Origin of the sequence: Acinetobacter sp. V89_7 (genome assembly GCF_029967895.1) — a bacterium.
Lineage (GTDB): Bacteria > Pseudomonadota > Gammaproteobacteria > Pseudomonadales > Moraxellaceae > Acinetobacter > Acinetobacter soli.
Genome location: NZ_JASCAJ010000020.1, coordinates 1 through 57671 on the forward strand (window position 1 = coordinate 1; position 57671 = coordinate 57671).

52 protein-coding genes and 1 pseudogene (1 of these 53 running past the window's edge) are annotated in these 57671 nt (G+C 41.2%); 31 read left to right on the plus strand and 22 right to left on the minus strand.

Annotated features, from left to right (window positions below):
* The first annotated feature begins 263 nt into the window (after positions 1–263).
* The gene (locus tag QLG00_RS04585) at positions 264–470 is read left to right on the plus strand and encodes a KTSC domain-containing protein (RefSeq protein WP_004936538.1); all 207 of its coding nucleotides are present in this window, start codon (positions 264–266) and stop codon (positions 468–470) included.
* Between the two features lie 7 nt (positions 471–477).
* On the opposite strand, the gene QLG00_RS04590 is transcribed toward QLG00_RS04585, so the two are convergent.
* From QLG00_RS04590 to QLG00_RS04600, 3 genes are all read right to left on the minus strand, one after another.
* Positions 478–696: a DUF1653 domain-containing protein gene (locus tag QLG00_RS04590; protein ID WP_004936541.1), complete on the minus strand. Its 219-nt coding sequence runs from the start codon at positions 694–696 to the stop codon at positions 478–480.
* A 169-nt stretch (positions 697–865) separates the two neighbouring features.
* Positions 866–1309: a universal stress protein gene (locus QLG00_RS04595; RefSeq protein WP_004936545.1), complete on the minus strand. Its 444-nt coding sequence runs from the start codon at positions 1307–1309 to the stop codon at positions 866–868.
* Positions 1310–1717: 408 nt separating this feature from the next.
* Positions 1718–1942: a hypothetical protein gene (locus QLG00_RS04600; RefSeq protein WP_282470575.1), complete on the minus strand. Its 225-nt coding sequence runs from the start codon at positions 1940–1942 to the stop codon at positions 1718–1720.
* Positions 1943–2406: 464 nt separating this feature from the next.
* Between QLG00_RS04600 and QLG00_RS04605 the strand changes: the two genes are divergently transcribed.
* Positions 2407–4605, plus strand: coding sequence for a TonB-dependent siderophore receptor (locus QLG00_RS04605; RefSeq protein WP_282470576.1), 2199 nt, complete (start codon positions 2407–2409; stop codon positions 4603–4605).
* 52 nt (positions 4606–4657) lie between these two features.
* Here QLG00_RS04605 and QLG00_RS04610 read toward each other — a convergent pair whose 3' ends face one another.
* Positions 4658–6112 (minus strand): SulP family inorganic anion transporter, encoded by a 1455-nt coding sequence (locus tag QLG00_RS04610; protein WP_076032739.1) that lies wholly within the window; start codon positions 6110–6112, stop codon positions 4658–4660.
* A 581-nt stretch (positions 6113–6693) separates the two neighbouring features.
* On the opposite strand from QLG00_RS04610, the gene QLG00_RS04615 reads away from it, so the two are divergent.
* From QLG00_RS04615 to QLG00_RS04625, 3 genes are all read left to right on the plus strand, one after another.
* Entirely contained in the window at positions 6694–6897 is a 204-nt protein-coding gene (locus QLG00_RS04615; RefSeq protein ID WP_004936555.1) for a hypothetical protein, read from the plus strand.
* Between the two features lie 394 nt (positions 6898–7291).
* Positions 7292–8611 (plus strand): NCS2 family permease, encoded by a 1320-nt coding sequence (locus QLG00_RS04620; RefSeq protein WP_004936556.1) that lies wholly within the window; start codon positions 7292–7294, stop codon positions 8609–8611.
* A 62-nt stretch (positions 8612–8673) separates the two neighbouring features.
* Entirely contained in the window at positions 8674–9672 is a 999-nt protein-coding gene (locus QLG00_RS04625; protein ID WP_004936559.1) for an adenosine deaminase, read from the plus strand.
* Positions 9673–9709: 37 nt separating this feature from the next.
* Here QLG00_RS04625 and QLG00_RS04630 read toward each other — a convergent pair whose 3' ends face one another.
* On the minus strand, positions 9710–10261 hold the full coding sequence (locus tag QLG00_RS04630) for a cytochrome b (protein ID WP_004946473.1): 552 nt from the start codon (positions 10259–10261) through the stop codon (positions 9710–9712).
* Positions 10262–10461: 200 nt separating this feature from the next.
* Between QLG00_RS04630 and QLG00_RS04635 the strand changes: the two genes are divergently transcribed.
* Positions 10462–10842 (plus strand): hypothetical protein, encoded by a 381-nt coding sequence (locus QLG00_RS04635; RefSeq protein ID WP_282470577.1) that lies wholly within the window; start codon positions 10462–10464, stop codon positions 10840–10842.
* Between the two features lie 23 nt (positions 10843–10865).
* Positions 10866–11453, plus strand: coding sequence for a ribonuclease HII (gene rnhB / locus QLG00_RS04640; RefSeq protein WP_282470578.1), 588 nt, complete (start codon positions 10866–10868; stop codon positions 11451–11453).
* A 72-nt stretch (positions 11454–11525) separates the two neighbouring features.
* Here the strand turns inward: rnhB and csrA are convergent, their stop codons facing one another.
* From csrA to alaS, 3 genes are all read right to left on the minus strand, one after another.
* Entirely contained in the window at positions 11526–11780 is a 255-nt protein-coding gene (gene csrA, locus QLG00_RS04645) for a carbon storage regulator CsrA (protein WP_004925987.1), read from the minus strand.
* A gap of 246 nt (positions 11781–12026) precedes the next feature.
* Positions 12027–13307, minus strand: coding sequence for an aspartate kinase (locus tag QLG00_RS04650; RefSeq protein WP_004936569.1), 1281 nt, complete (start codon positions 13305–13307; stop codon positions 12027–12029).
* 65 nt (positions 13308–13372) lie between these two features.
* On the minus strand, positions 13373–16009 hold the full coding sequence (gene alaS / locus QLG00_RS04655) for an alanine--tRNA ligase (RefSeq protein WP_282470595.1): 2637 nt from the start codon (positions 16007–16009) through the stop codon (positions 13373–13375).
* 466 nt (positions 16010–16475) lie between these two features.
* Between alaS and QLG00_RS04660 the strand changes: the two genes are divergently transcribed.
* From QLG00_RS04660 to QLG00_RS04680, 5 genes are all read left to right on the plus strand, one after another.
* Entirely contained in the window at positions 16476–17501 is a 1026-nt protein-coding gene (locus QLG00_RS04660) for a type I glyceraldehyde-3-phosphate dehydrogenase (RefSeq protein ID WP_282470579.1), read from the plus strand.
* A gap of 164 nt (positions 17502–17665) precedes the next feature.
* Positions 17666–18832 (plus strand): ATP phosphoribosyltransferase regulatory subunit, encoded by a 1167-nt coding sequence (locus tag QLG00_RS04665; RefSeq protein ID WP_282470580.1) that lies wholly within the window; start codon positions 17666–17668, stop codon positions 18830–18832.
* A 69-nt stretch (positions 18833–18901) separates the two neighbouring features.
* Entirely contained in the window at positions 18902–20221 is a 1320-nt protein-coding gene (locus QLG00_RS04670) for an adenylosuccinate synthase (protein ID WP_004936582.1), read from the plus strand.
* Between the two features lie 109 nt (positions 20222–20330).
* Positions 20331–20642 (plus strand): hypothetical protein, encoded by a 312-nt coding sequence (locus QLG00_RS04675; RefSeq protein ID WP_004946486.1) that lies wholly within the window; start codon positions 20331–20333, stop codon positions 20640–20642.
* A gap of 115 nt (positions 20643–20757) precedes the next feature.
* Entirely contained in the window at positions 20758–21537 is a 780-nt protein-coding gene (locus QLG00_RS04680) for a M48 family metallopeptidase (RefSeq protein ID WP_004936586.1), read from the plus strand.
* A 53-nt stretch (positions 21538–21590) separates the two neighbouring features.
* Here the strand turns inward: QLG00_RS04680 and QLG00_RS04685 are convergent, their stop codons facing one another.
* Both QLG00_RS04685 and crp read right to left on the minus strand, forming a co-directional pair.
* Positions 21591–22637, minus strand: coding sequence for an NADP(H)-dependent aldo-keto reductase (locus tag QLG00_RS04685; protein WP_151753682.1), 1047 nt, complete (start codon positions 22635–22637; stop codon positions 21591–21593).
* Between the two features lie 164 nt (positions 22638–22801).
* On the minus strand, positions 22802–23506 hold the full coding sequence (gene crp / locus QLG00_RS04690; RefSeq protein ID WP_004936591.1) for a cAMP-activated global transcriptional regulator CRP: 705 nt from the start codon (positions 23504–23506) through the stop codon (positions 22802–22804).
* Positions 23507–23650: 144 nt separating this feature from the next.
* On the opposite strand from crp, the gene QLG00_RS04695 reads away from it, so the two are divergent.
* The gene (locus QLG00_RS04695) at positions 23651–24073 is read left to right on the plus strand and encodes an OsmC family protein (protein WP_282470581.1); all 423 of its coding nucleotides are present in this window, start codon (positions 23651–23653) and stop codon (positions 24071–24073) included.
* A 91-nt stretch (positions 24074–24164) separates the two neighbouring features.
* Here QLG00_RS04695 and gigD read toward each other — a convergent pair whose 3' ends face one another.
* Positions 24165–24617 (minus strand): Lrp/AsnC family transcriptional regulator GigD, encoded by a 453-nt coding sequence (gigD, locus tag QLG00_RS04700; RefSeq protein ID WP_088459513.1) that lies wholly within the window; start codon positions 24615–24617, stop codon positions 24165–24167.
* Positions 24618–24764: 147 nt separating this feature from the next.
* On the opposite strand from gigD, the gene kynU reads away from it, so the two are divergent.
* From kynU to QLG00_RS04730, 6 genes are all read left to right on the plus strand, one after another.
* A complete protein-coding gene (kynU, locus tag QLG00_RS04705; protein ID WP_151808900.1) occupies positions 24765–26015 on the plus strand; it encodes a kynureninase in 1251 nt (416 codons plus the stop codon).
* Between the two features lie 38 nt (positions 26016–26053).
* A complete protein-coding gene (locus tag QLG00_RS04710) occupies positions 26054–27466 on the plus strand; it encodes an amino acid permease (RefSeq protein WP_282470582.1) in 1413 nt (470 codons plus the stop codon).
* Positions 27467–27474: 8 nt separating this feature from the next.
* Entirely contained in the window at positions 27475–28224 is a 750-nt protein-coding gene (locus tag QLG00_RS04715; RefSeq protein WP_151978006.1) for an alpha/beta hydrolase, read from the plus strand.
* Positions 28225–28572: 348 nt separating this feature from the next.
* Complete coding sequence (gene clpB, locus QLG00_RS04720) at positions 28573–31152, plus strand: ATP-dependent chaperone ClpB (protein WP_282470583.1); 2580 nt, start codon at positions 28573–28575, stop codon at positions 31150–31152.
* Between the two features lie 241 nt (positions 31153–31393).
* Positions 31394–33223, plus strand: a complete 1830-nt coding sequence (ilvD, locus tag QLG00_RS04725; protein WP_025094824.1) for a dihydroxy-acid dehydratase — start codon at positions 31394–31396, stop codon at positions 33221–33223.
* Positions 33224–33418: 195 nt separating this feature from the next.
* Positions 33419–33847: a hypothetical protein gene (locus QLG00_RS04730; RefSeq protein WP_004936605.1), complete on the plus strand. Its 429-nt coding sequence runs from the start codon at positions 33419–33421 to the stop codon at positions 33845–33847.
* A 28-nt stretch (positions 33848–33875) separates the two neighbouring features.
* Here QLG00_RS04730 and rlmKL read toward each other — a convergent pair whose 3' ends face one another.
* Positions 33876–36080, minus strand: coding sequence for a bifunctional 23S rRNA (guanine(2069)-N(7))-methyltransferase RlmK/23S rRNA (guanine(2445)-N(2))-methyltransferase RlmL (rlmKL, locus tag QLG00_RS04735; protein ID WP_004936607.1), 2205 nt, complete (start codon positions 36078–36080; stop codon positions 33876–33878).
* Positions 36081–36380: 300 nt separating this feature from the next.
* On the opposite strand from rlmKL, the gene QLG00_RS04740 reads away from it, so the two are divergent.
* The 3 genes from QLG00_RS04740 (at position 36381) to QLG00_RS04750 (ending at position 39538) form a co-directional block, all read left to right on the plus strand.
* Complete coding sequence (locus QLG00_RS04740; protein WP_004936609.1) at positions 36381–37397, plus strand: aspartate carbamoyltransferase catalytic subunit; 1017 nt, start codon at positions 36381–36383, stop codon at positions 37395–37397.
* A 10-nt stretch (positions 37398–37407) separates the two neighbouring features.
* Entirely contained in the window at positions 37408–38643 is a 1236-nt protein-coding gene (locus tag QLG00_RS04745; RefSeq protein ID WP_004936611.1) for a dihydroorotase, read from the plus strand.
* A 103-nt stretch (positions 38644–38746) separates the two neighbouring features.
* Positions 38747–39538: a DUF2520 domain-containing protein gene (locus QLG00_RS04750; protein ID WP_282470584.1), complete on the plus strand. Its 792-nt coding sequence runs from the start codon at positions 38747–38749 to the stop codon at positions 39536–39538.
* Positions 39539–39651: 113 nt separating this feature from the next.
* Here the strand turns inward: QLG00_RS04750 and QLG00_RS04755 are convergent.
* A pseudogene (locus QLG00_RS04755) lies at positions 39652–40504 on the minus strand (IS982 family transposase).
* 105 nt (positions 40505–40609) lie between these two features.
* A complete protein-coding gene (locus QLG00_RS04760; RefSeq protein WP_282470585.1) occupies positions 40610–41782 on the minus strand; it encodes a hypothetical protein in 1173 nt (390 codons plus the stop codon).
* 461 nt (positions 41783–42243) lie between these two features.
* Between QLG00_RS04760 and QLG00_RS04765 the strand changes: the two genes are divergently transcribed.
* Positions 42244–42996, plus strand: a complete 753-nt coding sequence (locus tag QLG00_RS04765; protein ID WP_282470586.1) for a class II aldolase/adducin family protein — start codon at positions 42244–42246, stop codon at positions 42994–42996.
* 3 nt (positions 42997–42999) lie between these two features.
* On the opposite strand, the gene QLG00_RS04770 is transcribed toward QLG00_RS04765, so the two are convergent.
* Complete coding sequence (locus QLG00_RS04770; RefSeq protein WP_171304796.1) at positions 43000–43887, minus strand: LysR family transcriptional regulator; 888 nt, start codon at positions 43885–43887, stop codon at positions 43000–43002.
* 431 nt (positions 43888–44318) lie between these two features.
* Between QLG00_RS04770 and QLG00_RS04775 the strand changes: the two genes are divergently transcribed.
* From QLG00_RS04775 to QLG00_RS04805, 7 genes are all read left to right on the plus strand, one after another.
* Complete coding sequence (locus tag QLG00_RS04775; RefSeq protein WP_282470587.1) at positions 44319–45260, plus strand: TIM barrel protein; 942 nt, start codon at positions 44319–44321, stop codon at positions 45258–45260.
* Positions 45261–46337 carry a 2-oxoglutarate and iron-dependent oxygenase domain-containing protein gene (locus QLG00_RS04780; RefSeq protein ID WP_104124747.1) on the plus strand — a complete coding sequence of 359 codons (1077 nt, stop codon included), beginning with the start codon at positions 45261–45263 and terminating at the stop codon, positions 46335–46337.
* Positions 46338–46347: 10 nt separating this feature from the next.
* A complete protein-coding gene (locus QLG00_RS04785) occupies positions 46348–47151 on the plus strand; it encodes a transporter substrate-binding domain-containing protein (protein ID WP_111812869.1) in 804 nt (267 codons plus the stop codon).
* Between the two features lie 22 nt (positions 47152–47173).
* Positions 47174–48703, plus strand: a complete 1530-nt coding sequence (locus tag QLG00_RS04790; RefSeq protein WP_282470588.1) for an amino acid ABC transporter permease/ATP-binding protein — start codon at positions 47174–47176, stop codon at positions 48701–48703.
* Positions 48704–49057: 354 nt separating this feature from the next.
* Complete coding sequence (speB, locus tag QLG00_RS04795; RefSeq protein ID WP_104124750.1) at positions 49058–50017, plus strand: agmatinase; 960 nt, start codon at positions 49058–49060, stop codon at positions 50015–50017.
* A gap of 205 nt (positions 50018–50222) precedes the next feature.
* Positions 50223–51212, plus strand: a complete 990-nt coding sequence (locus QLG00_RS04800; protein WP_282470589.1) for a LysR family transcriptional regulator — start codon at positions 50223–50225, stop codon at positions 51210–51212.
* A 74-nt stretch (positions 51213–51286) separates the two neighbouring features.
* Positions 51287–52246, plus strand: a complete 960-nt coding sequence (locus QLG00_RS04805) for a D-2-hydroxyacid dehydrogenase (protein WP_282470596.1) — start codon at positions 51287–51289, stop codon at positions 52244–52246.
* Between the two features lie 159 nt (positions 52247–52405).
* Here QLG00_RS04805 and trmB read toward each other — a convergent pair whose 3' ends face one another.
* Positions 52406–53122: a tRNA (guanosine(46)-N7)-methyltransferase TrmB gene (gene trmB, locus QLG00_RS04810; RefSeq protein WP_282470590.1), complete on the minus strand. Its 717-nt coding sequence runs from the start codon at positions 53120–53122 to the stop codon at positions 52406–52408.
* Positions 53123–53582: 460 nt separating this feature from the next.
* Between trmB and QLG00_RS04815 the strand changes: the two genes are divergently transcribed.
* A complete protein-coding gene (locus QLG00_RS04815; RefSeq protein WP_004936615.1) occupies positions 53583–54194 on the plus strand; it encodes a glutathione binding-like protein in 612 nt (203 codons plus the stop codon).
* A gap of 41 nt (positions 54195–54235) precedes the next feature.
* Here the strand turns inward: QLG00_RS04815 and QLG00_RS04820 are convergent, their stop codons facing one another.
* The 6 genes from QLG00_RS04820 to QLG00_RS04845 all read right to left on the minus strand — a co-directional run.
* The gene (locus QLG00_RS04820; RefSeq protein WP_348994509.1) at positions 54236–54925 is read right to left on the minus strand and encodes a hypothetical protein; all 690 of its coding nucleotides are present in this window, start codon (positions 54923–54925) and stop codon (positions 54236–54238) included.
* Positions 54926–55005: 80 nt separating this feature from the next.
* Positions 55006–55791 (minus strand): thiazole synthase, encoded by a 786-nt coding sequence (locus QLG00_RS04825; RefSeq protein ID WP_004936619.1) that lies wholly within the window; start codon positions 55789–55791, stop codon positions 55006–55008.
* Positions 55792–55805: 14 nt separating this feature from the next.
* Positions 55806–56003: a sulfur carrier protein ThiS gene (gene thiS / locus QLG00_RS04830; RefSeq protein WP_004936622.1), complete on the minus strand. Its 198-nt coding sequence runs from the start codon at positions 56001–56003 to the stop codon at positions 55806–55808.
* A gap of 12 nt (positions 56004–56015) precedes the next feature.
* Positions 56016–56381 (minus strand): DUF423 domain-containing protein, encoded by a 366-nt coding sequence (locus tag QLG00_RS04835; protein WP_282470592.1) that lies wholly within the window; start codon positions 56379–56381, stop codon positions 56016–56018.
* A 116-nt stretch (positions 56382–56497) separates the two neighbouring features.
* Positions 56498–57367 (minus strand): RNA polymerase sigma factor RpoH, encoded by an 870-nt coding sequence (rpoH, locus tag QLG00_RS04840; protein WP_004936628.1) that lies wholly within the window; start codon positions 57365–57367, stop codon positions 56498–56500.
* A gap of 131 nt (positions 57368–57498) precedes the next feature.
* Positions 57499–57671, minus strand: partial view of a sulfurtransferase TusA family protein gene (locus QLG00_RS04845; RefSeq protein WP_119689569.1) — the 3' portion only. Its footprint extends 70 nt past the window's final position; only the last 173 of its 243 coding nucleotides appear in the window; its start codon lies beyond the right edge, outside the window — the gene reads right to left on this strand; it ends in the stop codon at positions 57499–57501.

The window sequence follows — 57671 nt, forward strand, 5'->3', positions numbered from 1 at the left end:
GGTCTAACATGCCTAACAGCTCCAAAGGAGTAAATAATTTAACTTGTTGAGAAGAATAAGATAAATGCATTGATAGGGGAAACGGTATGTTTTTATCAATACAATCGGTTTTTTGAATAAAGGTGACTTTTAGTCAGTAAAAATTTATTTAACAGTTCATTCACTTTACAAATATTCTCTTTGTGCGCGATTCAGATTCTTGTAATGTCAAAAGAATAAAAGATGCCTAAAAAGTGATCTTTTTGTATGGAAAAGGAGCTTATATGCAGCAACTGGTGAGTGTTAAGTCATGGCAATACGATGCAATATCACGCCATCTTAAAATTTTTTATGAGAATGGTACAGGGGCCTTATACCATCCTGTACCTGTATTTATCTATGACAATTTATTACGTGCGACCGATAAAGCCGCTTTCATTCACAAGTATATTGAATTTGACTTACACTTTAATCGACTATCGATTTTATAAGCCAGCGTTAGTCTACACAATGTAAAAACTGAAAGCGTGGTTTGATTTCGTTGTCGTGTTCTACAGTTTCAATAAACATGGTGAGCGGGCGTGCCCAAATGGAGTAATCTCCGTATAAACACTGATAAATCACCAATTCTTCTTCAGTCTCGCTGTGTTTTGCAACATGCAAAACTTGGTAAAGCTGACCTTTATAATGCTGGTATATGCCTTTACGAAGTGACATGATCGCTCGCCTTAAATACTAATGCTGTAGAAGCTACTATGTTATCGTATTCTTTGCAAAGCGGGTAATCGTAGCGTTCAATCGTTTGATTGAAGTGCATTAAAATTAATTAATTCGAGTTAAAAAATTCGGCTCTGACACATTAATGATGAGCAGAGCCAAATATAGTCTATTTTTTTACAATTAAAACAGGAAGTTCAGTGTTCCCTAGCACATCTTGAGCAAAGCTACCTAAGAAAAACTTTTGAACACCTTTACGACCGTGTGAGCCCATCACAATCAAATCAATCTTCAAATCTTCAGCAGCCTTAATGATACCTTCAGCAGACACTTCACCTTTTACGATCTGTGTTTCGACCTCAATACCATGCACAGTCGCAGTGCTCTTTACATGTGCCAAGGTTTCTTGTGCTTTTGCCTGTGCTTCAATGAAATAGTCTTTCATAATCGGGGATACATAGTAAAAATCGACACCGCTAAACGGATCCTCAGCCAATAAGCTAATTGCAGTCAATTTGCTACCAAAAGCTTTGGCGAGCGATGCAGCATGTTCGAAAGCTGCTAAAGAAATTTCAGAGCCGTCAACGGGAACTAAGATATGTTGGTAACTCATAATGTTTATTCCTATGTTATGCGTAATTGTTATGTAATGTGCGAAAGAGTGATTAAGCTCAGATGGACAATCCAAGCATCATCTCCCTTTAATTTTATAATAAAATCAAATACAAATAACCACAAGACCAATTACAATAAGATAAACTGAGAAAAATGATTTGAAATATCTTTTTGAATTTTGTTCATCTTCTTTTGTTTAACCTGAATGCTATCAGTTTTCTATTAAAATAATGACCGAATTCAAATTGTTAAGATAAGCAACGATAATATTTATAATCGTGTAGATACGCTGAAAAAATAACTTAAGTATCTAAAGCGTCTGCAATTTAGCATGCTCGTTATTGATAGTATCTTTGAAGATTTTTAAACTCAATGCGCAGTTTAATGCGCATTGGGTTTTCTAGATTTAATTAAAGCATTTGTCCCATCTTTCTAGACTAAAGCTCTGACCGACAGAGAAACGCTGGCGAATTAATTCGGGAAGGTGGCCTAAATAGCGTACATAAACTTCGGGTGTACGATCTACTTTATGCACAATAGTTAAAATTTCGTAGATGGCGGAGCTCTTATCGTGATCTAGTTCAATCCATTCGCCTACTTGAGGAGAAATACCAATCGTTTTTAATCCCAAGTTTTTCGAGGGAGACTGGCTTAGATCGATCAAAATAATATTCATCTAAATAGGTTCCTTAAATCGTTAACCGTGTTTTAACTTTTAAATTAATTATCAAGTCATAAAGTTTTTAAGGCTTATATTTATAATAAAAATAGAAGAAAAGAAAATTGCAAAAAGCTTCTTTTTTTATTTTTTTTAATTTAATGAAAATAAAACATTTATTTGAAATATATTTTTTGATGTATTTGTATACATATATAAATCGAGATCTGTAATGAATGGATAGACTTTAAATATATATTCAAACAAATAAATGATATGTAAATGATTTAAATTCGAATTCTAGGTATAAAACCAAATAAATAATATGAGATTGCTTTGTAAGTAAAATTTAAGAAATTGTATAAAAAAAGTAATGCAAATGGGAATGTTTTTTATTAATATTTGCGCTTTGTATCCCCACTTTGGATATTGCGTCGATGATTCAGAAACGTTTTTTTAAACAGCCAGGAACCGCAGCCTTCAGATTGAGCTTGCTTAGTCTTATGATTGTGCAAACACAATACGCTTTTGCCAATCAAAATGGAGATGTTAAAAATTCGACTGCCGTGATGCCAACTCTGACGTTGGAAGCGATGAGCGAGCTTGACCCGATCAAAAGCTATGTGGATTATGCTCAAGCCAATGTGACACGAAATGGTCTAGATAAGAAAGATATACCTCAGACCATTGATACCATTGATGTGCAAAAGTATAAGATTTATGGTGCCAATGATTTAAGTGTGATGTTACAAGGTACACCGGGTGTGACCACCAATTATGATACACGCGGTGATGGGATTGTGCTTAGAGGATTCAACGCCGACACCAGCGATATATATCGAGACGGTATCCGTGACAGCGGGCAAATTCGTCGTAGTACGGCCAATATTGAACGAATTGAAATTTTAAAAGGCCCAGCTTCGGTACTCTACGGTCGTAGTGGTGGAGGTGGTGTGATCAATATGGTCAGCAAATATGCCAACTTCGATTCGAAAAGTACGGTAGGTGGCTACCTTGGCTCTTGGAACAACCGCGGAACAACGATTGATTTAAATCAGGCGATTAATCAAAACTGGGCGGTACGCCTAACCAGTGAATATGGCGAAACAGATAGTTTTAGGCGCGGAATTCAGCAACGGCAGGTGATGGCCTCACCCAGTGTGACTTATCGTAATGATGACCAGACAATCACTTGGACCACTCAATATACCTACGACAAATTGCATCGGATTCCAGACCGTGGCCCATCTTATTTTGATTTGGCAAAGAGTGGTGTGTATCCTTCAATTAAGCAAGGTTTTGCGCACGATGGTGATTATATCGATGATGAATTACACTTGATTCGCACCGATTTGAAATATCAATATGCGACCAATTGGAACTTTCATTGGGCTTTAAGTTACCGCGAAGCGTCTCAAGATTTTGATAATTATTTTGGTGGAACTTACTGCGCCACAAAAAGCGCGACATGTTTGTATCCGGGCTATATTCGTCAAAGCTATGCATGGCAACAGACCACCAATAAAACCATCACTAATACTTTTGACTTAACAGGTGTGTTTAATACTGGGCGTTTCGAACATCGTGTACTTTTAGGGGCCGATGTTACTAAAGAGAGACGTGAGCCAATACTGGGGAATTATTCGAGTGGCAGTACACAGTTATATGGGTATTTCAACCCGTACACGGGTGATACCATTGAAACTTTTGATCGTGCAAATGCTCAGATCACCACTCAGAATTATAGTGAAGCATTAAATTTAGGGTTTTTTGCCCAAGATTTGATTCGCTTAAACGCTTCGTTACAACTGATGCTCGGTGCCCGATACGATATCTATGATTCATCTACACAGGTCAAAATCAGAAACAAGCTGGCCGTAGATGAATACTATTCAAAATCTGAAGGCACGTTTAGTCCAAATATCGGTTTGGTCTGGCAGCCTCTCGATGCACATAGTATTTATACGTCGTATAGCCGTAGTTTTGCACCATTTGGTGGTTCAACAGGTGTGAACGCTGTTTCGAGTACTGTGGTCAATGCCGAGCCTCAATACAACGATCAATTTGAGGTTGGAATTAAAAGTGACTGGCTTGATCAGCGTTTGAGCACGCAATTTTCGGTTTATGATATTCGTAAACACAATATTCGCTATCAACCTGATGCCATTAACAACCCTGATCTGTGGGCTGTTGCAGGCGAGCATGAGGCACGTGGAGCAGAATTTAGCTTTATTGGCCGATTACGCGATAACGTGTTTATCCGCGGTGGTTATGGCTATACCGATGCAAAGGTAAAAGAAAATATTCAATATCCGCTGACAGAGAATAATCCTCTAGATAAAGTCTCTAAAAACACAGCAAATCTATTTGTTCGTTATTTGCCAACTGAAAAACTGTATTTTGAGACAGGAGTAACTTATCAAGGTTCGTTTTACGCTTACCAAAATGGTAATTTAAACAGCACGCCTGTACATATCAATGGCTTTGCACGACTCGATGCAGCAATTGGCTATAGCTTTGCACCTTGGAACGTGACGCTTGCAGTAAACAATGTAACCGACAAGCAGTACTGGCGCTCGGCTGAACTACCGAGTACGCCACGCAATGTTTTATTGCGCTTTGGTTATCAGTTTTAAATGAATAATCATCCATGCAGATTTAATCCTGCATGGGTGATTTTCGACGTATTTATATCTTCGAGTGGGTACCATATTGTTCAATCATGATCGAGCTGGCTTCGTTTAAACCTCTTACGCTCACCAAAACGCCATTTTTCTTGAATTTATCTACAATGCTGTCTAATGTTGCCACGGTGGTGACATCCCAGATATGTGCATGGGTCAAATCAATCACCACATGCATAACATCCTCAGAAAAATCAAATGCATGTGCAAAGCGCTCTGATGAGCTAAAAAAGAGTTGACCGCGTACATCATAGTGGCGAATGTTGTCTGTACGGGAGGTTTCAATATGTACATCATTTTCAAGTTTTTGTGCCAAAAATAATGCCGACAGTAAAACACCCACCAATACGCCAATCGCCAAGTTATGGGTAGCCACTACCACTACCACGGTTGCCAGCATTACCACAGTACTTGTGGTTGGGTTGCGACGAATATTTTTGACTGATCCCCAATCGAAGGTACTGATCGAAACCATGATCATGACAGCAACCAAAGCTGCCATAGGGATGATCTTGAGCCAGTCACTAATAAACACCACTAAAATCAGCAAAAACACACCCGCAACTAGGGTAGAGAGTCGAGTGCGTGCACCAGATTTTACATTAATCATCGACTGTCCAATCATGGCGCAACCGGCCATACCACCCATCATCCCCGTAACGATATTGGCAATACCTTGACCTTTGCATTCTTGATGCTTGTTGCTGGCACTGTCGGTCAGTTCATCTACAATTGTGGCGGTCATCATCGACTCGAGTAAGCCGACTGCAGCCATTGCACAAGAATAGGGCAGAATGATCCATAATGTATCAAGATTCCAAGGGATATTAGGGATAAAAAAGTGCGGTAATTGATTGGGAAGATTCCCCATATCGCCAACGGTGCGTACATCTACACCCATTAAATAGGCGATGAGAGTAATTAAAACAATACATACCAATGGGGAGGGAACAAGCTTTCCAATCACGGGCAAGTAAGGAAACAAGTAAATAATGGCTAATCCAAGCGCAACGAACACATATACCCAAGATGAGACATGTATCAGTTCGGGGAGTTGAGCCATAAAAATTAAAATGGCCAGTGCGTTTACAAAACCGATTACAACCGACTTAGACACAAAGCGCATCAGCTTGGCCAGTTTTAGCTGCCCCGCAATAATTTGAATAATCCCGGTTAAAATTGTGGCTGCAAACAGATAGTCCAGTCCATGTTCTTTGACCAACGTCACCATGAGCAAAGCCATCGCGCCAGTGGCGGCTGAGATCATGGCCGGTCGACCACCTACAAATGCGATGATCACTGCCATCGAAAAAGAAGCGTAAAGGCCAACCTGTGGATCGACACCTGCAATAATAGAAAAAGCGATTGCTTCAGGAATCAGTGCAAGACCAACAACTAAACCAGCGAGAACATCTCCACGAATATTGGAGAGCCATTGCTGTTGAATTTGAGCAAACATAAAAAGCCTATAAAATTTTTTATTTCGTACAGGCTAGCGATGTGATATTTACACACGACTACACCACATCACCAGACAGTGATGATTTCAATTGATGAGAACTAAAAGAAGATCAATTAAGGTGGCGTAAGGATCATGTAAATAAATCGAGGAGGTGGGTTTTGAAGCGCGTAGATTAACACATGCAGGTATGAAAATACAGGTTGGGCGTGCATGCTGCCAAGAAGTGCTTGAGAGGAAGAGTAAAATAAAGGGCCATATTAAAGCCTAAGCTTGAAGGAAAAATCTATATATCTTAAAAATCTACAATGCGCTCTTTGTGATTTAATGTAATCAGAGTATGATCAACTAAGCATCGTATGATAGAGATAAAATGATGCCTTTAATGTCATGATATAAATGACAAAAATAAGACATTTGCACAGTAACAATGCGAATAATTGTGAATTAAGTCACAAAAATGTAGTCAAAAAGTGTTGTTTTATAGTTTAATAGCGTGTCTATAAAATGGTAGGCACAAAGTGGCGTTTGCATCAGTCGAGCGCCTGAAAAATTCATTTTACTGATAAGATTTTTAAGATATGAAAAAAATAGCTGCTGTGTCCGTTGTTGGGCTTGTATTGGTCTTGGGTTATGGGATCTATATAGATTCTCGTGCCAAAAAACGCCAAGAAATATTGCATATCATTAAAGATGCCGAAAAAGGTATAAAAATGATTGAAGCCAATCCGAATCATATTAATCACAAATTTCTAACTGAGCGTGCAACTCAAGAGCAGTTTTAACTTAAAAGTTGACCGCCGGGAAAAATAAGTAATTGATTTGTTGCACGATTAATTTAGAAAAACATGTATTTATAAAAAAATAAACAAAATAAAATCAATCTGTTATAATCCACCGTCAAGTATTAAGTGATTAAAAGACAGCAATTGGGGCTGAATTACTTAATCGTTAGGTTGAAAAAGCCGCATGCTCATGCGGCTTTTTTCTGTTGGGGGAGCCTTTGTCATTATCCAAAGCCAGCATACTGATTATTTTAAATAAATAATAATCAAGCTGATGGCATAGTATTTGCTCAGGCCTAAACAGATTTTTCATGTGCAATACAGTGCTTTTAACGTGGCCTGTAAACATGATCGCAGAATTACGAAATGCTCAATTTTCTCATAGGGCGATGATATGACCACTCCTAATCCTTCAGTAGGTTTGCTTGAGCGCTTGTTTAAGCTAAGCGAAAACAAGACAAACTTCAGAACTGAAGTACTTGCAGGTGTAACTACATTTTTGACCATGTGTTACATCATTATTGTAAACCCGATCATTCTTTCAGAAACGGGAATGAACTACGGTGCTGTCTTTGTTGCAACCTGTTTGGCTGCAGCAATTGGTTGTTTGGTCATGGGCTTGATTGCCAACTACCCAATCGCATTGGCACCGGGCATGGGCTTAAATGCATATTTCACCTATTCTGTATGTTTGGGTATGGGTGTGCCTTGGCAGACAGCTTTGGCTGCCGTTTTCATTTCTGGTCTTGTTTTCTTGGCGATTAGTTTCTTAAAAATCCGAGAAGCGATTGTCAATGCGATTCCAATGTCACTTAAGTTCGCTATTGGTGGCGGTATCGGTTTATTTTTGGCGCTGGTAGCACTCAAAAATGCCGGTATTATTGTAGATAATCCTGCCACACTGGTGGGGTTAGGTAATCTCAAATCTCCAACTGTCTTGTTGGCCTTTCTTGGTTTTATCATTATCGTAGTTTTGCACCAGTTAAAAGTACGTGGTGCAATTATTATCAGTATTCTGGCGATTACTGGTCTTTCCACGCTACTCGGCTTAAATGAGCTAAAAGGTGTAGTCGGTGCCATCCCATCAATTGCACCAACATTTATGCAAATGGACTTCGAAGGCCTGTTTACAGCAACCATGATTGGTGTGATTTTTGTGTTTTTCTTGGTCGATTTGTTTGATAGTACCGGAACACTTGTTGGTGTTTCGCACCGTGCCGGATTGCTCAAAGATGGTAAGCTACCACGTTTGAAAAAGGCCTTGTTTGCCGACTCAACTGCAATTGTTGCGGGTGCAGCTTTGGGAACATCTTCAACAACACCATATATCGAATCGGCATCGGGCGTAGCAGCAGGTGGGCGTACGGGTTTAACCGCAGTGGTGGTGGCTGTGCTATTTCTAGCATGCTTGTTTTTATCACCGCTTGCTCAATCTGTTCCTGGTTTTGCGACTGCACCAGCGCTACTCTTTGTCGGTGTGCTCATGATTCACGGTATTACCAATATTGATTGGGACGACATTACAGAAGCGGTACCGGCTTTCCTCACGATTGTATTTATGCCATTTACTTATTCAATTGCCGATGGTATTGCAATGGGTTTTATCAGCTATGCGATCATTAAATTGCTGACTGGTAAGGCTAAAACCGTACCATACATGGTCTGGATTGTTGCTGTGCTTTGGGTTTTCAAATTTGCAGCATTTGGCGGTTAATTTTTGTTTTAAACTAAAGGGTGTAGTGACTTACACCCTTTTTTATTTTGTAAGGAGTTTGGATGAATCAAGCAGAACTAATTCGTGCCCTGCCGAAAGCAGAATTGCATGTGCATATTGAAGGAACTTTTGAACCTGAGCTAATGTTTGAAATTGCCCAGCGTAACCATATCGATATTCCGTACCAGTCGGTTGAGGAAATCAAACAGGCGTATAACTTTCACAATCTGCAATCTTTCTTAGATATCTACTACGCGGGTGCTAACGTTCTGGTCAATGAGCGTGATTTTTATGATCTTGCTTGGGCATATTTTAAAAAATGTGCGGAAGACCGCGTGGTTCATACAGAAATATTTTTCGATCCACAAACACATACTGAGCGTGGCGTTGCTTTTGAGATCGTATTAAACGGCTTAAAACGCGCTTGTGCAGATGCGAAAGAGCAACTGGGAATTAGCTCTGAGTTGATTATGTGCTTCTTGCGCCATTTAAGCGAAGAAGACGCATTTAAAACGCTCGAACAAGCTTTACCGTATAAATCAGATATTATTGCAGTAGGCTTAGATTCAAGTGAAGTCGGGCATCCTCCTTCTAAGTTCGAGCGTGTTTTTGAAAAAGCGCGTGAAGAAGGTTTCTTGGTTGTCGCCCATGCTGGTGAAGAAGGGCCACCTGAATATGTATGGGAAGCTTTAGATTTACTCAAAGTGAATCGTATTGATCATGGTGTTCGTTCTGAAGAAGATCCGGCACTCATGCAACGTCTGATTCAGGAAAAAATGCCACTCACGGTGTGTCCACTCAGTAACCTCAAGCTTTGCGTTGTCGATGACATGAAGCAGCACAACATTCGCCGTTTGCTTCAGCAAGGCGTGCAGGTTACGGTGAACTCTGATGATCCGTCTTATTTTGGCGGATATATGAATGATAACTTTGTTGCCATTCAAGAGGCTTTGGATTTAAGTCAAGATGAGTTAAAGCAACTTGCGATTAACTCGTTTGAAGCGTCATTTATTGCCGATGAGCAAAAGCAAAAATGGATTGAAGAAATCAAAGCCATTTAAAAGAAAAAAGCATCCTCTCGGGATGCTTTTTTTATGTCTAGCGTTGTCGTGTCATACTTCTGAGCACGTTATCTTTATCAATAAAATGATGTTTTAAAGCTGCCAGTAAATGCCCCACCACCAAGAATCCTGCAATCCATGAAATATAGATATGTAGAGGTTTTACAATGGCGGTGACTTCAGGATTTTCTCCAATCAATTGTGGGATATTAAATAAATAGAGTACAGGTGCAGGGTGGCCCGCACTCCAGCTGTACAAGCAGCCTGTAATCGGCATTGCAAGCAAAATAAGATACAGCGCTAAATGCCCGATATGAGCAAACGTTTTCATCGCAGGTGACATCGTCTCTGGTAACTGCGGAACAGGATGTGTATAGCGCCAAAAAAGACGTATTACCACCAGAAAAATAATCGTGGTTGCAATGTTTTTATGCAGCGTAATCACATCTCCTTTAAAGCTGCCATCGTTTTCGTAACTTAAAAAGTTGCCACTATAAAAGCCAATCATCCAAGCGGCAATAAAGATAATCGCCATAAGCCAGTGAAGTATTTGAGCAGTGCGCGTGTAATACTGAGGGGAAGAAGCCATTTTTTTAAATCCCAACAAGGTCATCATTTTTATATCACCATCATAAAAAGTCTTGATGCGATTAAAAACCAAGAACTTGTAACGATGTGTCTTTTAAACAGAACGATTTGATCTAGTTGTCGGATTAAAGCGCATCACGCTATTTCATAAATAGATGGAGTTGGGCACAATACGCTATTTGAATTTTGAAGGTGAAGCACTTGAAAAAGTTAGCGCTGATGGTATTACCTGTATGTTTGATTTTTACTGCATGCACCACAATGGATACCACAGGAACAGCACAGACCTCTTCTGGTTCATCGCAACTTGGTATGGCAGCTTTCAAAGTTGCGGTCAATGTTCAGTGCCTGAATAAAATTGAAACCTTACCTGCTTGGAAAAGTGCGACCAAAGTGATGTCGAACGAGCAAAAGCAAAGCATTCAAACCGAAGTTTGCGGTTGTGTCAGTGAAAAAGCACCATATAGTGTGACCACGATGGACATTGCAACAGCCAGTCTTGACCCAGCTGCACGAGCAACTATCGTCAATCAGATTGTCACTAAAACCGTGAGTGAATGTGTGGTACAAACCTTAAATTAAACTAATCAATCTGGGGTTTTACTTTGGAACAAACCAACCTATTTGTTGCAGGAGTCGATGAGGCAGGGCGTGGCCCTTTAGTCGGTTCTGTGGTAGCGGCAGCCGTGATTTTAGATCCTGATCATCCCATTGCTGGATTGAATGATTCTAAAAAATTAACGGAAAAAAAACGTGAAAAGTTGTTTATTGAAATTCAGGAAAAAGCATTGGCTTGGTCGATTGCTGAAGCTACACATACTGAAATTGATGAGCTCAACATCCTGCAAGCTACTTTTTTAGCCATGCGACGCGCGGTTGATGGCTTGCAGCAGCAGCCCATGAAAGTGATTGTAGATGGCAATCAGATTCCAAAGGGAATGACAATTGCCTGTGAAGCGATTGTCGGTGGAGATGCAACGCATGCCGAAATTAGTGCTGCGAGTATTTTAGCCAAAGTGACTCGTGATCGCCAAATGGTTGAACTGGATCAAAAATATCCATTGTTTGGTTTTGCTAAACATAAAGGATATCCAACCAAGGTACATTTTGAGGCAATAGCTCAGTATGGTGTCATTGATGAGCACAGACGCAGTTATGCACCCGTTAAACGTGCCTTAAACCAAGACCATTAGAAAAGTGAAATTGCTAAAATGTTTAAAGCGGCTAAATTAGCCGCTTTAATTTGGGAGGGTATAAATAAAACTTTAGCGATTAAAGTTATTTTGAGAGTAGTTATCGTCTTCAAAAGAAGGCTGATAATCTTGATCTAGGTGCTGAAGATGTTCATGCATTGCGCGTTCATGTTGAATACGTTGATAAATTTCTTCACGGTGAACCGATACTTCTTTCGGTGCATTCACACCAATACGTACCTGATTCCCCTTAACACCAAGCACAGTTACACTGACTTGATCCCCAATCATTAATGTTTCCCCGACACGACGGGTAAGAATCAGCATGTTTATCTCCTTGCAAAATGCTAAACCTGCGATAGTTTTTTCAAAAAGTGAAAACACAACCTCGGAATTGAGAGAATTTTAACAGAATTATTAGAAAATGAGAATTTCTTATAAATTCTGTTGAAATTTTCTTAAAAACCTCTAGCGCTAATATAGCAGAGCCACTATAAAAAACACTATAGTGGCCCTGATTTTTTGTCACGATTCTTTGAAAAGTGAACTAACTTCGGCTTAACTGGTTAATCATTAAGCACGTGCGCTGCTTTCACCATGCTCACGGTCTAAACCAAAAGCAGTATGAAGTGTGCGCACTGCAAGCTCTAAATAATTCTCTTCAATCAAGACTGAAACTTTGATTTCAGACGTCGAAATCATCAGAATATTGATGCTTTCTTCAGCTAAAGCCATGAACATTTTACTTGCAACACCCGCATGTGAACGCATGCCTACACCCACAATCGATACTTTTACAATATCATCACGGGTTGAGACTTCACGTGCACCAATGGTTGAAGCAGTTTCTTCAAGAATTTTCTTGGCTTTAGCCAAATCACCACGGTTTACTGTAAAGGTAAAGTCGGTAGTTCCATCTTCTTCAACATTTTGAACGATCATGTCGACTTCAATGTTGGCAGCACTGATAGGAACTAAAATTTTAGCGGCGATACCCGGTTCATCTGGAACACCCAAAATAGTTAATTTTGCTTCGTCACGATTAAATGCGATACCAGAGATAATCGGTTGTTCCATTGTATCTTCCGCCTCAGTTGTGATTAGTGTACCTACGTTTTGTTTAAATTCTTCATCAAATGCACCGTCGTTGTCGTTGTCAAAGCTTGACAATACACGGAGGGGCACTTGATATTTTCCTGCAAACTCTACAGAGCGAATCTGTAGAACTTTTGAACCCAATGATGCCATTTCCAGCATTTCTTCAAAAGAAATACGATCCACTTTTTTGGCTTTTGGTGCAACACGTGGGTCTGTGGTGTAAACACCGTCCACATCGGTATAAATCTGACATTCGTCTGCTTTGAGTGCGGCAGCCAATGCAACACCTGTAGTATCTGAACCGCCACGACCTAATGTGGTCGTGTTGCCTTTTTCATCTACCCCTTGGAAACCCGCAACGACAAGAACACGTCCTTCGTCAAGATCTGCGGTCATCACGTCGGTATCAATCGATTCAATACGTGCTTTATTGTAAGCGCTGTCTGTTTTGATACCAACTTGACGACCTGTATATGATTTAGCTTCGACCCCAATCGAGTTGAGTGCCATTGCTAACATCGAAATCGTCACCTGTTCACCGGTTGAAACCATCTGGTCTAACTCGCGTGGGTCAGGGGTGTCGGTAATGGCTTTCGCGAGAGCAAGTAGGCGATTGGTTTCGCCACTCATAGCCGATACAACCACAACAACCTTGTGGCCGTGATCATGCCAACGCTTCACACGACGAGCAACATTTAAAATGCGCTCGGGAGTACCCATAGAAGTACCGCCATATTTTTGAACGATTAATGCCATAGTTGTTCCATATAAGCCATGACCCTGAGAGGCTTATTCAGGGTCAGTTACACAAAAGTGAAGTTTTAGTGCTGTTCAAGCCATGCAGGTAATGCTGCAATCACTTGCTCAAACTTCTCGTTTAGTGGCGCGCCACCTTGTGCTAAGTCAGGTTTACCACCGCCTTTGCCGCCTAGTTCGGTTGCAAGATGCTTAATGATATCGCCTGCTTTTAGATTGGCAGTGAACTGTTTGGCAACAGAGGCAATTAGGCTCACTTTGTCGCCTTCAACTCCAGCCAATACAATTACTGCATCCTCTAATTTTGATTTCACACTGTCATGTAAGTTGCGAAGTGATTTCGCATCCATATTCTGTACAGTGGTGATCAGTGTCGAACGACCTGCTACGGTCTGAACTTGGCTTAAAAGTTCAGCCGCCTGGAAGTTTGCTAACTTTTGGTTAAGCTGTTCAATTTGCTTTTGCAATGCTGATGCTTGTTCGACAGCAGCGTGAACACGTTCAACAGTTTGATCTTTTTGAGCTTTTAGTAAGCTATTAATTTGCTGAATATCAGTGTCTGCTTTTTGAATAACTTCAAGTGCTTTGGTGCCTGTAACCGCCTCAATACGACGTACACCGGCAGCCACACCGCCTTCAGATGTAATCTTAAACAAGCCGATATCGCCTGTACGCTGTACATGGATACCACCACAAAGTTCAATCGAGAAGTTGCGCTCGTCAATCACCGAACCCATTGAAAGTACGCGCACTTCATCGCCATACTTTTCACCAAAAAGCATCATCGCGCCTTTGGCTTTGGCAGATTCGATATCGAGTACTTCAACACCAACAGCAGTATTGGCAATAATTTCACGATTAACCAGTTGTTCAACTTGCTGTAATTGTTCAAAACTCACAGGTTGATCATTGGCAAAGTCAAAACGCAGGATATCGCTTGCAACCAAAGAGCCTTTTTGCTGTACATGCGTACCTAAAATTTGACGAAGGGCCGCGTGTAACAAGTGCGTAGCAGAGTGATTGCGGGCCGTTGCAGCACGCAAATCTGCTTTAACAATCGCATCAACTTGTTGAGTGGCTTTAAGGCTACCCATGGTAACAATACCTTGATGAACAAAGGCACCACCAGATTTTTTAGTGTCTTGTACTTCAAAGATACCGGTATCGTTTTTGAAAATACCTGTATCACCGATTTGGCCGCCACTTTCAGCATAAAATGGTGTCTGATTCAGCACGATTAAGGCCTCATCACCTTCTGCAATTTCGTCAACCTGTTCACCATCTTTATAGATGGCAATAATCTGGCCATGACCCGAAGTTGCATCATAACCATCAAATTGAGTTTCGCCATCAACTTTCACAATGCTGTTGTAGTCGACTGCAAACTTGCCCGCATCACGTGCGCGGCGACGCTGTGCTTCCATTTCGCGCTCGAAACCAATTTGATCGATTTCAAGGTCACGTTCGCGTGCGATATCTGCGGTTAAATCTGTTGGGAAACCATAGGTGTCGTATAGTTTGAAAACGGTTTCGCCTGGAATCACTTTGCCAGAAAGCTGAGCAAGTTCACCTTCAAGTAATTTAAGACCTTGCTCAAGTGTTTTGGCAAATTGTTCTTCTTCTTTAAGGAGTGTGGCTTCGATGCGTGCTTGATCGGTTTTGAGCTGTGGGTAAGCATCGCCCATCACATCGATCAATGGCTGAAGCATTTTGTGGAAGAACGAGCCTGTTGCACCCAATTTATTACCATGGCGAACTGCACGACGAATGATACGACGCAATACATAACCACGGCCTTCATTTGATGGATTTACACCATCTGCAATCAGGAAGCAGCAAGAGCGGGCGTGATCGGCAACCACACGTAATGACGGTTGGCCGTTATCTTCAACACCAATAATCTCGCAGGCAGATTTGATCAAATGCTGAAACAGGTCGATGTCGTAGTTGGAGTTGACATGTTGTAATACTGCACTGATTCGCTCAAGGCCCATGCCAGTATCAACCGCAGGTGCTGGGAGCGGATATAAAACACCATCGGCGGTACGGTTAAACTGCATGAAGACGTTATTCCAGATTTCGATGAAACGATCGCCATCTTCTTCTGGAGAACCCGGTAAACCACCCCAAATATGATCGCCATGATCATAGAAAATTTCTGAGCAAGGACCACAAGGGCCTGTATCACCCATGGCCCAGAAGTTGTCTGAGGCGTACTTTTCACCTTTATTGTCGCCGATACGAATAATACGCTCAGCTGCAATACCGATGTCTTTATTCCAGATGTCGTAGGCTTCATCATCGGTGTGATAAACCGTCACATATAGTTTGTCTTTTGGTAGGCCTAACCATTGCTCGCTGGTCAGAAAATCCCATGCAAAATGCAGTGCATCACGCTTGAAATAATCACCAAATGAAAAGTTGCCGAGCATTTCAAAAAAGGTGTGATGGCGTGCGGTATAACCTACGTTATCGAGGTCATTGTGCTTGCCGCCTGCACGGACACACTTTTGTGACGACGTAGCACGAACATAATCACGTTTTTCAAGGCCCAAAAAGCAGTCTTTAAACTGGTTCATTCCGGCATTGGTAAAAAGAAGTGTTGGATCATTGGCTGGGACAAGTGAGCTCGATTCAACGCGTGTGTGGCCTTGCGATTCAAAATAACGCAAAAACGCTTCACGGATTTCAGCTGATGTCATAAAACGAGTACTCACAACCAAGTCACTCCATAAATTCTTAATAGGCTATATGCACGCAATTTGTATTGATCATTGATTTTAAACAAGCACTAAATTGCGGCGTGGCATAAATGTTAAAAGCGCTAAATTATAACGGAAAATACCTATTCGACCAATGATTTTAAAGAGAAATGATGACAAAACTGTGCAATTTAACCCCTGAACTGTGCGTCTTAAATTCTCTAACTCAAGATAAGAGTTATTTTTCAATCAATTGATACAAAATTGCCTCGCTTTGTATAGCAATCTATTTGTTTGAAAAATGTGCATCTATTTTTGATATTCGCTTTTAACTCTAAAATCAGACATCAACATGGCCGGTTAAAAAATAATAAAGCAGCGTTTAAGCACAGTGGAAGGCTATCTTCAATCGGGTCAATCCATTACCATAGATGCAGTTTAAGTTTGGGCGTGTCAAGGATTTACCATGAAACGTATTGCCATTAATGGTTTTGGTCGAATTGGTCGAAATGTTCTGCGTGCTTGGTTCGAAAATCCGAAGTCGTTTAACTTTGAAATTGTGGCATTAAATGATGTAGCCGATGTGAAAACACTCGCGCATCTATTTAAGTACGATACCACGCATGGACCTTTTCATGGTCAGGTTGCCATCGAAATTGAAAATGAGCAGGTTTATTTGTCGATTCAGGCGCATGGGCGAACACTCAAAGTACAGGTGTATCGTGAAGAAGCACCTGAAAATCTGCCTTGGAAAGCGCTTGATGTGGATGTTGTACTAGAATGTACCGGATTGTTTAGATCACATGCCGATGCTATTCGGCATTTGGGCGCTGGGGCAAAACGTGTGATTATCGGTGCAGCGCCATTCGATAAAGTCGATGCAGCGATTGTGTACGGTGTCAACCACGCCGATGTAAAACCAACAGATCGAATCATTTCCAGTGTGTCCTGTACCACGCAGGCGTTGGTTCCCTTGGTCAAGATTATCGATGATGCATTTGGCATCGAAACAGCACTAATGACCGAAATACATGCTGTCACTGCCGATCAGGCTGTTTTGGATCATGCACACCGGGACTTACGTCGGGCACGTGCATCGGGTCAAAATATTATTCCGACCACATCGAGTGCCTTAGGTGCATTAAAGCGTGTTTTGCCTAAAATGGAAGACCGTATAGAAGGGTATTCGATTCGTGTTCCAACCATCAATGTTGCCGCGATTGATCTGAGTTTTGTGGCACAATCTGCGGTTACGGTGCATCATTTAAATGAGGTACTCAGTAATGCTGCGCGCCTCGACTATGCCGAAATTATGGCCGTTACCGACGAGCCGCTCGTATCGAGTGATTTTAATCATTCACCTTACTCATTGATTGTGGATTTAACCCAGACACTTGTAGTAGGGCGTCAGGCCAAGGTTTTTGCGTGGTACGATAACGAGTGGGGCTATGCAAATCGGTTGCTCGATTTGTGCGAATCCTTCCATGGTTGAGGCTTAAGCACCTGAAACAGAATTAAATTTGTGGATATGTAATAAATCCTAAAATTCTCAGGTGCATGCGTGAAAGTATCGTGCTAGACTAGGAGAAATCGGGTGTGTTCCCGATTTTTTTATGCGGGTTATATGCCGCCTTAAACAGATTTTAGGTTTGAAACATGCCGATTTCAGAGACATGGTTGCTCCCTGACGGGGTTGCAGATGTATTACCCGAACAAGCGCAAGTAATCGAAACACTTCGCCGACAAGCTCTCGATTTCCTCGCATCCCGAGGTTATCAACTGGTATATACACCATTTATCGAATATATCGAATCTTTGTCTTTATTATCAGAGTCTAACAATGACCTTGATTTGGTCACTTTTAAGGTGATCGATCAGCTTTCTGGGCGGTTGCTGGGTGTTCGTGCAGACATGACCCCACAAGTGGCACGTATTGATGCCCATGTTCGCTCAATCGACGGTGTAGCGCGCTATTGCTATGCGGGCACGGTCTTACATACAAAACCACAGAATTTCAATTCCACGCGTGCACCATTACAACTCGGTGCAGAGCTCTATGGTCATGAAAGCCTAGAAGCAGACATCGAAATGGTCGATGTGATGCTTGGACTGATTCAGCACGCTATAAAGCTGGATGGTCTACATCTAGATCTTGGACATGTTGGACTGTTTCGTAGTCTGGTTAAACGTGCTGGCCTAAACAAGCAAACCGAACAGGATTTATCTGACTTGTATCAACGCAAGGCATTGCCGGAGCTTGAGCAAGTGACGAAAACACTGCCGTTTGGTTCGGATTTTTATGCACTCGGACGTTATGCAAGTGACTTAAATGCGCTTGAGCAGCATTTAAGCCAAGATGTGTTAAGTGACATCGCGTTTAGCCGTGCACTGCATGATTTAAAAACCACACTGACACAAATTCAAACGCGCTGGCCAAATTTACATATTGGCATTGATGTCGTTGAACTACGCAGTTACCACTATCACACAGGCCTCATGTATGCTGTTTACGCACCGAATCGTGCGGCACCGCTTGCACAAGGCGGGCGCTATGATGGCATTGGTGAGCACTTTGGTCGCGCACGTCCTGCGACAGGTTTTAGTTGTGACTTATACGCACTGTGTGGCGGGCAGTTCAAAGAGATCGACATTGTGGTGGCACCTGCTGGACAAGAACCAGCGTTACAGGCTGCAATTGCACAGGCACGTCAGAATGGATTACGCGTGATTCAACTGCTTGGCAACGACGATTTAAGTTCAGTACCTTATGCAACGCATCAGATGGTGTTTGCGCAAGCACAATGGACAATTCACAAGATTTAAGTGTTTGTTTGCCAAGCATGCAAGGCAAATAAATGTTCAATTTTAACAGCATGATGTAATGAGGCTATTATGGGCAAAAATGTTGTGGTACTCGGTACCCAATGGGGCGACGAAGGTAAAGGTAAGATCGTCGACCTGCTCACAGATCAGGCGGCTGCAGTCGTACGTTATCAAGGCGGGCACAATGCAGGGCATACTCTTGTCGTAGGTGGAAAGAAAACTGTATTGCACCTCATTCCATCAGGCATTTTACGTGAAAACGTGTTGTGCTTAATTGGAAATGGCGTGGTACTTTCGCCTGCTGCATTAATTAAAGAAATGGCAATTTTGGAAGAAGAAGGCGTACCTGTGAAGGAACGTTTACGTATTTCTCCAAACTGTCCACTTATTTTGCCAAACCACATTGCTCTTGACCAAGCGCGTGAGAAAAAGCGCGGCAATGCCAAAATCGGGACAACAGGTCGTGGTATTGGTCCAGCGTACGAAGATAAGGTCGCGCGCCGTGCAGTACGTGTTGCCGATTTGGTTCGCGGTGGTGCAGCACTTGAAGAGAAACTTCAAGAAATGCTTGAGCTACACAACTTCCAGCTCACTCAATTCTACGGTGTAGAAGAAGTGAAGTTTGAAGATGTACTTGCACTGTGCAATGAGTGGCGCGAAGTTTTGGCACCACTTGTCATTGATGTCACCAAAGTTTTACATGATTACCGCAAAGAAGGTAAAGCGATCATGTTTGAAGGTGCGCAAGGTTCATTGCTTGATATTGACCATGGTACATATCCGTTTGTTACCAGCTCAAACACTACAGCAGGTGGTGTAAGTTCTGGTTCGGGTATGGGGCCATTGCACCTTGACTATGTGCTTGGTATTACCAAAGCATATACCACGCGTGTGGGTTCTGGTCCGTTTCCAACGGAATTGGTTTACAATGCAGCGACCGATGAAGGTGATGCAGTTGGTAAGCACTTGGGTACTGTGGGTCACGAATTTGGTGCATCAACTGGCCGCCAGCGTCGTTGTGGCTGGTTTGATGCAGAAATTTTGCGTCGTTCGGTTGATGTAAACTCACTTTCTGGTATTTGCTTGACTAAACTCGACGTTTTAGACGGTTTGGAAGAAGTGAAAATCTGTGTGGGTTATGAAAATACAGATTCAGGTTGTGCAGGTTCTTCAGATGCGATCTCATTTGAAAGCTTAAAACCTATCTATGAAAGCATGCCGGGCTGGACGGAATCTACAGTGGGTCTAACCAGCGTAGATCAGTTACCTGCCAATGCAATTGCCTACGTAAAACGTATTGAGCAACTGATTGGTTGTCCAATCGACATTATCTCGACGGGTCCAGACCGTGCAGAGACGATCGTATTGCGTCATCCGTTTTCTGCATAAGAAAATGCCGTGACCTACGACTAAAGAAAAGCTCCTTAAGGGAGCTTTTCTTTTGGATATTGTTAAAATAAAAACAATCATTAAAGATGAACAGAAGCAGAATCCATCAATGAAAATTTTGCCCAATATTGCACAAACTATTTTTTATTCATTATTGTTTGCAATTGGCGGTGCACCCACCATCGGCATGTGGATTGCACGCATTCAAACCCAGAATCCCGATTTAATTTTAACTGCATTTATTGGTCTGACCGTAATTATCGCCTGTGTGCTGGTTCCTGTTGTGCTCATTCAAAATAGCTATTTGCTGGTCAAGCGCAACAATGTGCTACTCGATGATAAAATCAAACCATTATCGAAGTTTTACTTTGTGGTGGACTTATGTTGTTTGGCCTCTTGGGTGTACTTTGTAGTGGTTTAATCACACTGGTTACATAAATCCTATGATGTTTTCTCAATTCTTCGATATGTTTTAAATATAATGCACCCGAAAACAGAGACATACACTCGTTCATGTCGCGTTCTGGAGTAAAACGATGAATAATAAATTTTTAATGGGTTTTTGCGCGGCCACAGCCATCTCACTTTCTGGATGTGCGTCTTTAGGTGAATTTTCAGGCACAGATTCTGCGACCTTAAATGCCAGTGCAGCGCAAAGTTTCTCGCAAATGCGACAAGAAGCACAGCAAAAAGGCATACTCGATACCAGCTCATCGACCTATCGACGTATTAATACTGTAATGCAGCGTATGATTCCATATGCCAACCAGATGAATCAGACAGGTCAGCCGTTCCAATGGCAACTGGCGGTGATCAAGTCGGATACCATTAATGCATATGTAGCGCCAGGCGGCAAAGTTGTGTTTTATACCGGAATTGTCAATAAGCTTAATTTGTCTGACAACGAAATTGCTGCCGTAATGGGACATGAAATGACCCACGCCTTAGAAGAGCATGCAAAAAGTAAGCTTGGTGCTCAAAATCTTACTGGCTTAGCGCTGAATTTAGGCAAAGCCTATGCGGGTGACAGTATTGGTCAGTTTGGCTCTGCTGCACTCGATTTAGGCAGTCAGGTCGGTGTAGGTCTACCGTACTCTCGTAATTTGGAAACACGTGCCGATTACGGTGGTCTCATGCTCATGGCTAAATCAGGTTATAACCCGCAGGCTGCAATTACATTGTGGGAAAAAATGAATAAACTCGAAGGTGCAGGTGGTCCGTCATTCCTATCGACTCACCCTTCAAATTCACAGCGTATTGGTGAAATGCGCAAGAATTTACCTGCTGCAATGGCTGTTTATAACAACCGCCGTTAATAACATGATGAAAAAAAGGGATGCCATCGCATCCCTTTTTTTGTCCGTTCAGCTTAAGGTGCAGGGTTAGGTTGTTGAATATGGATCTTTTCAATTTCTTGTAACAGCGCTGGATCGAGTGTGAGATCAAACGCAGCAATATTTTCTTTTAACTGATCAAGACTGGTGGCACCAATGATGGTGCTGGTTACAAAGAATTGCTGTTTGATAAAGGCCAGTGCCAGTTGAGTTAGAGTTAGGCCATGTTGTTCTGCCAATTGTGCATAGCGCTCGGTGGCCCATTCGCTTTGAGGGTTGCTATAGCGGGTAAAGCGCGGAAAAAGTGTGACGCGTGCATTGGCCGGGCGTGCGCCATGTCTGAACTTACCGGTTAAATAACCAAAAGCCAATGGCGAGTAGGCCAATAGCCCAATACCTTCATATTTGGCAATTTCCGACATGCCTACTTCATAGGTTCGGTTTAGCAGGTTATACGGGTTTTGAATACTCACAAAACGATCTACACCCAGCTCTTTTGCCAGTGATAAAAACTTCATGGTGCCCCAAGGGGTTTCATTCGATAAACCAATATAACGAATTCGACCATTTTGGATTTCTTTTTGCAGCGCAACTAAGGTGTCATGCATTGCCTGTACATCGTACTCGGCCTCTGCTTGTGCGTTTGCATAACCTAATGTGCCAAAAAAGTTGGTATTACGTTCTGGCCAGTGCAACTGATACAAATCGATATAATCTGTGTGGAGACGTTTTAAGGATAGGTCGAGTGCTTCGGAAATATGTTGGCCAAAACGCGTTTCTCCTTCACGGATGTGACTTCCCCCAAAGGCTGGGCCCGCAATTTTCGATGCTAAAAATACCTGATCGCGCCGACCATGCTGTGCAAACCATTGTCCTAAAATTTTTTCTGTGGCGCCGTAGGTTTCAGGCTTAGGAGGAACCGAATACATTTCTGCGGTATCCCAAAAATTGATCCCTTGTTCGAGCGCGTAATGGAGCTGTTCAAAGGCCTCTTGCTGGGAGTTTTGTTCGCCAAAGGTCATGGTGCCTAAACAAATTTCAGGTACCTTTATATCACTGTGACCGAGTCGATTAAATTGCATACTAAGTATTCCCTTAATGTGAGTCATGTCATGCATGAATTGATAAGATTTGAATTAACTTAAAGCATAATTAGAGCTATAAATGTCAGTTTTTCGTATTGTTGTGCATTTAGGGCTGTAAAAAAAGCAAACCCTGAGGTTTGCTTTTTGGTATTTAGAAAAACTTATTCGTCATCAGTTTCGTCATCGTGATAATTTTGTGCTTCTAAAGAAGCGTCAAAAATTAGGATTGCTTTACCATCGGTTTCAATCATGCCTTGCTCTTCAAGCGTTTTTAAAACACGACCTACCATTTCACGAGAACAACCAACAATCCGGCCAATTTCCTGGCGTGTGATTCGAATCTGACGACCATTCGGTAAAATCATGGCTTCTGGCTGGCTCGCAAGATCGATGAGGCAACGTGCAATACGGCCCGAAACATCGATAAACGCAAGATCGGTCACCTTACGCGTGGTATTTTTCAGGCGACGCACCAACTGAGCAAAAACCGCATAACTTAAGTCTGGAAATTGCTTGCTGAGTTCATGAAAATTATCGTAAGAGATTTCAGCAATTTCACATACATCACGCGTTCTTACTTCTGCTGTACGTTGTGGGTTCGATTCGAACAGTCCCATCTCGCCAAAGAAGTCGCCTGGATTGAGATAAGCCACAACGATTTCACGCTCGTCATCTTCACGTAAAATAATGGAAACTGAACCTTTTAAAATCAAATATAAAGACTTAGATTCTGAACCTGCATCAACGATCGTGGTACGTTTAGGATAACGATTGATGTTTGCTCTTTTTAATAGTGCTTTGACTGATTCAGGTAACTGACCAGGTGATAGAGCATCTGTACTAAGTTGTGAGAAATTTGATGTCATTACTAAAGTTTCCAAAGAGGATAATAAGATCGCACAAGACTCAAATGAGTGTATTCATACACGGGAGATGAAATTCCTTCTCAACCCATTTTATGCTAGTGTACAGCTATACTGTAAATTTATAGCTTTTTTTAAGGAGTTGCAATGCAAACAAGTGTACATTGGTTAGAGAATGTCGCCTTCGAAGCAAAATCCGAAAGTGGCCATTCTGTGATCATGGACGGCTCTGCCGCTTATGGAGGTGAAAACCGTGGTCCACGTCCTATGGAATTGATTTTAATGGGACTTGGTGGGTGTGCTTCGTTTGATATTGTGACTATTTTAAAGAAAGCGCGTCAAGATGTGACAGATGTTGTATGTGAGCTAAAAGCTGAGCGAGCAGACACCATTCCTGCTGTGTTCACCAAAATCCATTTACATTTTGTGGTCACCGGTAAAGCGGTCAAAGAAAAGCAAGTGGCCAAAGCCATCGAACTTTCTGCAGAGAAATATTGTTCTGCAAGTAAAATGCTGACCGATGGGGGAGTTGAAATTACCCATGACTTTGAGATCATTGAAGCGACATAAGCATATATCGTTCAAAGTATAAAAACAGTGATAAGAAATGCTGACCTTAAGTCAGCTTTTTTATGCCTTTTTATGTTGTAGCTCAACCACTCTAGATCGGATTTTTCTGAATGACTTTGTCGAGAATGATCTTTGAGTTGATGCTCATGATTCCCTTGATCTTATTGAGCTTATTGATGATGAATTGAGAAAAGTCGGTCAGATCCTTAGTGGCCACATGCAGTACATAATTCGCATCGCCAGTAATAATGTAGGCATGAATGACTTCATCACATTGATCGATTTGATTTAAAAATGCTTTATGCTCGTGCTCGGTCAATTGAGCCAGTTTGATTTCCACAATCGCTTCAATTTTAATGCCCAATTTCTGATAATTGAGTTTTGCCTGATACTTTTCAATAATTCCGCTAGATTCTAAAATTTTTACCCGCCGATGACATGCCGATGCTGAAAGATGAACCAGATCAGCCAGTTCTTGATGGCTCAATCGTGCATTATCTCGTAATAATCCCAGTATTTTTAAATCGATTGTGTCTAAATTCATGTTTGAACTATATCCGTATAAATTCGTTATTTCTCGGATAATATCCTAAAATTTGAAATTTATGCTGATGATTATCGAATAAAATGAAAAAAACGCCGTGCTAAAATCGAATAATAAACGAACAGTTATACACGGATGGACCAATCAATGATTACCTTGGAACAATGTTTATTTTGGGATCACGAAGATGAACTGAAACATCTTCGTAATGAATTTTCGCTGCCTGAAGGTGTGATTTATCTTGATGGTAATTCGCTAGGTGCGCGGCCAAAAAAAGCCTTGAGCTATGCCGATCATGTTATTCGCCAGCAGTGGGGCGAAGATTTGATCAATAGCTGGAACAAGGCCGACTGGTGGGGCCTTCCAACACGACTTGGCAATAAACTGGGTCAGCTCATCGGCGCGAATCCAGATGAAACGGTGGTGTCGGACTCCACAACGCTGAATCTATTTAAGGTGTTATCTGCGGCAGTCAAAATACAGGCAGAGCAGTATCCTGAACGTAAATTAATTGTGGCAGAAAAAGAATCCTTCCCAACGGATATTTACATCATTGAAGGATTTATCGATCTGATCAACCAAGGGTATCGCATTGAATTAATTGATGGTGTGACGGGTTTAGATCAAACACTCAGCACTGATGTGGCCGTAGTGGTGCTGTCTCATGTCAATTATCGAACTGGTTATTTGTATGATTTGGCCGAGATCAATCAGAAAATACATACGAATAACGCATTAGTGATCTGGGATTTGTGTCATTCGGTGGGTGCGGTTCCAATGGCGTTAAATGAGACCAACAGCGATTTTGCGATTGGTTGCACCTATAAATATTTAAATGGAGGCCCGGGTTCGCCCGCTTTTTTATGGGTTAATCCAAAGCATTTGCAAAAATTCTGGCAACCATTGTCGGGTTGGTGGGGGCATCAAAAACCTTTTGATATGGCACAGCATTATGAGCCAGCCAACAATATCCGTCGTTATTTATGTGGTACACAGCCGATTATCTCCATGAGCCTGATCGAATGTGGACTGGATATTTTCTTAAAAACCAATCTAGAAAAAATTCGTGAGAAATCCTTAAAGCTCACCGATTTATTTATGCGCCTTATGCAGCAAGAATGTGCTGCTTATGGATTTGAATTGGTGACACCAACCGAGCATGCCGAACGTGGCAGCCATGTCAGTTATCGACATGCACATGGTTATGAAATTATTCAGGCACTTATTGCGCGAGGGGTGATCGGCGATTACCGCGAACCTGAAGTGCTGCGCTTTGGAGTTACGCCATTGTATGTGGGCTTTGAAGATATCTGGCAAGCGGTGCAGCAGCTCAAACAGATCATGCAAAACAACGAATGGAAAAATGAACAATATTTGGTGCGGGCAGCAGTGACCTGATGGTCACCTCTAAATGACGCGCAGGCCAGGAGGGCCTTATGGATAGTTTTGAAAAAATTCAATCTCGTGAAGCGGGACTACACAAGAAATTGACTGCAAAACAAATGGCCATGATTGCAATTGGAGGTGCAATTGGTACAGGGCTATTTATGGGTAGTAAGTTTGCCATTAGCTTTGCAGGTCCGGGGGTAATTTTAAGTTATGCAATTGGTGGATTAATTGCATTTGCCTTAATGGCTTGTCTTGCCGAAATGACGGTACAACATCCGACATCGGGTTCATTTGGTGCCTATGCCGAGCACTATATGGGGCCATTGGCTGGATTTCTGGTCCGATATAGTTATTGGGCGTGTATTGTGCTGGCGGTAGGAACTGAAATTACTGCGGTTGCGGACTATATGAAAATGTGGTTTCCGCATGTTGCTTCATGGATATGGATTGTCTTCTTTTCGGGTACGTTACTTGCGGTAAATGCGTATAGCGTGAAAGCATTTGGGTTGGTGGAGTATTGGTTTTCGACCATTAAGATTTTTGCGATTGTGGTATTTATTCTTCTCGCAATTTCCATTTTAACTCAAAGCGACAACGCAGGACATCAACTGGCGACCAATCTGATTGGTCAAGGTGGATTTATGCCCAATGGTGTTAAGGGTGTCTGGATTGGTGTCATCATTTCTATTTTTAGCTATTTAAGTATCGAAATGATCGCGGTTGCGGCAGGAGAAGCCTCAGATCCTGAAAAAGCAGTCAAATATGCCTTTAAAAGTACGGCTATTCGTTTGGTTCTGTTTTATCTGTTATCGCTGTTTTTAATTGTAGCGTTGGTGCCATGGACAGCACTGATCGCAAAAGATGCTACCAGCCCTTTTGTGATGGTTATGAAAATTGTGGGCATTCCGTTTGCCGACAGTATTCTCAACTTTATTGTGATTGTTGCGGCGCTTTCGGCTATGAATAGTATGCTGTATATCTCCACTCGAATGCTGTTTAGCTTATCGCGTGCTGGAGATGCCCCAAAACTATTTGGAAAGATTAGTTCTCAAGGGGTGCCACTCAATGCCTTGATGCTCTCTGCAATGGGAATTGGGGTAGCCAGCGTCGTGTATACACTCAATCCTGCGTCTGCATTTCCGATCATGATCGCATTATCAATGTTTGGTGCGCTCTTTACTTGGGGCAGTATTTTCGTTACGCATCTTTTTTTCAGGGCACGTTTGAGTAAAAGCAATACTGCATTGAAATATGGTATTCCGATGAGCCGTGTGATTGCTTGGTTTGGTTTACTTAGCATATGCAGTATTACGCTCACAACTTGGTTTACCCAAGAGTTTAAATCCACTTTACAGTTCGGATTACCCTTTATATTGGTACTGGTATGTTTTTATTATTTCAAACCAAATCCTGCGCGGATGAACCTTCCGCATAAAGAAAATTCGATTGAAAAACTCTGAATGATGCCATGAACAGACCTTACGACAATGCCACAACAGTGCCGAGTGAAGCCGCCATTTTGGCGGATTTTCAAAACCGAAGTAAGCGGGTGTATCGGCACTATGTGCATATGGCCGATATTCGCTATGCCAATTCGCCTCGGGCGATAATGGATGTATTTCCTGTAAAACAGGCGCAAAAAACCGTTATTTTTGTTCATGGTGGCTACTGGCAGTGGTGTGAAAAGTCTGATTTTGCTTTTATTGTGCCAGCGCTACATGAGCAAAATATACAGTGTGTATTGTTGGAATATGCATTGGCACCCCTTGTCCCGGTCGATTTGATGATTGAACAAGTTCATGAAGCGCTAGACTTTATACAACATCAAGACTGGATCACTGAACACGTTGTAGTGGTGGGACACTCTGCTGGCGCTCACCTGACAGCTATGAACCTGACCCATCCACTCGTACAAAAAGCTGTTCTACTCAGTGGCTTGTATGATCTGCGGCCTTTATGCGATACGCATCTGAATCAGGCGCTTCAGTTAAGTCTGGATGACGCCGAGCGCTTGAGTCCAGTAGTACATACGCTCTCGCATGATACTCCTTGCGAATTGTATTGTGGTGCAGATGAGCTTCAGGAGCTTAAATGGCAAAGCGAGCAGTTTTATCATGCTCTAAAAGGATTGAATCAAACCTGTGTCGAACTGCATCTGCTTAAGGATATTAATCATTACAGTATCTTAGATGCCTATTTTAAGCATATCGCAACTTAGCTCTTTAATTTAAAACATAGATGTTAAAACATATGCCAAACCACAGATCATCTGCCAATATCAAAAGCATAACATGATGATACAAGGCGCCTGAATCGGATGAAGTATGATTACCTTTAAGATTCGGGTATTTTTTAAAGTCTGATCATTGTATTTTGAAAGCGAAGTTAACAAAAACAGCATCGGTATTCACTTGAAATTTTTTAGAAAAGCACCCATATTAAAACCAACTTATATGAATTAAATTTTGAATATAAGATAATGAAAAATATGAGAATTTATTTGAAATTTTAAAAAACGTTCCCATGTATTAGTCAAGTAGCAAATTGATGATGAGGAATAACAAGAATGCGTTTTGAGAAATTTACCAATCGCCTCCAACAGGCACTTTCAGATGCGCAATCATTGGCAACCGGTCGAGATCATACCTCGATTGATGCACTGCACATTCTTTCGGTATTGATGGATGAGCCATCAAACCTGAGCCTGTTACAGCAGTCGGGTGCCAGATTACCTGAAATTAAACAAAAACTTGAACAGGCGCTTAAGGATGCGCCGACCATTAGTAATCCCACTGGTGATGTCAATCTGAATCCAGATGCGGTTAAGGTGCTCAATCTGGCCGATCGACACGCACAAAAAGCGGGTGATGAATTTTTATCGACGGATTGGGTATTGCTGGCTTTAACTGAAACTGGCAGCACTAAAAGCTTATTGCAAAGTACGGGTGTGACCACAGAGGCACTTCGTAAAGTAATTGAATCTATTCGAGGTAATGACAAAGTCATGAGCAATAATCATGAAGATCAGCGTGATTCATTAAATAAATATACCATTGATCTGACCGAACGTGCTTTGGCGGGGAAACTTGATCCTGTGATTGGGCGAGACGATGAAATTCGTCGTACCATTCAGGTATTGTCGCGTCGTACCAAAAACAACCCCGTACTGATCGGTGAGCCGGGCGTCGGTAAAACTGCCATCGTTGAAGGTTTGGCGCAACGAATCGTTAATGGTGAAGTACCCGAGAGCTTGAAAAACAAGCGCGTATTGTCGCTCGATCTTGGATCATTGCTTGCAGGTGCCAAATACCGCGGTGAGTTCGAAGAGCGCTTAAAAGCGGTCTTGAATGATTTGGCCAAACAAGATGGCCAAGTGATTTTGTTTATTGATGAACTCCACACCCTGGTGGGCGCGGGTAAAACCGATGGTGCCATGGATGCAGGCAACATGCTCAAACCTGCCTTGGCACGCGGCGAGTTACGCTGTGTGGGTGCCACAACGCTAGATGAGTATCGTCAATACATAGAAAAAGATGCTGCGCTTGAGCGTCGTTTCCAAAAAGTACTGGTCGATGAACCGAGTGTGGAAGACACCATTGCCATTTTACGTGGGTTAAAAGAACGCTACGAAGTTCACCACGGGGTCAAAATTCTCGACTCGGCGATTATTGCAGCGGCAAAAATGTCACATCGCTATATCACCGACCGTCAACTGCCAGATAAAGCGATTGATCTGATTGATGAAGCTGCCTCACGAATCAAGATGGAACTGGACTCAAAACCAGAAGCACTTGATCGTTTGGAGCGCCGTATCATTCAGTTGAAAATGCAACTTGAAGCCGTGAAAAAGGACGAAGATCAGGGCAGTAAAACTGAAGTTCGTTACCTAGAAGAGCAGATTGCCAGTGTCGAGAAAGAATATAACGAAATGGAAGAGATCTGGCGTGCAGAAAAAGCCCTAGTAGAAGGGACAAAAGATGCACAGGTGAAACTCGATCAGGCGCGAATTGCATTTGAAAAAGCACAACGTGAAGGTGATTTGGCAGAAGCTGCGCGTTTACAGTATGGTGTCATTCCTGAACTGCAAAAGCAGCTCGAGCAAGATGAAGTAGTTGAAGAAAGTGAAGAGCCGAAACTATTGCGTAATAAAGTTACCGACAACGAAATTGCAGAAGTGGTGAGCGCCGCGACAGGCATTCCAGTGTCAAAAATGCTGCAAGGCGAACGCGAGAAATTGCTGCAAATGGAAACATTTTTGCACAATCGCGTGGTGGGGCAGGATGAAGCTGTCATTGCAGTGTCGAATGCTGTACGTCGTTCACGTGCCGGCTTGTCAGATCCTAACCGTCCGAGTGGCTCGTTCTTGTTCCTTGGGCCAACGGGTGTAGGTAAAACCGAGCTCACCAAAGCATTGGCAAACTTTTTGTTTGATAGTGACGACGCCATGATTCGTATCGACATGAGCGAATTTATGGAAAAACACTCGGTAAGCCGTTTGGTTGGTGCACCTCCAGGCTATGTCGGCTATGAAGAAGGCGGTGTATTAACCGAAGCTGTTCGCCGTAAACCATATAGTGTGGTGCTGTTTGACGAGGTCGAAAAAGCACATCCAGATGTATTTAATATCTTGCTGCAAGTGCTCGATGACGGTCGTTTGACCGACTCTCAAGGGCGTGTGGTCGATTTTAAAAACACGGTGATCGTGATGACATCAAACCTCGGCTCACAAGATGTACGTGAGCTCGGTGATGGGGCAACCGATGAAGAGGTACGCGCTGTGGTGATGTCGGCGGTGAGTCAGCACTTCCGTCCAGAGTTTATTAACCGGATTGACGAGCTGGTGGTGTTTCATGCGCTACAAAAATCGCAAATTCGCGGTATTGCAGACATCCAGCTTGATCGTTTACGTGCCCGTTTGGCCGAGCGTGATATTGGACTGACTGTCGATGACGATGCCTTTGATATCCTGATCGATGCAGGCTTTGATCCAGTCTATGGAGCGCGTCCGCTTAAACGTGCTATCCAGCAACAGGTTGAAAACTCACTGGCTCAGAAAATACTGGCCGGCGAATTCCAAGCGGGAGATAACATTGTGATTAAAGGCGATCAGGGTGATCTACATTTTGATAAGCTCAAACTTAGCTAATCACTTTTAAAGCTTAAAAAAAGAGAACATGTTCGCATGTTCTCTTTTTTATTATTCATCTTTTCTTGTTTACTTCATGAGCAAAAGTCATATAAAAAAGATCGCCTTAAGGCTCTTCAGTTAAAAACAAGTTGTAGTATGATGTCACATTATTTCGGCTGGTTATCTTTTGCGTAACAGTCTCATTCAGCCAGAGAGAATACAGTATTCTTCTCAAGCTCAACTTGTTGGAAACACCTAAATGCCTGATTATCGTTCTAAAACATCGACACATGGAAGAAATATGGCTGGTGCACGTGGATTATGGCGTGCAACAGGAATGAAGGATGAGGATTTTGGAAAACCGATTATTGCTGTCGTCAACTCATTCACTCAGTTTGTACCCGGTCATGTTCATTTAAAAGATTTGGGTCAGATGGTGGCAGAGCAGATTCAGGCGGCTGGTGGTGTAGCAAAAGAATTTAATACCATTGCCGTAGATGATGGTATTGCCATGGGACATGACGGCATGCTGTATTCGTTGCCATCACGTGATCTGATTGCAGACTCGGTAGAGTATATGGTCAATGCACACTGCGCTGATGCAATGGTCTGTATTTCGAACTGTGACAAAATCACACCGGGAATGCTCATGGCAGCAATGCGCCTGAACATTCCGGTCGTCTTTGTGTCTGGTGGACCGATGGAAGCGGGTAAAGTGAAATTCCGCGGCAATGAAAAAGCCATTGATCTGGTTGATGCCATGGTAGTCGCAGCCGATGAAAGCTATACCGATGAAGAAGTCGAAGCGTTTGAACGTTCTGCTTGCCCAACATGTGGTTCGTGCTCGGGAATGTTCACAGCAAATTCAATGAACTGCTTAACAGAAGCACTTGGTTTGTCTTTGCCTGGTAACGGGTCGATTGTGGCAACGCATGCCAACCGTAAAAAGTTATTCTTAAAAGCTGGCGAGCTTATTGTGAGCCTGGCAAAACGCTACTATGAACAAAATGATAGTCGCATTTTACCGCGTTCAATTGCAACTAAAGCGGCTTATGAAAATGCCATGACGCTCGATATCGCAATGGGCGGTTCGACCAATACGGTATTGCATTTGTTGGCGGCAGCAAGTGAAGCAGAAGTGGATTTTACCATGGACGATATCGATCGTTTGTCACGTAAAGTGCCAGTACTCTGTAAGGTTGCACCAGCAAAACAAGATGTACATATGGAAGATGTTCACCGTGCGGGTGGGATTATGTCGATTTTGGGCGAGCTTGATCGTGCCAAATTACTCGATACCACTGTCAGTACCGTACACGAAGAAACTTTACAAGATGCGTTGAATAAATGGGACATCATCCGTACTGAAGATGCTGAAGTATATGAATTTTTCCGTTCTTCACCGGGCGGTGTTCCTACTCAAGTGGCTTTCTCGCAAAATCGTTACTATTCTACACTCGATGGTGACCGTGAAAACGGTGTGATCCGTAATGCTGAACACGCTTTTTCTAAAGATGGCGGTTTGGCAGTACTGTATGGCAACATTGCATTAGATGGTTGTATTGTAAAAACTGCAGGCGTCGACGAATCGATCTTAAAATTTAATGGTACGGCACGTGTGTTTGAAAGTCAGGATGCGGCTGTCGAAGCGATCTTGGGTAATGAAATCAAAGCAGGCGATGTGGTGGTCATTCGTTACGAAGGTCCACGCGGTGGTCCGGGTATGCAGGAAATGCTTTATCCAACCAGCTACCTTAAATCGAAAGGATTAGGTAAAGACTGTGCGCTGATTACAGATGGTCGTTTCTCTGGTGGTTCGTCAGGCTTGTCGATTGGGCACATTTCACCAGAAGCGGCAGAAGGCGGTGCGATTGGTTTGGTAGAAGATGGCGATTTGATCGAAATCGATATTCCAAACCGTAGCATGCATCTTAAAGTAGACGACGAAACGCTTGCGGCACGTCGTAAAGTGCAAGACGAAAAAGGCTGGAAGCCAGTGGAAGAGCGTAAGCGTAAAGTATCGAAAGCTTTAAAAGTTTATGCAATGCATACCACCAGTGCTGCCAAAGGTGCGGTACGTATCTTGTAATTTTTCTTCATCGTAGCAAATTTTAAACGTGCGATGAAATAAGAAATTTAAAACCCAAAGTATCATGTGCTTTGGGTTTTTTTAATGCCGATGATCAGCTTAAAGGCGTTGAATCTTGCGGATTAGACCAAAAGTTGTTAGCTTAAATAAAGAATAAAAATTATACCGAGACATCATAACAAGGAATGCAATCAAATGAATATGTTAATGAAACAGCTCGTGCTTTGCTCATTAGGCATGCTCTCGGGTATGGTTTATGCAGCAGCACCGCTTAACGATGCAGTACTTGCAGAACAGGCCAGTCAGTCTTCTTCAGTCACACCAGAGCTGGTCGATGCTGTGAAGCAAGATGTGCAACAGCCCGTAACAGTTCAACAGCAACAAAATCGAAAACGCGCAGAAGAATATAGTCGTGAGCGAAAAAAACAAAATATTCAATCTGTAGCATTGTCGCCACATGAAGAACAAAAGAAAACGGTCGATGCGACACAGTCCGGAAAGCTGGTTTACAATCCGATTCCTGTAGTGAGAAATACATCTGCCGATTCATCCATCAATCCACTTTTATTTCGTGGCGCAGATGTGGCAGGTGCGAGAGGAGATGTGAGCGTCACGGTGCGTTAAGTCACCTGACGCTCATGCTTAGTTTAGATTAACCCATGTGCGGATGTTGAATTTTCCATGCACGATGAATCTTTTGATTGCGTTTGAAATCTAGACCGATGGTATCGTTGGTGATTTCCTGAGCATAAAAGACAGCTTCGATCTCTTCGTCCAGTTCAAAGCCACGATAGTTGTTTGAAAAGTACAACGTACCTTCTGGGCTTAAACGGTTCATGGCACGTTTCAATAATGACACATGGTCACGTTGCACATCGAACGTCCCATAAAACTTCTTAGAGTTTGAGAAGGTCGGCGGGTCGATAAAAATCAGGTCATATTGCTCATGACCTTCTTTTAGCCATTCAAAACAGTCACTGGCAAAGAACATATGCTGCTCGTCTGCATGGTCGACAGTGAGTCCGTTGAGTACAAAGTTTTCTTTTGACCAGTTGATGTAAGTATTCGATAGATCGACACTGGTGGTACTGGCTGCGCCACCCAAGGCAGCATGCAAGCTGGCTGTAGATGTATAGCTAAACAAGTTGAGGAAGTGCTTGCCACGGGCTTCATTCGCAATGCGTAAACGCATCTGACGATGGTCGAGGAAAAGTCCGGTGTCGAGGTAATCTGTCAAGTTCACCAAAATTTTGGCTTTGCCTTCTTGTACGACAAAACGTTTAGACGCGGTACTTTGTTTGGTGTACTGGTTTTTTCCTTCCTGACGTGCGCGTGTTTTGATAAATACGGCATCACGAGGTAAACCAGTAACTGCACGAATCGCAGCCAAAGCTAAATTAAAGCGTTTCTTGGCTTTTTCTGGGTCGATGGTTTTGGGTGGTGCATATTCCTGAACATGTAGGCGATCACCATACAAATCGACTGCGACGTTAAAGTCTGGAAGATCGGCATCATATAAACGCAAGCAATACACTTGTTCCTTCACTGCCCATTTTTTCAAAGCCGCCATGTTTTTTTGCAAGCGATTCGCAAAATCTTGTGCACCCTCAACTTCAACAGGGTCTGCATGCCAATTGGTTAAAAACGGTTGGCTATTGCTTAATGGCTTGATCTGACCAAAACGAATGTAAATTGGCAATTTACCATTCATCAGACGTAGTGTTTCAGGCTCACTTAGCGCCAGTACATCGGCTTGCTCAACTTGAGCAGCAATCACTGCGGTGTGTTGGTTTGGAAAATGTTGTTGCAGTAGGGCAGACAAACCGAGATATAAAGCACGATTCGATGCTTTATCACCTAGACGCTCGCCATATGGCGGGTTTGTCACGATAAAAGCAGTTTTGTTTTCAGCATCGAATGCAGGCCAGTCGGCCAAGGTACGTTCTTCGATCTGAATCTGATCTAGAAGCTGTTCAAATCCGGCAGCGACAATATTCTGACGAGTGGCTTTTACGGCCTCCCAGTCGGCATCGTAGGCAAAGAATTTCGGTAATGGTTGCGCCAAACCTGCTTCATGTCGCTCAGTGGCTTCGGCTTTAAGCGATAACCATAAATCGCGGTCATGGCCATGCCACCCGTTAAATCCAAAGCGGCGCACCAAGCCTGGGGCACGGTCGGTTAAAATCATCAGTGATTCGATGATAAACGTACCCGAACCACACATTGGGTCTAAAATCAGATCAGGATTCAGCGTTTTTAACTGCGCTTTTTGCAAAATTGCAGCAGCGAGGTTTTCTTTGATTGGCGCGTCGGTCATATAGCGACGATAGCCGCGTTTATGCAGGGAGTCGCCTGAAAGATCGAGGCAGTAGGTATGTTCAGTTTTACCTGCCAAAACAAACAAGGTAATTTCTGGTTGTTTGGTATCGATACTCGGGCGTCGTCCAACTGCTTCCATAAAAGAATCAACCACGCCGTCTTTTACACGTAAGGTAGCAAACTGTGAATTTACTTTAATTTCGCGTTCGACATGCAAACGGATTGCAAAGGTGCTTTGTGGTGCAAAGATAAGTGACCAGTCAAAACTTATAGCACCTTCATATAGTTCCTCTGCAACATCACGTGCATCGTGAGTATGTTCAAGCTCAAAGGTATGAATGGGCTTAAGAACGCGTGAGGCCAAACGCGACCACATACAGATACGATAGGCTTGTTCTAATGTGCCTTGGAGAATTAAACGGCCTGCAAAACGCTCAGTTTTCTCAATACCTAAACCTTGTAATTCTTGTTGAAGTAAGGTTTCCAGTCCATCCGCACAGGTTACCCAATATGTAGAAAGACGTTGTGATGAGTTCATTCAATTTCCCAAAAGCAGCAAAAGCAATCGGCTATTTTAGCGTATTTTATGCCTTAAAACTTGGTCTTTAAATTCGAAATCCTCTTTTTTATTCAAATGTTGATCATCTTGATTTTACATTTTTAAAATACATAATTTTAAAAAATAGAAAACAAATTTTATTATGATTTATTAGGTACTTATTTTTATTGTATTTCTTTTCATAATTGATCTAGAAAACAACAATTGCCAAAAACAGCATCTGCCTGTGATGAAAAAATATCTGTATAATGCCTTAACTTAACGTATAAGGAATCTCTCATGCATCTGGCAGCTTTGCATTCTCCGAGTCAGATTCAGCTCAACCAGCAGGGCAATTTGAAGCACTTCCTGACCATTGAAGGTCTGTCTAAAGAAACTCTTACAAAAATCCTCGACACCGCGCAATCCTTTTTCAATGATCAAAATCAACTGATTACCACACCTTTACTTGAAGGGCGCACGGTAATGAACCTGTTTTTTGAAAACTCAACCCGGACACGCACCACATTTGAAGCCGCAGCAAAGCGTTTGTCTGCCAATGTATTGAATATCGATATTGCACGTTCAAGCACCTCAAAAGGTGAGACGCTACGCGATACGCTTTGGAACCTTGAAGCCATGGCAGCGGATATTTTTGTGGTACGTCACTCGTCTTCGGGTGCTGCACATTTTATTGCCAAAGATGTATGTCCGAATATTGCGATTATCAATGCAGGTGATGGGCGTCATGCACATCCAACGCAGGCAATGCTCGATATGCTGACCATCCGCCGTGAAACCAAAAAACCGTTTGAAGATTTAAAAGTCGCAATTATTGGCGATATTAAACACTCGCGTGTTGCACGATCAGATATTGCGGCTTTACAAACCTTGGGATGTCGTGACATCCGCGTAATTGCGCCAAATACACTACTGCCTGTTGGATTTGATGAATATGGCGATCATGTGCGTTTATTCAATAAAATGGATGATGGCGTAAAAGATTGTGATGTGATTATTGCACTACGTATTCAAAATGAGCGAATCGATTCGCCAGCGCTGTCTTCTCAGGCAGAATTTTACCGTATGTATGGTCTGAATCAAGAACGCTTGGCTCTTGCCCAACCAGATTGTATCGTGATGCATCCAGGGCCAATGAACCGCGGTGTAGAAATTGATTCTGCGATTGCAGATGGGCCACAATCCGTGATTCTGAATCAGGTGACTAACGGAATTGCGGTGCGTATGGCCGTACTGGCGTTGGCCATGCAAGGTCAGGCACAAGCACAAGGTTTAATTGAAGCAATCGCAAACTAAGGGTCTATTCATGAGTAATGTAAAACTTGAAAATGTTCGTTTGTTAGATCCTGTCGCGCAAATTGATGTTACAACAACGGTATATCTTCAAAACGGCCAGCGTGTCGATTCGCTTGATCAGATCGATGAGCAGATTGATGCTCAGGGCAAATGGTTAATGCCGACCATGGTGGATTTATGTGCGCGCGTTCGAGAGCCAGGTCAGCAGCAACACGGCACGCTAAAATCCGAAGGTAAAGCGGCACGTGAAAACGGTATTCTGCATGTGATCACGCCGCCAGACTCTCAGCCGATCGTACAAGATAACGGTGCGTTAATTCATGGTCTAATTGAAAAAGCATGGACTGATGGCAAGTTTCATTTGCATATTATTGGCGCACAAACCCAAGGGTTATTGGGACGTCAGCCAGCCAATATGGCAGCACTTAAAAAAGGTGGATGTACCGCAGTTTCAAATGCCAATGCTGCATTTGAAAACGATGATGTGGTGATTCGGACCTTAGAATATGCAGCCGGTTTAGGTTTGACGGTGGTGTTCTATCCTGAGGAACCACAGATTGCCAAAGATGGTTGTGTGCATGAAGGATTTATTGCATCTCGCCAAGGCCTGCCGATGATTCCTGTCATTGCAGAAACCATTGCAATTGCCAAATACTTAATCATGATTGAAGCGACCGGAGTGCGTGCGCATTTTGGATTATTATCTTCAGCACAGTCGATTGAGTTGATCCGTGCGGCTAAAGCAAAAGGCCTGCCTGTCACGGCAGATGTGGCGATGCATCAGTTACATTTAACCGAAGCGTTAATTGATGGGTTTAATACTTTAGCGCACGTAAGACCGCCACTTCGTTCGGAAGCAGATAAAGTAGCGTTACGTGACGCAGTCAAATCAGGCGTGATTGACGCGATTTGTACACATCACGAACCACTGAGTAGCTCTGCTAAAATGATGCCATTCGCTGAAACCTTACCCGGTATTAGTGCATTTGATACCTATGTCGCTTTAGGTGTACAACTCATCCAAGAGGGGCTGTTTGAGCCTCTGGAATGGGTAGAGAAAGTGACTGTAGCACCGGCACGCGTAGCCAATATGCAAGAGCGCTGGTTAAATGAAAAAGGCTGGGTATTGGTTGATCCAGCGCTTGAGTGGAAGGTTGATAAAACCACAATTTTATCGCAGGGTAAAAATACGCCATTGCTCAATCAAAATCTAACTGGAAAAGTAGTTCAGACCTTTCTACCTTAGATATAGGTTTGATTCATATATAAGATCATAAGAAAGTGCGATTGATTCGTCCTTTTTTTATTGGCATGCTTAGCGCTATTTTGGCGAAATAGATGATTGAAAGATGCGTATTAGTTTTATTGGTTCGGGCAAAGTCGCCACCCATTTAGCCAGCGCGTGTGCATCGCAGCACCAGATCGTGCAAATTATGAGTCGTGATGTTGAACACGCAAAAACTTTAGCGTGCCGTGTTGGTGCAGAACCGATTCATCAATTTGAGCAGCTTGATGCATCCATCGATTTACTCATTATTTCGGTTAGCGATCACGCCATTTCAAGCGTAATTCAGGCTGTGCATCCATATTTGCCCAACGCCTTAATTGTGCATACCTCTGGCAGTACTTCAATGCAACAGCTCACACAGCAGCATGCCAATGCTGGGGTATTTTATCCGTTGCAAACCTTTAGCTTTGAGCGCGAGGTAGACTGGTCTGAGACACCATTATTTATTGAAGCTTCAACTGATGAGGGATTAAAACATCTTGAAGCAATCGCAAATAGCCTAAGTAATAAAGTCTATCACTATAATTCTGAACAACGTTTGAGTTTACATCTAGCCGCTGTTTTTGCCTGTAACTTTACGAATTATTGTTATGATGCGGCCAAGCAAATTGTCGATCAACAACAGGTCGATTTTTCATTGCTTTATCCATTGATACTTGAAACTGCGCGCAAAGCCACATTGCACGATCCAGTATTGGTACAAACTGGACCTGCGGTGCGAAATGACCAAAATATTCTAAATATGCATCAAGATTTACTGAGTCAAGCCAAACGTCCAGATTTGGCAGAAATTTATCAATTGCTGAGTCAAGCAATTACAAATCGTCGTGTTGATCAGGTAGGGGAATCATGACTAAAAATTTGACTTATTGACATATTCTAGATTCATATAATCATCAATTGGTTAAGCCAATTTTAATGGTTAATTATTATATAGTCTGAAACTTTAAGTAACCCGAATCCTGTTTAAGCCGATGATTTCATAATTTGAATTGTTGGCTTATTTCCATGGGTTAATTGATATGCACATAGCGAAGCATAAATCCCACTGAGAAATCCATGAAGACTACATGCTTTACTCGTCACTAAATTGTATTGCCCTTTCAATAAGCTGAATAATGTTTCTATTTTATTGCGTTGTCTTAGGTGATATTCATCTGATGTACAGAGTTGAATAACCTGCATATTCTTCCGATGATAAGTAATTAAATCAATATCTTGATCTTGTAGCTTGCTCTTTAATTCTTGGCTGATGTAACCTCGATCTCCGTAAAGTTTTCCGTTTAGACCATCAACTAATTGCTCAACTATTTTTATGTCAGCAACATGTCCATTTGATAAAGCAGAACAGGCAATTTCACCCAATTGATTCATCGCAATATGTAATTTACAGCCATAAAACCAGCCCATTGAGCTTCTACCACGTGATGCAATTTGGACTAATGATTTATGACGCTGAAACTGGCAGAGTGGTTGAATCAATCCATAAATATTGTGTATCTTGGCCTTTCATCAATGCCACATGTAAAGCATGTAGAGCTAATTCATGCCTTTTGATCAGATGAATCATCCTTTGATAGCAAGGCAAGTACTTAAATAAATGGCTTTTATCTTCTTTTAATCAAGTAAAAAAGGCTTTGAAATTATTGAAATGAGAGCATTTGTACCAAATAGCAATAAAGCAGATTTCTGAAATTGTAAGTTGAGCAGTTCTGATTCATAAGGAACCACGGTCTTGTTTGAGAAACTCCCAATAAGTTAATTCAAATTTAAGAAAAAAATCATCAATTACGCAGAATAATTCGGTACTATTGAACATCAGGACTAGAGTTGTGAGTTTGGTGTGGTAACTCAACTGATAGCTCTAGTCCTCTTATTTTTCAAGTCAATTTCTTATCCGCGATTCGGGTTAAATTTCTAAATATTAAAATGAATAAGCAACAGTCATTTTTAATAAATGTTGGGTTTTATTATCATTTCCTTGCACTAAGGAATATTCATTTCCACCAATTAGTAAGTCATTTTTTCCCATAATATATTCAGTCGTGAATCCAAGATTTTTATGATCGACTGATACTCCAATAATATTGCGCGTTGAGGTCTTATAGCTGCCTGTTTTATCATAAGCACTGTACATGGCGTAAGGTGTAATTTTCCCAATTTTTCCGACATCCTTAAATGTATAACTGATATCAGCTGTATAGAAATTACCTTCATTTGCCAAGTAGTTATAATAATCAAATGAACCTGCTACGGATACATTTGGATTTAATGGATCTTTGTTGTCAATTTTGTGATGACCACCTGTTAAGGTGACTTGAAAATTTTGATAACCTAACTGGCTGAATAATGCCCAAGCTTTGTGACGACCTGTTTCATTATTGGTTTTATTTTTAATGTCTGAAAACCAATATGAACCTCCCAATGAAGCAGATAAATCTGGATCATCAAATTTTAGTTTATGATTGACCCGCGCTACCCACATATTTTCTTCTTTGAGATAAGTTTGAATTTCACTGCTTGGATCAGGTTTTACAAAGTTAGATGAGTAACGTGCTGAATCTACACTTTTCCCATGATAGTCGCCGCCATCAATTGGGAAGAAACCTAGATCTACATCTGTATTTGAAAAAAGATTGGTACGGTAATTTATCCCGACATTATGCACATCTTCAAGTCCGACTTGAGTTACGATGCCTCCATAATTATTGCTTTCCCAGAAGCGACCTGGACCAAATGGCATATTTTGTAAACCAACCGTAACTTTGTTGGTTTCATTGATCTTATAGCCTAAATAACCGTCTACAAGTGCAGAGAAATCACAAAGTTTATCGTATTGATAACAGCGATATTCAATACGTCCAAACATTAAAGATGATTGATAGTTGATATTGATTTTTGCGACATCAAAAGTCAGTTTTTGATCATTCTTAGACCAGCTTTTATCTTCATATTTTGCTCTTAAAAATCCAGAAAGTTTAAGTTCACCCTCAACTGATTTTGCATCACCAATGCTAAGATCGGCAGAGTAGCCAACTTGGCAAAGACTCAAAAATCCTAAACAGCTCAATGAAAATTTTAATTTACGATATTGCATAAGCGTAACCCCAAGGTATTAAAAATAAAAAATGATCCAGAATAGCTTTCATTTGAAAATACTTTCAAAGACTAATAATTCAATCAAACCCTTAAATCAGAGCAGTTTGAGCATAAATAATTGATTTTTTGTCTCTAAAAATGGTATGAATACATTTTTAACAATCTGATATTGTTAAAAATATTGAAATTTACTTGCCTTCTAGCTACTTTCGTTGTCGAAAAAATGAGCTGATTGAGTTCAAATCAAGGCAGATAAAACTTCAAAAATGTCTGAGTATAAAAATCAACCATAAACTCTTGTTGAAACTTATACCGAATAAATTTTTTTAATTAAATTCTGAATTTTTGAATGGGATTCAGTAAATACGAATCAGCAGAACTATAAATTCAACGATGATAGGAACCAGATAAGATTTCCTTAAAATTTAGCATGGCATATTTGAGTCAAAGAGTATTGAAATGAATCAACATCTCACTATAAATCCAGTTGAATGGGAGGCACGGTGTCAACTAGCAGCCCTTTATCGCTTAATTGCACACTATAAAATGACCGATTTAATTGATACACATATCAGTCTGCGTGTGCCTGAAGAGCCTAATCATTTTTTAATTAATCGCTATGGCGTCATATTCGATCACATGCGCGCATCCGATTTGGTCAAGATTGATCATGATGGAAAAATTGTTGAGAGTTATGATCAAGGCAAGAAGGTAAATGTGGCGGGTTTTGTCATTCATTCTGCTATTCATCATGCTAAACCACATCTAGATTGTGTGATTCATACGCATACTGCAGATGGTGTTGCTGTGTCAGCTCAGAAAGATGGGTTGTTGCCTATCTCACAGCATGCGCTTAAATTTTATCGTCGTTTGTCTTATCACGATTATGAAGGAATTGCATTATCACTTGAAGAGCGAGAGCGATTGGTCAATGATCTAGGCAATAACAAAGCCATGATTTTAAGAAATCATGGTTTATTAGCAGCAGGTGAGTCGGTTGCACATGCATTTCATGAAATATTTTTTTTGGAGCGCGCCTGTCAAATTCAGATCAAGGCATTATCAGGACAAAACTTAATTTATCCTTCCCAAGCTTTATGCGAGTTTACAGCATCTCAATTTGAACAGGATGATGCAGAAGGAATTATTTGGGATGCATGGCATGCTGCTTTATCATTGATTGAAAAAGACAAAGCAGACTTTTGTTGTTAGATGTTAAATATATTTTGACATAATATTGCGAAATTTCTGGATAATTGGATCTTTACTGCGACCGCGTCGCATGATTAAGGAAAATGGTGCTCGATAACCAAAAGTAGAAGGCAGTAGTACTTTAAGCCGCTTTTGATCTACCCATGCTTGCGCAAAATGTTCAGGTAAATAACCAATATATTGTCCAGATAAGATCAAAATGAGTTGTGCTTCCATGGATTCTACAGAGGCAGATGAATTGTTGAATCCATGTTTAGCCAATTCGCTATGGCTCCAGTAACCTCTACGAACCATTTTCTCTTGCGTAATTATATTTTCAGTCAAATGACGTTGTTCGAATAAATGATGTTTGTCACTACAAAATAACCAGTGCTGCTCTTTGTGCAAAGGGTGATAAGTAATACCATTCATTTTTAGGAAAAAAGCACCCACCGCCAAATCATAACGATTTTCTAAAACACCCATTTGGAGTTCGTATGGACTCTGAACCTGAAGTTGTATGTAAATAAAAGGATTTTCCTGAGAAAACTGTCCAATAATCTGATCAATTGGGAAATGCTTTTCGGTCACAATCGAGTCTAATATCCCAATTTTGAGTATACCGTTTAACTCCCCTTTGACTTGAGCACTATAAAGCGCAAATTTGTCGATTTCCTGAAGAAGCCTCACAGTCTCTTGGTAGTAAAGCTCTCCTTTGTAGGTAAGAGAAAAACCACCACGACCACGTTCACATAGCTTCATCCCAACATTGGCTTCAAGCTGACTCATGTAGGTACTAATGGCGGATGTTGATAAATTAAGTTCCTGTTGTGAGTTTGCAAAACCTTGATTTTTAACAACAGTTTCAAAAACGCGCAGGAGCTTAAGATCAGGAAAATGTTGAAGATCCATAACATAATTGCCGATAGAGGTTACCTTTAAAATAGATTACTTAGTTTAGAAATGTCAAAACTAAATACAAACTCAGAAAAATCATTTGGCATAAACGTCTGATTTTTTCGTGACATCTGTATCAACCTTATCGATAAAAATATAAAGAATGATGATGTTAGTTTCAGATAATTTGCTTTTCTAACAGCTAATATTTTTTGAGATTGATATTCTGTCTACATACATTTGTTCAAGCTCAAGAACCAAGTTCGAATAAGATGTTGACAGTTGATCTCAATTTTCTAAATCTGAGAAGGTATAAAGCAATGATGTAATTTAAAGCTCATTTATATAGTTTAGAAAACTCAAAACTAATTATTTAGAAATTGCTATTTAATGCCTTATTACTTTGAGAGATAACATTTATAAAACAGCTCGATACAGATCTAAAAATGAATCAGCATCTTGGTCCATCTCGCTATAGAAATGAAATCGCACCTATTGAGGATGTCACATCTCAGGGAAGTAGTAGGATACAACTTAAAAAATTTCGCACCTTATGGGGAGTTAACTCCTCTTGGGAACAGACACTTCGTGAATTACAGACAGCGGGTTGTGCAGGAATTGAAGCACGTGTGCCGTTAACTTTAGATGAACAGCAAGCCTTAGCATCAGATATTCGAGCCGCAGAACTTGAATATATTGCGATTGTATTCAGTGGTGGTGATGTCATACCCAAGCAGCAAGAAACACCAGAACAGCATCTTGAACGATTAAAAGAACGTTTCGATGCAGCGAAACAATTGCAGCCATTATTCGTCAATTTACTTGCAGGAAATGATCGTTGGCCTTTGGCACAACAAGTTGATTTTCTTGGAAAAGCACATGAGCTAGCAAAGTGTTTTGAGCTGAATTGTAGCTTTGAAACGCATCGAGCAACGTCGCTTTATAGTCCTTGGCTTACTCTGGAAATTATACAGCAGCTTCCACAACTACAATTTACTGCTGATATCAGTCACTGGATTGTTGTTAGTGAACGTTTGTTAAATGATCCATGTGATGATTTCACTACATTTATTGATCGTGTTCATCATATTCAGGCTCGAGTTGGATATGACCAAGGACCTCAGGTTCCGCATCCCGCTGCTCCAGAATATCAAACTGCACTCAAGTTTCAGCAAGATTTCTGGCAGAAAATCTGGCGGTCGCAGCATCGTCGTGGTTATCAGCAAACTACACTTACGCCGGAATTTGGTGCTGATGGTTATTTACACCACTTACCATTTACCAATGTGCCTGTGGCTGATTTGTGGTCGGTTAATGCATGGATGTTGCATGAGGAGCAACAGCATTTTAACGAATTTTTATCTTCAATTGAAAAGGAGGGCAACTAAATGACCAACGTTAAAGGCGCTTTTACCGAACTCCCTGTGATTAATATACAGAACTTAAACAGCGAAAATCTTGCCGAGCGACAAGCCGTTGCAGATGCAATTGGACAAGCATCGCGAGAAGTTGGATTTTTTTATGTCACTGGTCATGGTATTGCACCAGAATTAATCGCAGGTGTGCGAGCAGCGGCAAAAAAATTCTTTGCTTTGCCAATGCAAGAAAAAATGAATTACTACATTGGCCAATCGAAAAGTCATAAGGGTTATGTTCCTGAAGGCGAAGAGATTTATGGTTCTGGAAAACCAGATTTGAAAGAAGCATTTGATGTCGGCTTTCAGGCTCCAGAGGATCATCCTTTTGTCGTATCCAAAACCCCACTGATTGGTGCAAATGAATGGCCAGAACTTGCAGAATTTAAGTCACAGGTTTTGGACTATTATCAGGCGGTTTTTGCGTTAGGACATCGTTTATTTGATGCTTTTGCACTGGCACTTGGTTTGCCAGAAGGCTATTTCAAGTCAATGGTGACTTGCCCACCATCAAAACTACGTTTGATTCACTATCCTTTTGATGCAACAGCAGAAGATAAGCCAGGCATTGGTGCACACACTGATTATGAATGTTTCACACTATTACTTGCAGACCAGCCAGGCTTAGAAGTACTCAATGAAGACAGAATCTGGATTGATGCACCGCCATCTAAAGATATCAATGGTGAAGAGGCGTTTGTTATTAATATTGGTGACATGCTGGAAGTGTTGAGTGCTGGCACCTTTATTGCTACTGCACACCGTGTTCGCAAGGTACCCCAAGAGCGTTATTCATTTCCACTGTTCTTTGCCTGTGATTATCACACATTAATTCGCCCGTTACCGCACTTTTTAAAAGCAAATGAGGTAGATCAATATAAAGAGTTAAGTATTGGTGAACATATGTGGAGTCAGGCGTTACAAACTTATCGTTATTTACGTGAAAAAGTTGCCAGTGGTGAGTTGCAATTACCTGAACGAGCAAGTGCAACCAACACTTTTGGTCATTTGAAACAACAAGCAAAGCTAAAAAGCACTATCAATGAGTGAGGAGTAATTTATGAAACAAATACTTAAAAAATTCACATCCCAAGTGGCAATATCTGTAACTGCGATCGCATGTTTCTCATCAGTCAGTCATGCTGCACCATTACTGACCAATGGCGTATTTAAAGTTGGATTAGAGGCAACTTATCCACCTTTTGAATCGTATGACAGTCAGAAAAAAATTGTAGGTCTTGATCCAGATTTTGCTGCGTTGATTGCCAAAGATTTAAATGCCAAGCCTCAACTCATTGATACCAAGTTTACCAGTCTGATTTTGGGTTTAGGTAAAAAGTATGATGCAGTCATTTCAGGATTATATGTCACTCCAGAACGTTTAAAACAGGCAGATGCTATTCCTTATGCCATGACAGGTGCTTCAATTATTGCGCTTAAAAATAGTACGACTTTGCCTAAGACCGAAAATGACTTATGTGGTGTCAAAGTGGGTTTGCAACAGGGCACAGCATGGGTTGCCAGTCTTAAGAAACATTCAGAAGCATATTGTCTCAAAAATAAAAAACCTGCTATTCAGGTGATGGAATTCCCAACAGCTTCTGAAGTGTCTCAGGCGCTTATATCAAAAAACATCAATGCCCAACTCGAAATTGCGCCTGCTGCAAAGATTTTGGTTGAGAAAAGTCGAGGCCGCCTAATGGTGAGTTCTTCACGTCTGATCTATCCGCTCCCACTTGGAATTTATGTCACCAAAGGCAATACAGCGCTCGTTGCTGCGATCAAGTCATCACTGGCGAAAGCCAAAGCAAATGGTCAATATGACGCACTGATCAAAAAATATAATTTAGAACCTATTCATTAATTGATTGAGATTGGGAACCGGTATGGAATTCGATTGGGAATATTTTTTCTCATTATTTGGCTTTGCAGAGTTTTGGCAGGCTTGCGTAACTGTAATTATAATCAGTTCGTTGTCTTGGTTTATTGGAATGATATTAGGATTTTTTCTGGCGTGTGCGAAGATATCTGCACCACGGTGGATTAAAATACCAGTCGAACTTTATATCTGGTTTTTCCGTAGTATCCCCTTAATGGTGCTACTGGTTTTTGTGTACAATTTGCCACAGATGTTTCCAGTCACTCAACCTTTGCTGGGCGTCCCATTTATTGCGGGTCTGATCTCAATGACTATCACTGAAGCTGCGTATATGGCAGAGATTCATCGAGGTGGTTTACTGTCTGTGACTAAAGGACAAAATGAAGCTGGACATGCGCTTAGTTTTGGTTTTTTTGGTATTCAACGTTTAATTATAATTCCACAGGCTTTTCGAATTGCATTACCAACATTAATTAATGAATATATTACTATTATCAAACTGAGTTCAATCTTATCTGTTATTTCACTGCCAGAGTTATTACTCATAGGTCAGCGCTTATATGCAGATAATTTTCTGGTTATGGAAACACTGCTTGCAGTTGCAGTATATTATGTGATGATTGTAACGTTGTTTACTTGGTTATTTAAATGGCTTGAAAATTTCCTTAATCTACAACGCAGATCACCACAAACACTTAAAGAGAGTGAATGCATTGCATTAAAACAAAACCTGAAAGCCCCAATATTTAAAATAAATACTATAGAGTCGGCCTCTGGAAGTCCTGTTGCACTTGATTTACGAGATATTCATAAATCATGGGGGCAGCATCAGGTTTTAAAGGGAATTAATTTAAAAATAAAAAATGGTGAAGTATTAAGCATCATTGGGCCGTCAGGTTCTGGTAAAACGACGCTTATTCGAACCATCAATGCACTTGAAAGTATCGATGATGGGGAAATTGTATTGTATGGCGAGAGTTATATCAAAGGTGGCGCGGTAATCGATAAACAGAAGATGCGTGCTGGAGTTCGTCGTATCGGCATGGTGTTTCAGGGGTTCAATTTATTTCCACACCGCACTGTTTTAGATAATGTGATGCTTGCACCGATGTACCACAAGCTATTTGATCGTACTGTGGCGAAAGAGCAGGCACTTTATTTACTTGATCGTGTTGGTTTACTTGCACATATCGATAAATATCCACATCAGCTTTCTGGTGGTCAGCAGCAACGTGTCGCAATAGCAAGAGCATTGGCACTCAAGCCCGATATCATGCTGTTTGATGAGCCTACCTCTGCACTGGATCCGGAGCTGGTTGGCGAAGTTCTCAAGGTCATTCAATCACTTGCTAGTGAAGGCATGACCATGCTGATTGTCACACATGAGATGGATTTCGCATTATCTATTTCTGATCGGGTGATTATGATGGAACATGGTGTCGTGCAGTGTGATGCATCACCTGAGGATATTCGTTGTTCTTCATCTGCTTCGTTCAGTCGGATACGTGAGTTTATGCAAGTAAAACCAGAGGGCTAAGCCTTATCTATCTAAAAATTGAAGATATCATTCAACGCTATATAGGTGTAATACAAGATTAAATCACGCTATTATTATCCTAACCAGACGGCTTCAGATCAATATTCTCCTGATCTGAAGCCGTTTAACTTTTAATCTCAACTAAATTTCAATCCTAAATTGCATGTGCATTCAAAATGACGCATTCATAATTCATAGATCACATTTTAGCATCAGGTCCTCAAGTAAAGCGTTAGGTCATATTCTGCATTCAATTAGTTTATAAATATCAAAACTAATTATTTAATAAATACTATTTAAGCTGACGTGTTTTTATTAGATAAATAATGAAAACAAATAGATATAGGTATACACATGGCCAAACATTTACATCAACCTCTGGGTGGAAACGAAATGCCGCGTTTTGGTGGCATCGCATCCATGATGCGTTTACCTGTCATTGAAACGCCTGAGGAGTTGGCTAAATTAGATGCTGCATTTGTGGGTATTCCTTTAGATATTGGAACCTCACTTAGATCTGGAACACGCTTTGGACCGCGTCAGATTCGAGCCGAGTCCGTCATGATCAGACCTTACAATATGGCAACAGGCGCGGCACCGTTTGATTGTATTAATGTGGCAGATATTGGTGATGTTGCAATCAATACATTTAACCTACTACATGCTGTTGAAATCATTGAACAAGAATATGATCGCATTTTGTCATATGGAATTATTCCCTTAACACTCGGCGGTGACCATACACTAACATTACCGATTCTACGGGCGCTTAAGAAAAAACATGGCAAAGTCGGTTTGGTACATATCGATGCGCATGCAGACGTAAATGATCACATGTTTGGTGAAAAAATTGCGCATGGAACCACCTTCCGTCGTGCGGTAGAGGAAGATCTTCTGGATTGTGATCGTGTCGTACAGATTGGTCTAAGAGCACAGGGCTATAGTGCCGATGATTTTAACTGGAGCCGTCGTCAGGGATTTAGGGTGGTACAGGCAGAGGAATGCTGGCATCAATCTTTAGCTCCGCTTATGGCTGAAGTCAGAGAAAAAGTAGGTGGTGGGCCTGTTTATTTGTCTTTCGATATCGATGGAATTGATCCTGCTTGGGCACCAGGAACTGGAACGCCAGAGATTGGTGGGCTGACTACTATTCAAGCGCTCGAAATTATTCGTGGATGTGAGGGGCTGGATATTATAGGTGGCGATTTGGTCGAGGTATCTCCACCTTATGACACCACAGGAAATACCTCTTTGCTCGGTGCTAATCTCTTGTTTGAAATGTTATGTGTTTTGCCAAATGTCGTGAAGAAATAAAGTTTTTAGTGAGTTACATAGGTAAATATCAATGAACTTACTTTAAAAACATGACAGGCAAAGACATATCTTCCTTGATGAAAGTCGATTGTAGTGAAAGAAAATCATCTTAACGTTTTAAACAAAACATAAATCATGAATGACTCATTTTTATGAGTTGGATTTTCTATTTATGTTTGATCTTTAAAATATGGAGAGAACAACAGTGTTGAATCGCATATCTTTTAGACAAATGGAATATTTTGTTTCAACTGCACAGCATGGCAGTATTATTGTTGCATCGGAGAAAATACATGTATCTCCGCCTTCAATTTCTGCTGCAATTTCCCATATTGAATCGGAATTAAAAGTTAAATTATTTATTCGTCAACACGCACGTGGCTTATCGCTAACGACGATTGGTGAGAAAATTCTCAAAGAATGTTTGTTTATTTTGGGACAAACCAATGCACTATATACACTTGCTTCTGAGTATTGTGGTTTAACACAACGGTTTTTACATATTGGTTGTCATCAAGTTTTAACGCCATTGATTTATTCAGATATTGTGCATGATTTTGGTCTCTTACATCCAAAAGACGATATTCGATTAGTAGATGGCAGTCATGATGAGCTAATGAACGCATTATTGTCAAATAAAGTGGACATGGCAATTACTACAAATTTACAAATTGATCATAACCTTATCTGTTTTGAGCCGATAGTGAGTTTGCCTCCTCATGTGTTGGTGAGTGAACATCATCCATTGGCAAAAATGAAAAGTGTTCGCTTAGAAGATTTAACTCAGTTTCCGATGATTTTGCACGACTCTACCTATTATAAAGATTATTGCACTGATTTATTTACACAGCATAACTTGGTGCCACATATCAAAGATACCTACAAAAACTATGATTTAGTACGAACCATGGTGGCTGATGGATGGGGTTACAGCATGACCAATTTACGACATAAGCTTGAGCATACATTAAATGGTAAAAAACTCATTCGCATAATGTTAGAAGGAAATCATGCACCAATAAGTATAGGAATTGCCACACTCACCAGTGTCAATTTGAATGCAGTCACAGAAAAATTTATGAGCTACTGTAAGAATTTTATTTGTGAGTATTATGATGATCGTGAACATGCTTCATCCAGTTTCACTTTAACTTCTTCGATTGAAAAAACGCGATCTATACCAAGAGTGGCTTAAACAAATCATTTATTGCGTCGATCAGTATTGATACTTAACGGATGTTTTGAATTGTTAAAATTGAGATGAGTGATATGCAGCACGTCAGAATAACATGTACTGAAAAACATTATTTGGAGAAGCAAACCTTCAGTTTTAATTTTCCTGTGAACTACACCGAATTTGAAAAGTTAACCCAACAGCAATTTTATGATCAAGTGAAGGATCAGCATGTTTTAATCGTAAATGATTTAAAAGTTGATCAGCAAGTGATGGACAACAATCCAGAGCTTCAACTGATTGCACTCTGTTCGACTGGTTTTGATCATATCGATATTGGGTTAGCAAAACAGAGAAATATAAAAGTGTGTAATGTTAAGGGATATGCAGGCGATACAGTCGCCGAACATGCTTTTTTATTAATGTTAAATTTGATAAAAAATTTGCAGTTTTATCAGAATTCAGTTGTTTCAGGATTATGGAGTGACAGCAATAGTTTTTGTTATCAAGATCATCGCTTTCCAATTTATGATCTGAAAGAAAAAACATTGGTAATTGTAGGTCGAGGTGAAATAGGACAATCCTTAGCATTAAAAGCACAAGCGTTTGGAATGCAAGTGTTTTTTTCTGAGCGTCCGCATCAAGCAAGCTGTAGAGAGGGATATATTCCGTTTCAGACAGCACTTCAAATTGCGGATGTACTGTCATTGCATTGCTCACTAAATGCTGACAATCGATATATGCTTAATCAAGAAACACTGAATTTAATGAAACCGAATAGTTTTATTATAAACGTCAGTCGAGGTGGGTTAGTGAATGAACACGATTTACTCATCGCACTTCGTACTGGTCGCATTGCGGGCTACGCAGCGGATGTCATGACCCAAGAACCTCCTTCTAAAGATGATCTACTTTTACAGAGTGGGTTACCCAATATTTTGCTTACACCGCATATCGCATGGGCAAGCGAAGAGGCGAAACAGCGCATGATTGAGATACTGGTTCAGAACATTCATTTCAACCTAGATGGAATAGATCATAATAGAGTTGTTTAAGAGCGTTGGACATCTAGATAAGCGGTTCGTAAATCTACATGTATATTAAGAAAATTATTTAAGAGTAAGAAACCATCATACTGTAAAAAATAAAATCGCATTAAATAGTTAATATTTAATGCGATTAAGTACTGTATCAGCTATGTGATACTCAACTGATCATCCAATTTTCTTAAAAATAAAGTCATTAATCTTGTGGCCAGCTTCTAAACCGCGACGTTCAAACTTGGTTTGTGGGCGCCATTCTGGGCGTGGATAACTATTACCCTTACCTGCAAGGTTTTCTAAAGCAGGGCGGTTGTCAAGAACATCTAGCATCCACTCAGCGTAGGGTTCCCAGTCTGTTGCAGCATGGAAAGTACCGCCAAGCTCCAGTTTTTGTTCGACCAGTTCCATGCGCTCATGAGCAACAAAACGACGCTTAAAGTGGCGTTTTTTCTGCCACGGATCTGGGAAGTAAAGCTGGATACAGTTAATGCTGTTATCCGGCATTTCACGCAAAACCTGAATGGCATCTGCATCAAGTACGCGTAAATTTTTAAGTTCGGCCATTCCTGCTTCATAAACGCACTGGGCGATCCCCGGTACATGTACTTCAATACCAACAAAGTTACGCTCAGGATTTGCTTTTGCCATTAAGACTAAAGAACGACCCATTCCAAAACCAATTTCGACTGTCAATGGGCGTTCAGGATGTTCAAAATGCTGGCGTAAATCACCTACCGGATATTCCAAAATCAGTGCTTGATATTGCTCTAAAGCTATACGCTGTGAAGTATTCAATGGCGCAGCGCGGCGCATAAACGTCACAATTTCTCGGTGTTCAGGCAAATTATCCAGTTCAGTAATCTGCGTTTCTAACTGATCGGTCGACATGATTTTGATGATACTAAAAATTCAGATGCCGTATTTTAAATGCTTAGGGGGGTAAGTCAAACGCTAATCACAGCTTCAATAAGACTAAGCAAGCATGAATAGGAAAAGACTCGTCTCATTGGATGCCTTCATGTATTTGTCACGTGTATCTTGTAGATTATTTTATAGACAAACTATTGGCGGTTGATCATCAAAGCATCATCAATTATTTAAAGTTGCTGGATAAGCTGCGCATGCCGATCTCTATGTCTTACATTCTGTTGCCCGGCCAGAAGTATTGTGTTCACTCATATTTTGAGCAGATCACACACAATATCGCTTGCGCGACGAATTTTTTTTGATTAATAGTAGAGTATAAAGATTTTTCTTAGATCGACTTTTGTAAGGAAGTTTATATAGCCCTTGCATGTGACTTCGAAGCGTTTTAGAACATAAAATAGTTAGATAACAAGGATCCCATATGAAGTTGTATTATTCACCAGGCGCATGTTCACTCGCAGCACATATTATTTTAAATGAAATTAATGTCGACTTTGATTTAGAAAAAGTTAACCTTAAAACGCATCAAACAGAAAAAGGTGCAAATTATTACGACATCAATCCAAAAGGATATGTACCAGCACTGGAAATTAATCCTGGATTGATCTTGACTGAAAATGTTGCAATTTTACCCTTTTTAGCCCAGCACGATCCGAAGCAAGATTTAATTCCACCATCGGGAATGGGGCGTGCCAAAGTACTTGAATGGCTTGGTTATCTCAATTCTGAATTGCATGATGCCTATGCGGTATTTTTTGGTGGGCCACTTGAAGGTGAAGCAAAAAGCAAAGCCTATAAAGAAGTCGATCGTTTGCTTACGCACATTGATAAAACCATCAGTGAATCTGAAAATGATTACTTGGTCGATGATAACTTTGGCCCGGCAGATGCCTATTTATTCGTGATTACCAACTGGTCAAAAAGTATTGGACATGATTTGAGTCCTTATCAACATATCAATGCGATCCGTGATAAGGTTGCAGAACGACAGTCTGTACAAATTGCGATGCGCGATGAAGGCTTGATTGCATAACTATACGCAGAAAAAATGCCTCAAGTAATTGAGGTGTTTTTTTATTCAAATTCTGGTGGTTCTTTAAAATTAATAGATTTCAATTTTAAATCATATTGTTTTTTAAGATTTTTCCATTCGAATTTTGCGGGCTGAATACTCTCCTCAAACTCATTTTTATCTGTGGTTTTTTTCATTTTTCCAGTAGAAAAATTAATGCTCAATGAACTTTTCTCACCAGAAGCCCGATGAAAACTCATTTGATCAAAACCAATTAATTTGAAACCTTGATTCTGGTAGCGGAAGCTAAATGTATTGTTGGTCACATACCACGAGCCGCAACTGAGCCAATAATGTAAATTGATTTTTAAAATACCTTTTGTAATCGTTACAGCACCATCATCGAGTGGATCTGCAAGACAAGGCGAGTCTGCATCATTTTCACTAGGAAGTTTTTTATTTTTACTGATTAACTGATAACCCTGAGCTGTTTTGAATAACACCAACAAAGCTCTTGGATTGGTGTTGAGATTAGAGCTTCCAAATCCATCATTATGAATTATATTTTTGCGATTATTTTCCTCAATTACCAATACGATATCTTCCATGCCATCATGATTTAAATCACCACGAGCTATTTCGATGATTTTCCAGTCTTTAGGTATAAACTGTTGATAGTTTTTCTGATCGGAACTCGCAAAAGTAACTGTTGTAAAACTTACACTTAAAAGACCCATTATTATTTTTCGCATTTGTGCTTGCTCTCATTCTTCTTACGAAAAAGGATTCCGAAGAATCCTTTGAAAATTTTCAATATAATTAATAGTACGTACTATTTAAAGAAATAACCAGTTTCTGGGGAACTGGCATTAGCCATACGTTTACGTGGCATACGACCTGCCAAATAAGCTTCACGGCCTGCTTCAATTGCTTTTTTCATGGCAGATGCCATGAGAACAGGTTGCTGTGCAGCGGCAATTGCCGTATTCATCAAAACACCATCACAGCCGAGTTCCATGGCAATGGCAGCATCACTTGCTGTACCAACACCCGCATCGACCAGTACAGGAACTTTGGCATTTTCTTTGATAATCGAAATAGTATGTGGATTTAAAATCCCCAGTCCTGATCCGATTAGGCTGCCCAAAGGCATAATGGCAACACAGCCCATGCTTTCAAGTTCTTGCGCAACGATTGGATCATCAGAGGTATACACCATGATCTCAAAGCCATCATCAATCAGTGTACGTGCAGCTTTGATGGTTTGTGTGACATTCGGATAAAGTGTTTGTTGATCGCCAAGGACTTCAAGCTTCACCAAATTGTGACCATCGAGCAGTTCGCGTGCCAACATGCAGGTGCGAATCGCACTATCTGCATCAAAGCAGCCGGCTGTATTGGGTAAAATTGTGTACTTTTCGGGTGGAATGACCGAGAGCAGATTAGGTTGGTCTGCGTGTTGTCCGATATTAACGCGACGAATTGCAACGGTGACAATTTCGGCACCACTGGCCTGGATGGCCAAATCGGTTTCATGTAGGTCTTTGTATTTACCTGTACCGACTAAAAGACGAGATTGAAACTGGCGTGAACCAATAATCAAAGGGGTGTCTTGCATGAAAAGCTCCGTTTTTAACCGCCACCAACAGCGTGAATAATTTCAATTCGATCTTGATCTGATAACTGGTATTGCGCCAATTTGCTTTTAGGAACGATTTGTTCGTTCAGTTCTACCGCAAACCGTTTACCTTCAAGCGCAAGCTCTTGTATGAGCTCATACAGGTTTTGGCACGCGGTATCTTTTGGCGCGCCGTTGAGATAAATCTGCATTAATATTCCTGATTACTTTGCGTATTTCGTCGCATTCCAAGCCAGTACAAGCCAGCCTGCAATCATGAGTGCGCCACCAATTGGCGTAATCGCGCCCAAAATACGGGGCATGCCAAGCGCCATGATATACAAGGAGCCACAGAAAAATAGAATTCCGGTCTGAATCAAAAGAAACGGAAGCTTAATAGGGAGCTTTGAATAGGTTTTGGAAAGTACGCCCAGTAGCAAAAGCCCCAGCGCATGATAAAAGAAATAGTCGGTTGCGGTCTGCCACCAACCAAGCTGATCTACAGATGCATGTGCTTTTAAACCGTGCGCACCAAAGGCGCCTAATATCACGGCTAGAGCCAGATTAACCGCTGAAACTGCGATCCACATAAGCGCACTATTCTTAAGAAAAAGACGCTAGAACCTTAGCATAAAAAGGGAAAGCTCAAAATAGTCAAACAAAACAAAAGGGCACTTGGCCCTTAAGTTTTTCATCATCGGTCAAACTAGGTTGCAGACATTGCCACCTTGATTTTTTCCATGGCATTTTTTTCTAGCTGACGAATACGCTCTGCAGATACATTGTACTCGGCCGCAAGTTCATGCAAGGTCGATTTATCGTCGTCTAGCCAACGTCGTTGCAAGATATTTCTCGAACGATCATCGAGCTGGTTCATTGCTTCGTGTAACGCGCTTGAACTTTGCTCTTCGTAGTCTTCGTCTTCAACCAGTCGTGCAGGGTCGTAACGACTATCTTCTAAATACAGTGCAGGTGCAACGTGGGTGGATGAATCATCGTCATCGTCGCCTTGCGCTTCAAAAGCCGCATCGTAGGCAGTTAAACGACCTTCCATTTCCAGTACTTGCTCTGGTGTCACATTCAAATCATTGGCGATTGATTGTGCTTCTTCGAGAGTCAGTTTTTTGCTGGATTTTTTTAAGCTACGCAGATTGAAAAACAGTTTTCGCTGAGCTTTCGTGGTGGCGATCTTAACGATACGCCAGTTGCGAATCACGTATTCATGAATTTCTGCTTTAATCCAATGCACAGCAAAGGAAACAAGACGCACGCCCATATTTGGATCAAAGCGTTTTACCGCTTTCATCAAACCCAGATTTCCTTCCTGGATAAGGTCGCCTTGAGGTAGGCCATAGCCTGCATAACTACGCGCAATGTGCACCACGAAACGAAGATGAGACATCACCAGCAATTTAGCGGCATCAAGATCTTGATCGTAGTAGTAACGTTCAGCCAGCTCTTTTTCCTGCTCGGCAGTCAGAATTGGGATTTGGTTTACGGTGCTGATATAGGCACCTAAATTTACACCGGGCGCAGATAATGACAGGGGCATCAACTGATTGCTGCTGTCACTCATGAGTACTCCTTATAGGATGGTATAACCAATAAAAACATCTTAATGTGAAGCACCTTCATAATTAAGAAAGATTGGGTAGAGAAATGTAAAGTTTTATAGGCACTAAGCGCAATATGTTAAATAATAAATGATTAAGATTCAATCAAGTAATGAAATTCGTGGTCTGATATTTTAGTCAATTTACAAGCCAGTTGATTGATTTGGCAATATCGTGTTACATCAATTTCACTGTGCGGGTCAGATGACAATAGTTTAAAGACTTGGGGGCCGGTTGTCTTTTTAAGTTGACGTTTAAGCATCAATA

Excerpts from the sequence above, each read along its gene's own strand:
- QLG00_RS04585 (WP_004936538.1), top strand. The coding sequence starts at position 264 with ATGCAGCAACTGGTGAGTGTTAAGTCATGGCAATACGATGCAATATCA.
- QLG00_RS04590 (WP_004936541.1), bottom strand. The coding sequence starts at position 696 with ATGTCACTTCGTAAAGGCATATACCAGCATTATAAAGGTCAGCTTTAC.
- QLG00_RS04595 (WP_004936545.1), bottom strand. The coding sequence starts at position 1,309 with ATGAGTTACCAACATATCTTAGTTCCCGTTGACGGCTCTGAAATTTCT.
- QLG00_RS04605 (WP_282470576.1), top strand. The coding sequence starts at position 2,407 with ATGATTCAGAAACGTTTTTTTAAACAGCCAGGAACCGCAGCCTTCAGA.
- QLG00_RS04610 (WP_076032739.1), bottom strand. The coding sequence starts at position 6,112 with ATGTTTGCTCAAATTCAACAGCAATGGCTCTCCAATATTCGTGGAGAT.
- QLG00_RS04615 (WP_004936555.1), top strand. The coding sequence starts at position 6,694 with ATGAAAAAAATAGCTGCTGTGTCCGTTGTTGGGCTTGTATTGGTCTTG.
- QLG00_RS04620 (WP_004936556.1), top strand. The coding sequence starts at position 7,292 with ATGACCACTCCTAATCCTTCAGTAGGTTTGCTTGAGCGCTTGTTTAAG.
- QLG00_RS04625 (WP_004936559.1), top strand. The coding sequence starts at position 8,674 with ATGAATCAAGCAGAACTAATTCGTGCCCTGCCGAAAGCAGAATTGCAT.
- QLG00_RS04630 (WP_004946473.1), bottom strand. The coding sequence starts at position 10,261 with ATGGCTTCTTCCCCTCAGTATTACACGCGCACTGCTCAAATACTTCAC.
- csrA (WP_004925987.1), bottom strand. The coding sequence starts at position 11,780 with ATGCTGATTCTTACCCGTCGTGTCGGGGAAACATTAATGATTGGGGAT.
- QLG00_RS04650 (WP_004936569.1), bottom strand. The coding sequence starts at position 13,307 with ATGGCATTAATCGTTCAAAAATATGGCGGTACTTCTATGGGTACTCCC.
- alaS (WP_282470595.1), bottom strand. The coding sequence starts at position 16,009 with ATGACATCAGCTGAAATCCGTGAAGCGTTTTTGCGTTATTTTGAATCG.
- QLG00_RS04660 (WP_282470579.1), top strand. The coding sequence starts at position 16,476 with ATGAAACGTATTGCCATTAATGGTTTTGGTCGAATTGGTCGAAATGTT.
- QLG00_RS04665 (WP_282470580.1), top strand. The coding sequence starts at position 17,666 with ATGCCGATTTCAGAGACATGGTTGCTCCCTGACGGGGTTGCAGATGTA.
- QLG00_RS04670 (WP_004936582.1), top strand. The coding sequence starts at position 18,902 with ATGGGCAAAAATGTTGTGGTACTCGGTACCCAATGGGGCGACGAAGGT.
- QLG00_RS04675 (WP_004946486.1), top strand. The coding sequence starts at position 20,331 with ATGAAAATTTTGCCCAATATTGCACAAACTATTTTTTATTCATTATTG.
- QLG00_RS04680 (WP_004936586.1), top strand. The coding sequence starts at position 20,758 with ATGAATAATAAATTTTTAATGGGTTTTTGCGCGGCCACAGCCATCTCA.
- QLG00_RS04685 (WP_151753682.1), bottom strand. The coding sequence starts at position 22,637 with ATGCAATTTAATCGACTCGGTCACAGTGATATAAAGGTACCTGAAATT.
- crp (WP_004936591.1), bottom strand. The coding sequence starts at position 23,506 with ATGACATCAAATTTCTCACAACTTAGTACAGATGCTCTATCACCTGGT.
- QLG00_RS04695 (WP_282470581.1), top strand. The coding sequence starts at position 23,651 with ATGCAAACAAGTGTACATTGGTTAGAGAATGTCGCCTTCGAAGCAAAA.
- gigD (WP_088459513.1), bottom strand. The coding sequence starts at position 24,617 with ATGAATTTAGACACAATCGATTTAAAAATACTGGGATTATTACGAGAT.
- kynU (WP_151808900.1), top strand. The coding sequence starts at position 24,765 with ATGATTACCTTGGAACAATGTTTATTTTGGGATCACGAAGATGAACTG.
- QLG00_RS04710 (WP_282470582.1), top strand. The coding sequence starts at position 26,054 with ATGGATAGTTTTGAAAAAATTCAATCTCGTGAAGCGGGACTACACAAG.
- QLG00_RS04715 (WP_151978006.1), top strand. The coding sequence starts at position 27,475 with ATGAACAGACCTTACGACAATGCCACAACAGTGCCGAGTGAAGCCGCC.
- clpB (WP_282470583.1), top strand. The coding sequence starts at position 28,573 with ATGCGTTTTGAGAAATTTACCAATCGCCTCCAACAGGCACTTTCAGAT.
- ilvD (WP_025094824.1), top strand. The coding sequence starts at position 31,394 with ATGCCTGATTATCGTTCTAAAACATCGACACATGGAAGAAATATGGCT.
- QLG00_RS04730 (WP_004936605.1), top strand. The coding sequence starts at position 33,419 with ATGAATATGTTAATGAAACAGCTCGTGCTTTGCTCATTAGGCATGCTC.
- rlmKL (WP_004936607.1), bottom strand. The coding sequence starts at position 36,080 with ATGAACTCATCACAACGTCTTTCTACATATTGGGTAACCTGTGCGGAT.
- QLG00_RS04740 (WP_004936609.1), top strand. The coding sequence starts at position 36,381 with ATGCATCTGGCAGCTTTGCATTCTCCGAGTCAGATTCAGCTCAACCAG.
- QLG00_RS04745 (WP_004936611.1), top strand. The coding sequence starts at position 37,408 with ATGAGTAATGTAAAACTTGAAAATGTTCGTTTGTTAGATCCTGTCGCG.
- QLG00_RS04750 (WP_282470584.1), top strand. The coding sequence starts at position 38,747 with ATGCGTATTAGTTTTATTGGTTCGGGCAAAGTCGCCACCCATTTAGCC.
- QLG00_RS04760 (WP_282470585.1), bottom strand. The coding sequence starts at position 41,782 with ATGCAATATCGTAAATTAAAATTTTCATTGAGCTGTTTAGGATTTTTG.
- QLG00_RS04765 (WP_282470586.1), top strand. The coding sequence starts at position 42,244 with ATGAATCAACATCTCACTATAAATCCAGTTGAATGGGAGGCACGGTGT.
- QLG00_RS04770 (WP_171304796.1), bottom strand. The coding sequence starts at position 43,887 with ATGGATCTTCAACATTTTCCTGATCTTAAGCTCCTGCGCGTTTTTGAA.
- QLG00_RS04775 (WP_282470587.1), top strand. The coding sequence starts at position 44,319 with ATGAATCAGCATCTTGGTCCATCTCGCTATAGAAATGAAATCGCACCT.
- QLG00_RS04780 (WP_104124747.1), top strand. The coding sequence starts at position 45,261 with ATGACCAACGTTAAAGGCGCTTTTACCGAACTCCCTGTGATTAATATA.
- QLG00_RS04785 (WP_111812869.1), top strand. The coding sequence starts at position 46,348 with ATGAAACAAATACTTAAAAAATTCACATCCCAAGTGGCAATATCTGTA.
- QLG00_RS04790 (WP_282470588.1), top strand. The coding sequence starts at position 47,174 with ATGGAATTCGATTGGGAATATTTTTTCTCATTATTTGGCTTTGCAGAG.
- speB (WP_104124750.1), top strand. The coding sequence starts at position 49,058 with ATGGCCAAACATTTACATCAACCTCTGGGTGGAAACGAAATGCCGCGT.
- QLG00_RS04805 (WP_282470596.1), top strand. The coding sequence starts at position 51,287 with ATGCAGCACGTCAGAATAACATGTACTGAAAAACATTATTTGGAGAAG.
- trmB (WP_282470590.1), bottom strand. The coding sequence starts at position 53,122 with ATGTCGACCGATCAGTTAGAAACGCAGATTACTGAACTGGATAATTTG.
- QLG00_RS04815 (WP_004936615.1), top strand. The coding sequence starts at position 53,583 with ATGAAGTTGTATTATTCACCAGGCGCATGTTCACTCGCAGCACATATT.
- QLG00_RS04820 (WP_348994509.1), bottom strand. The coding sequence starts at position 54,925 with ATGCGAAAAATAATAATGGGTCTTTTAAGTGTAAGTTTTACAACAGTT.
- QLG00_RS04825 (WP_004936619.1), bottom strand. The coding sequence starts at position 55,791 with ATGCAAGACACCCCTTTGATTATTGGTTCACGCCAGTTTCAATCTCGT.
- thiS (WP_004936622.1), bottom strand. The coding sequence starts at position 56,003 with ATGCAGATTTATCTCAACGGCGCGCCAAAAGATACCGCGTGCCAAAAC.
- QLG00_RS04835 (WP_282470592.1), bottom strand. The coding sequence starts at position 56,381 with ATGTGGATCGCAGTTTCAGCGGTTAATCTGGCTCTAGCCGTGATATTA.
- rpoH (WP_004936628.1), bottom strand. The coding sequence starts at position 57,367 with ATGAGTGACAGCAGCAATCAGTTGATGCCCCTGTCATTATCTGCGCCC.